This is a genomic window from Nocardioides sp. CPCC 206347, from assembly GCF_048654605.1.
Classification (GTDB): Bacteria; Actinomycetota; Actinomycetes; order Propionibacteriales; family Nocardioidaceae; genus Nocardioides.
This window is the reverse complement of record NZ_JBMCYZ010000003.1, coordinates 337,359-395,029: the sequence shown is the minus strand read 5'-3', so window position 1 is coordinate 395,029 and position 57,671 is coordinate 337,359. Positions and strand designations below refer to the sequence as shown.

Here is a 57,671-nt window from a genome sequence, read left to right as displayed (position 1 = left end):
GGACGCTGGAGGCGCCGGCGACGGTCACGCGGATCGCGACCTCCTTCCCGAGCGCGACGCGGGTCGCGACCGCGACGGCCGCGGTCGTCGAAGGAGTCGTCACCGCGTCGACGGCCGGGACCTCGAGGCGTCCGGGCTCCTCGGCGTTGCCGAAGACGTCGGTCGACCTGAACTCGACGACCGCGGACCCCGCGCCCACGGCGATCGCGTCGTCGTACGACGTCCAGGCTCCTTCGCCGACCCGGTACTCCGTGCCGCCGTCGGCGATGCCGGCGCCGGAATCGGCGGCCGTCAGGGTGATCGAGCGGGCGTCAGCGTCGAAGGACGCCTTGGTGACCGGTGCCGATGCGTCGATCCCCACGGTCAGGGGCCGGGCCTGGCCCACGTTGCCTGCGGCATCGACCGCACGGACCGAGAGCTCGTGGGTGCCGTCGCCGGCGACCACGATGTCGGCCTCGGCGCCGGCCGCGTGCTGCCAGGCGGCACCGCCCAGGGACCACTCCACGCGGGCGACATCACGGTTGTCCGCGGCAGCGACGTGCACGGTCGCCGGATCGCGGTACCACCCGTTGACTCCCTGGCCCTGGACCGCGAGCTCGTCGATCGTCGGCGCGACGCCGTCGACGGTGTGCATCCGCAGGAAGGTGACCGACGAGCCCGGGAACTCGTACTCGAAGTCCGTGGACAGTCCGGAGACGGTGCGTTCGCGGGGCCGGATCACGGTCGGGTCGGCCTTGGTGTTGGTCGCGGTCCGTGACGGCGCGGTGAGCGTCGTGACGGTGCCCGTCGGCTCGATGCCGGCGTCGGACACGTGCACTTGCGTCCGCACGGGACCGGTGGCGGTGTTGACGACCTTGGCGACCAGGTCGCCGCTGGCTTCGTCGCGGGTGACCACCTGGAAGAGCTGCTCGCTGGAGTCGACCTGGTCGTGGGTCAGCTTGAGGACGCCGTCCTGGTAGAGCCGGACGGTGGTGCCGTCCACCTCGATCTTGAGGTGGTACGTCGTCCCGGTGGCGACGCTCTCGCCCTCCAGTGCGACGACCTCGCTGGCGCTGCCGCCGTCGGCGCGCTGCAGCACGGAGCGGGTGTTGTTCCAGCCGCCGAGGTTCCACCAGTAGAAGTTGTTGGCGCCGGTCGCACCGAAGCCGACCAGGAAGCCTTCCGCGCCGGAGAGCTTGGTCGCGTCGAGCTCGAGGGTGTAGTTCGTCCAGCCCTTCTCGTAGGCGCCGGTCATGATCGACCGGGCGTCGGTGGTGCTGGTCGACGACTGCACGTAGCGACCACCGCTCACGGCCCACGATCCCTGCTGGGAGGCCCACTTCGACGAATCGGCGAAGTCATCACTGAAGAGCGTCGCGCCGGTCTCGTTGTCCGTGACGACGACGTTGTCGTAGGCAGCGCTGGTGTTCCACGTCGAGAGGAAGGCACCACCGCGCACGTCCTGCGGGGCGTTGACGGATCCGTCGAAGGTGCTCGGCACCACCTGGTCGCCCACGTTGTTGCCGAACATCTTCTGGACCTGCCAGTCGGCGGACTCCCACGACTCGTCGTTGTCGAACCAGATCGCGTCGGGGGTCCACTGGACGTGCGACTCGTGCGCCAGGAGCGGGGCGTACGACGCCAGTCGTACGACGTCGCCGTTGCGCTGGAGGCCCGTCATGTAGGCCGCCTCGACGAGTGCGTTCCAGAAGGTGTTGCCGCGGCTGGCGTACTCGCCGAGGAAGACCTTGGGGCCTTCGCGGTCGTAGTCGTCGTACCGACGGGCGTTGTCGAGGAACCAGTCCGGGTCGTTGTAGTAGTGCTCGTCGACCATGTCGACGCCCTGGGCCCGGTTGAAGTCCCACAGGGTGTCGAAGCGGGTGCCCGCGTCGTCGGGACCGGAGTTGGAGATGATCGCGATGTCCGGGTACGCCGCTTCGACGGCCTGCTTGAACTGCGGGAAGTTCGCCTCGAAGGTGGTGGTGTTCTCCTCGTTGCCGAGGCCGATCATCTTCATGTCGAACGGCTCCGGGTGACCCAGCTCCGCGCGGACGGCACCCCATTCGGTCTCCGTCCCGCCGTTGGCGAACTCGATCAGGTCGAGGGTGTCCTGCACCCAGCGGTCGATCGACGCCTGGTCCTTCATCTCCGGGATCGTGCTGCCGCAGCCGTTCGCGCCGACCGACAGCACGGGAAGGGGCTCGGCGCCGAGGTCCTCGGCCAGCTCGAAGTACTCGAGGTAGCCGATGCCGTAGGTCTGGTTGTAGCCCCAGAAGTTCTTGTTGGTCGGGCGCTCCTCGATCGCGCCGATCGTCTCCTTCCACTGGTAGGTGCGCTGCCGGTCGACGAAGCCGCTCTCCCCATAGGACTTGAAGGTGCCGGCGTTGGTGACACAGCCACCGGGGAAGCGGACGAAACCGGGGTCCATCGCGGCCACCCGCTCGGCGAGGTCCTTGCGCAGCACCGAGCGGCCGTTGACCGGACCGACCCACGTGTCCCGCGGCATGACGGAGACCATGTCGACGGAGAGCGTCGACGGTGCCCCGGCCAGGACCGCGATCCGGGCCACGTTGCTGGAGGCGGTCGCGGTGATCGCGACCTGGACCCGCTGCCAGGTGTCGTTGCCCTCGACCTGCACGGTCCCGCTGCCCAGGACGGTGGTGCCCGCGGTGTCCTCGAATCGCAGGGTGAGGGACTGGGCTGTCGTCGTACGGACCCAGACGGAGGCGTCGTAGACGTCGCCGGCCTTGATGGCGACGTTGTCGAAGCCCGTGTTGCGGACGCCGTCGCCGGCCGCCGCGGCGATCAGCCGCAGGTAGTTGCGGTTCATGTCGTTGAGGCGACCGGCGTCGTTGAGGACGGTTGCACTCGTCGCGCCTCCGCTGCGGTTCGCCAGGCTCCAGGCGGTCATCGCGTTGAAGGAGCCGTTGTCGGTGCTGTTGAACTCGAAGGACCGGTTGCGCACCAGTTCGGCATAGATGCCGCCGTCGGCTGCGTAGTTGATGTCCTCGAAGAAGATCCCGAACATGTCGGGGTTGAGCTCGGCACCTTCGCCGTCGGCGTCGATGTCGAGCGTGGCCGTGCTGTCGTCGACCTCGGTCAGCACGAAGCGCACGGCATCGGCCTCGGCGCCGACCGCGAGCCGGCCATCAGCGCCGGCCACCACGTGGTCGGACCCGTCCGCTGCACCGTCGATCCGTACGACGACCTTGCCGCCGCCGGAGTCGGTGAACCGCAGCGGCGTGGGATCGGTGCCGGGTTGCCCGACGCGCAGGGCGCTACCGTCGATGACGACGGGGCGACCTGCAGCGGTGACGGCCAGCGCCCCGTCGCCCAGGTCGGTCGCCAGGAATCGAACGCTGGACGTGGGCTGGTCCGCCGTCAGGGCGAGTCCGTCGTCGTCGACGACGAGGTGGGCGGCGTCGGAGTCGGCCTGGAGCGTGAAGGTGCCGTCGGGCACGACGTCCGCTCCGCGGGCATGGGTGATCTCGAAGGAGCCGAAGGCCGCAGCGGTGGTCGTGCCGTCCTGGGCGGCGAGCGCGTAGAGACCGACCTGGGTGGTGTCGAACGCGACCGTCGTGGTCGCCGCCGTCACCCACGACCCCGTGCCCTCGTCGTGATAGCTGGTCGTGATCGTGTTGCCGGTGCGCTGCAGCCGCAGCGTCTCCCCGGTCGACCCCGGGCGGTCGGCGAAGCCCACCGCACCGAAGGCTGCCCCCGTCTCCCGGTCCGTCTCGATCGCGATGCCGGACGGGGACAGGGCTCCGACGTACGTCAGACCGGCGCGGACGTAGTTGTCCATGTCCTGCCAGGCGATCAGCCCGGCACCTTGATAGACCTTCGAGACCGGCGCCGTGAGGGTCGCGGTGGCCGTGAAGTCCCCGGCGGGCACGTCGAGCATCACCAGGTTCTTCGCGGTGTTCGTCGTCTGCCAGGTGTCGCCGGCCTGCCCGGTGAGGTGCAGGGCTCCGCCGCTGACGTCGAGGGCGGACGGGTCGGGGTTGACCACCCCCCAACGCCCGGCGAGGGCACCCCCGTCGAAGGCATCGGACCACGTCACCGTGCCTGCCGCGGCAGCGGCCGGGGCGGCGGTGAGGCCCAGTCCGGCGGCGCTGGCGAGCAGCCCGGCGAAGAGGGCGAGCGAAGCACCGGAGGCGGCCAACAGGCGGCGGCCGGAGCGGGACGGGGGCAATGTGACGGACGACACAGGATGATTGTTAGCGCTAACATTCCTGTTCCGTCAAGGCTTTCCAGTGAATCCGTCGGGAACGATTCGCGCCTTGTTCGTAGGGGTTGACGGGAGGGGTGACGGCAGTCACACTCCGTTGTTAGCGCTCACAAACGGAGGAATGATGTCGCGACTCGCCCCAGCCCTACGCCGACTGTCCGCCTTGCTCGCCCTCGCCCTGGTCGGGGGCCTGCTGCTCCTGCTGCCGTCGGTGCGACCAGCGGCCGCGGACGTCACTGACGGGCTCGTGGTGCGCTACGACCTCGACCAGACCTCGGGTTCCACCGTCGAGGACACCTCCGGCCATGACCGTGACGGCACCCTCGTCGGCGGCACCTGGGGTGGCGGAGTGCTCACCCTCGACGGGGTCGATGACCACGTGAAGCTGCCCAACAACGTGCTGGCCGGCCTCGACGCCATCACCGTGCACGTGGACGTGTTCGTCGAGCCGACCCAGGCCGCCCCGTTCTTCCTCTGGGGGCTGGGCAATTCGGCCACGTCCGGCTCGGGCACGGGCTATCTCTTCGCTGCCGGCAACGCCTTCCGCGCCGGCATCACCCCGACCAACTGGTCCGGCGAGAAGGTCACCGCCCGCACCAGCGGCGGCAACCTCGCCCGCGGCGTGTGGAAGTCGGTGACCTACACGCAGACCGGAACGACCGGCACCCTCTTCGAGGACGGCGTCCAGGTCGGCCAGAACACCGCTGTCACCGTCACCCCCGGCTCCATCGGCGCCGGCGTCACGGTCAACAACCTGCTCGGCGAGTCCAACTACGCCGCCGACAACAGCCTCAAGGGCAAGCTCCGCAACTTCCGCATCTACGACCGCGCCATCACCGCGGCCGAGGTCGCGGACATCTCGTTGACCGACGCCAACCGCGTCGCTGCCGACAAGGCGGCCCTCGACCTCGGCGACATCTCGGCCGTGGCCGACGACCTCGCCCTGCCCGCGACGGGTGCGTTCGGCTCCACCATCACCTGGTCCTCCTCCGACACCGCCGTCGTCGCGAACAACGGCGCCGTGACCCAGCCCGGCGCCGGCTCGGACCCCACCGACGTCACGCTGACCGCCACCCTGGCCCGGGGCACCGCGAGCGACACCCGCACCTTCACCGCGACCGTGGTGCCCGACGACAGCGACCTCGCCAAGGCCGAGGCGGCGGCCGCCGCGATCGCGCTGGTGCACCCGGACGACGTACGCGGGAACCTGACCCTGCCGACGACGGGGACCGGCAGCGCCACCATCACCTGGGCGAGCGACGACCCCGCGGTCGTGGACGACGCCGGCATCGTGCACCGTCCGGCACACGGCGCAGGCAACGACACGGTGGTCCTGACCGCGACCGTCACGGTCGGGGCTGCCTCCGCCACCCGCGACATCACCCTCACCGTGCGGGAGCTGCCCGCGGCAGCGCCGTACGAGGGTTACGCCTTCAGCTACTTCACCGCCAGCAGCATCCCCGGCGAGAAGATCTACTTCGCTGCCAGCCGCGGCAACAACGCCCTCAAGTGGGACGAGCTCAACAACGGCCAGCCGGTACTCGAGTCGACCATGGGCGAGATGGGCCTGCGCGACCCGTTCCTGATCCGTTCCCCCGAGGGTGACCGGTTCTTCCTGATCGCGACCGACCTCTCGATCGGACGCAACGGCGACTGGGACCGCTCCCAGCGCACGGGCAGCCGCTACCTCGAGGTCTGGGAGTCCACCGACCTCAAGACCTGGTCCGCGCAGCGCCACGTGCTGATCTCGCCGCCGACCGCGGGCAACACCTGGGCCCCGGAGGCCTACTGGGACGAGGACCTGCAGCAGTACGTCGTGTTCTGGGCCTCGAAGCTGTACGCCGAGAACGACCCGAACCACACCGGCAGCACCTACAACCGGATGCTCTACGCCACCACCCGGGACTTCGTGACCTTCAGCGAGCCGCAGATCTGGCAGGACCGGGGCGAGTCCCGCATCGACTCGACCGTCGTCCGCGAGGACGGCCACTACTACCGCTTCACCAAAGACGAGGGCGGCGGTGGCACCGGCTGCTCCGACATCATCCAGGAGACGGCCGACCAGCTGACCGCCGTCGACCTGCCCGGCAACCCCGCGTGGGCCATGCAGGACTCCTGCATCGGGCGCGACGCCGGCACCGGTGCCGTCGAGGGACCGACCGTCTTCAAGGCGAACCCGGGTGACACCTCGGGCAACGACTTCTACCTCTTCGTCGACGAGTACGGCGGCCGCGGCTACATCCCGCTCGGCACCGACGACCTCACCCAGCCGAACTGGCAGGTCCCTGCCGTCTACGACCTCCCGGGCAGCCCGCGCCACGGCACCGTGATCCCGGTGACCAAGGCCGAGCTCGACAGCCTGCGCGAGGGCATCGTGATCCCCGAGCCGCCCACCCCGGTCGAGGCGAACGAGGACGGCCTCGTGGCGCACTACGAGCTCGACGCCACCACGGGCACGACCGCAGCGGACAGCTCGGGCCACGGGTACGACGGCACGGTGTCCGGCGACGCGACCTGGGGCGACGGGCAGCTGAACCTGGGCGGCACCAACGGCCACGTGAAGCTCCCCGACGACATGATGGCCGGGCTCGACGCGATCACCGTGTCGACCGAGGTCAAGGTCGACCCGACCCAGCCGACGCCGTACTTCATCTGGGGCCTGGGCAACACCGACGGAGGCGGGACCGGCAACGGCTACCTGTTCACCACGGGCAACAGTGCCTACCGAACCTCGATCGCGAGCGCCAACTGGACCACCGAGCAGACCGCGACCAGTGGCAACGCCCTGGCCCGGGACGTGTGGAAGACCCTGACGTACACGCTCCAGGACGGCACCGCGACGCTCTACCTCGACGGCGTGAAGGTCGGCGAGAAGACCGGTGTGACCATCAAGCCGGGCGACATCGGTGACGGCGACACGGCAGCCAACTACATCGGCCGCTCGGTCTACAGCGGCGACAAGTACCTCAAGGGCGCGGTCCGTGACTTCCGGATCTACAACCGGGCACTCACGACCGCCGAGGTCCGCGACCTCGCAGCCGACCCGACCGCGATCCTCGGTGTCGACCTGCCCAGCCTCAAGGTTCCGGCCATCGTCGACAGCGCCACCTCGACGGTGACCCTGCCCGTCACTCCGGGCACCGGCCTCACCGGCCTCGACCCGTCGTACGACGTCAAGGCGGGCTCGACGCTCGACGTGGACGGACCGGCGGACTACTCGGCTCCGCGGACCGTGACGGTGACCGCCCCCTCGGGCGCGACCCGGGAATGGACCGTGCGCGCCGTCGAGATGAAGTCGCCGGTGCTGCCCGGGCTTTACGCCGACCCGAACATCGCCGAGTTCGACGGCGTCTACTACCTCTACGCCACCAGCGACGGCTACGCCGGCTGGGGCGGCAAGGAGTTCTACGTCTGGAAGTCGACCGACCTCGTCGACTGGACCCGGTCCGAGGAGCCCTTCCTCACCCTCGACGGCGCCAACGGCAACGTCCCGTGGGCGAGCGGCAACGCGTGGGCTCCGACGATCATCGAGCGGGGCGGGAAGTACTACTTCTACTTCTCGGGCCACAACCCGACGTACAACCGCAAGACCATCGGTGTCGCCGTGGCGGACAGCCCCGAGGGGCCGTTCACCGCGCAGCCGCAGGCGATGATCCTCAACAACGAGGCCGTGACGTCGGGCCAGGCCATCGACCCGGCCGCCTTCCAGGACCCGGTGACGGGCAAGTACTTCCTGTTCTGGGGCAACGGTTCCCCGGTGTACGCCGAGCTGTCCGACGACATGCTGTCGATCAAGCAGGAGACGATCAGCGGGATCAGCGGGCTGACCGGCTTCCGCGAGGGGACGTTCCTCAACTATCGCAACGGGATCTACCACCTGACGTACGCGATCGACGACACCGGTTCGCCGAACTACCGGGTCGGCTACGCCACCTCGACCAGCATCAACGGCCCGTGGACCTACCGCGGCGTGATCCTCGAGAAGGACGTCTCCCAGGGCATCCTCGGCCCCGGCCACAGCTCGATCATCCAGGTGCCCGGCACCGACGACTGGTACATCGCCTACCACCGCTTCGCGATGCCCACCTTCTCGTCGCCGGGAGGCGACGGGAACCACCGGGAGACCACCATCGACCGGCTCACCTTCGGCGAGGACGGGCTGATCCAGAAGGTGACGCCGACCCTCAGCAGCATCGACCCGCTGGAGACGCCCCCGGTCGCGCCGGTGAACGAAGCCGCGCCGACGATCTCGGGGACACCCCAGGTGGGGCGGAAGCTGACCGCGGGACCGGGCATCTGGGACACCCCGGGCCTGACCTACAGCTACCGGTGGATGCGCAACGGCGTCGCGATCAGCGGTGCGGCAGCACCGACGTACACGCCGCGCGCGGCCGACGTCGGACGCCGGCTCACGGTGCGCGTGACGGCCACTGCTCCCACGGGCCTGAGCGGCACGGCCACCTCGCTGCAGACGGCGGCGGTGAAGCGAGCCGGCGCCACGACGCTGCTGAAGCTGTCCGACACCACGCCGCGCCCCCGCCAGCGGATCACCGTGAAGGTCACCGTCGCGACATCGCCCTCGACCGTGCTGGCCACCGGCCGGGTCGTGGTCAAGGTCGACGGCCGCGTGGTCGCCCGACCGGTGCTGCGCAACGGCGTCGCCCGGGTCGTGATCACCCTCCGCAGGGGTGTACACACGATCAAGGCGGGTTACGCCGGGTCCGCCACCGTGGGCAGCGACGACACGGCCGCGGTGCGGGTCAAGGCCAAGAGGTAGGAGTCGACAAATGGAACAGCGCACCTTCGACCGGGCCAAGGTGGACGTCTCCGCCATCGGCCTCGGCACCTGGCAGCTCGGCGCCGACTGGGGCGAGGTGACCGAAGCCGACGCGCGGACCGTGCTCGAGGAGGCGGCCGCGGGCGGCGTCACCTTCTACGACACGGCCGACGTGTACGGCGACGGACGCAGCGAGCAGATCGTCGGCCGCTTCCTCGCCGCTCACCGCGACGACGGCTTCACCGTTGCCACGAAGATGGGGCGCCGGATGGAGCAGGTCCCGGGCAACTACACGCCGACGAACTACCGGGCCTGGCTCGAGCGGTCGCGCACCAACCTGGGCGTCGACCGGATCGACCTGGTACAGCTGCACTGCCCGCCGTCTGCGGTCATCGATGACGACGCGACGTACGACGCGCTCGAGGCGCTGGTCGCCGACGGGGTGATCGCGGCCTACGGCGTCAGCGTCGAGACCTGCGCCCAGGCGCTCTCCGCCATCGCGCGACCCGGGGTCGCCTCGGTCCAGATCATCCTCAACGCGTTCCGGCTCAAGCCGCTCGACGAGGTGCTGCCCGCAGCGGCCGCTGCGGGGGTCGGCATCATCGCCCGGGTCCCGCTGGCCTCCGGCCTGCTCTCGGGTCGGTACGACGACACGACCGCCTTCCCGGCGGACGACCACCGCACCTACAACCGCGACGGCAGCGCCTTCGACGTGGGCGAGACCTTCTCCGGCGTGGACTACCGGACCGGCGTGGCGGCAGCGCGGGAGTTCAGCGACCTGGTCCGCGACACGCTCGGCGACGGGGTCACGCCTGCCCAGGCCGCGCTCGCCTGGTGCGCGCAGCAGCCCGGCGTCAGCACCGTGATCCCCGGCGCCCGCAGCGTCGAACAGGCGCGGGGCAACGCCGCCGCCGGCGCGCTCGGCCCGCTCCCTGCCGCGTTCCTCAACGGAGTCCGCGGCATCTACGACGCACGGCTACGGGACCAGATCCACCCGCGGTGGTAGCGCCCGGGCCAGGGCAAGGCGCGCGTCGATCGCGGCCGGGCTGAGCACGGCGTCCAGCGCCAGGGCCGCACATCCCACGAGGCCGGCGCGGTCGCCGTACGTCGACGGAAGGAACTGGAGCTCACGGGTGGCGAGCGCGGAGGACCGGGCGTAGACGGACTCGCGCACACCGGCGGCGTAGACGTCGTACGCCGCGGCCATGTCGCCGCCCAGGACCACCGCCTGGGGGTTGAGCAGGTTGATGGCGACGGCCAGCAGCTCGCCCACCTGTCGCCCGCTCTCGCGCAGCAGCTGCTTGGCCTCTGCGTCGCCGGCCAGGGCATGGGCGACGAGGTCGCGCACGTGCCCGACGTCGCGACCTTCCTCCTGGAGTCGCGCGACCAGCGCCCATCCGGAGGCGATCGTCTCGAGACAGCCGACGTCGCCGCAGCGACACGGACGACCGGCGGCTTCGCTCACCTTGGTGTGCCCGAGGTCGCCGGCGCCCCCGCGTGCGCCACTGACGATGCGGCCGTCGGCGAGCACGCCGAGGCCGAGACCGGTCGACGCCTTGAGGACCAGCAGGTCCTTGATCTCGCGGGCATGCCCGAGGAACTCCGACCGGGCGAGCGTGTCGGCGTCGTTGGCGAGGAAGAGCGGGGCGTCCGCCACCCGCGAGAGGTACGGCGCCAGGGGGACGCCGTCCCAGCCGGCCATGACGGGCGTGTCGACGCTGACGCCACGCTCCCAGTCGACGACGCCGGGGAGCGAGCAACCGATGCCGAGCACCGGGGGCAGGTCGGGCGTGAGCAGCTGCGCCAGCTGGTCGGCGACTCCGGGCATCACGTCCTCCGGGCCGGCGCCGACCTCGTGGTCGACGGCGGAGGAGGCGAGCTCGGTGCCGCCCAGGTCGAAGACGGCGACCTGGGACCGGGAGCGACCGATGGCGGCCGCCAGGACGGTGCCCGCCTCGGTGTTGAAGATCAGGCTGCCGGCGGGCCGCCCACCGGTGGAGGCCAGCTCGGCGCCGATGCGCAGCAGGCCGGAGTCGGCGAGCGCGCTGACCCGGGCCACGACAGCCGTGCGGGACAGCCCGGTGACGGCACGGAGGTCGGCCCGGGTGGAGGCGCGACCACTGCGCAGCAGGGCGAGCAGATCACCGGCTGTCGCGGACTCCCGCGCTGCCGGTGGGGTCTGCACGTCGCTCATGGGATCGGATCCTAGGCCATTCCCGAACCGATGACTGCTCACTTTGGTCTGAAAAGATCCTAAGTAGGGCTTCTATTGGACCTACTTACGCACTACGGTGGGTGAGGTGACCGCGACTCCCCCCGATCTCGACCTCCCGGCTTGCGACTTCACCGTCTTCGGCGGCACCGGCGACCTCGCCCTCCGCAAGCTGCTTCCCGGCCTGTACGAGCGCGAGCGCCAGCGACACCTGCACCCCGACACCCGGATCGTCGGCGTCTCCCGCCATGACCTGGACGACGACGCCTACCGCGACCTGGTGACCCAGGCCCTGTTCGAGCACGTTCCCGAGGACCACCTCGAGGCCGGCGCCGTCCACCGGCTGGTCAGCCGGCTCCACCACCTCGCGCTCGACGCCACCTCCCCCGAGGGGTGGGACCGCCTGCACGGACTACTCAAGGACAACCCGGCGCGGACCGCGGGACCCGACGAGAGCCCGATCCGCGTCTACTACCTCGCCGTCGCCTCCGACCTCTTCGGCCCGATCTGCGGTCGTCTCGACGACCTCGGACTGGTGACCCCCGAATGCCGCGTCGTGCTCGAGAAGCCGATCGGAGCCGACCTCGCCTCCTCCCGCGTCGTCAACGACGCCGTCGGTCGGGTCTTCGAGGAGCGGCAGATCTTCCGCATCGACCACTACCTCGGCAAGGAGAGCGTGCAGAACCTCCTCGTCACCCGCTTCGCGAACACCTTCCTCGAGCCCGTGTGGAACTCCCGGTGGGTCGACCACGTGCAGATCACCGTGTCCGAGACCCTGGGCGTCGCCGGTCGCGGCGAGTACTACGACCGGGCCGGCGCGATGCGCGACATGGTCCAGAACCACCTGCTCCAGCTGCTCTGCCTGGTCGCCATGGAGCCGCCGACGTACGTCGGCGGCGACCCCGTGCGCGACGAGAAGCTCAAGGTGCTGCGTGCCCTGGTGCCGCTCACCGGCGCCGACGTGGACCGCAACACGGTGCGCGGGCAGTACACGACGTACGGGGAGGAGCTCGGGCACCCCAGCACCAGCGAGACCTTCGTCGCGCTGCGCGCCGAGGTGCAGAACTGGCGCTGGGCAGGCGTCCCCTTCTACCTGCGCACCGGCAAGAGGATGGCCCGCCAGGAGTCGACCATCGAGGTCGTCTTCAAGGAGCCGCCGCACGCGATGTTCCCCCACAGCGAGGGCACCACGACTCCCAACCGGCTCACCGTGCGGATGCAGCCCGACGAGGGCATGCAGCTCCACCTGACCGCCAAGCACCCCGGCCCCGGTGGCATCCGGCTGCACCCCGCGTCGCTGGACCTCAGCTACGCCGACACCTTCGACGAGCGGTGCCCCGACCCGTACGAGCGCCTGCTCATGGACGTCATGCGCGGCATCCCCACCCTCTTCATGCGCCGCGACGAGGTCGAGGCCGCGTGGTCCTGGGTGGAACCGATCCTCGACCAGTGGCAGCGCGACGGCGTCGAGCCGGTCCGCTACCACCCCGGCACCAACGGCCCCGCCGCCGCGGCACGGCTGCTGGCGCGCGACGGCCACACCTGGCAGGAGCCCAGCACGTGAACCAGCACATGAACCCACCCCTCCATCCGGTCCTGGACGACGTCACCCGTCGGCTGACCGAGCGCAGCGCACCCACCCGTGCGGCCTACCTCCGGCGAATCCGCGCCGCGGCGGTCCGCGGTCCGGCCCGTGGCCGCCTCGCGTGCGCCAACCTCGCGCACGGCTTCGCCGCCGCCGAGGGAGCCGAGAAGACCGAGCTGGCCCGAGGCCAGAAGCCGAACCTCGCGATCATCACCAGCTACAACGACATGCTCTCGGCCCACCAGCCGTACGGCGACTACCCGCCCGTCCTGAAGGACGCCGTCATCCGTGCCGGCGGACTCGCCCAGGTCGCCGGCGGCGTGCCCGCGATGTGCGACGGCGTCACGCAGGGCCGCGACGGCATGCAGCTCTCGCTCTACAGCCGCGACCTGATCGCCATGTCCGCCGCGATCGCGCTCTCGCACGACATGTTCGACGGCGCCCTGCTGCTCGGCGTCTGCGACAAGATCGTGCCCGGCCTGCTGATCGGTGCGCTGTCCTTCGGCCACCTGCCCGCCGTGTGGGTGCCTGCCGGCCCGATGGAGTCGGGACTCCCGAACAAGGAGAAGGCCGCCGTGCGGCAGCTCTTCGCCGAGGGCAAGGTCGGGCGTGAGGAGCTGCTCGAGGCCGAGGCGGCGTCGTACCACTCGCGCGGGACGTGCACCTTCTACGGCACCGCCAACTCCAACCAGCTCCTGATGGAGGTGCTCGGGCTGCACCTGCCGGGCTCGTCCTTCGTCAACCTGGGCACGCCCCTGCGCGAGGCCCTCACCCGCGCCGCCGCGGCACGGGCGGTCACCCGCACGGCCCAGTACGACGCCGCTCCCCCGCTCGGCGAGATGGTCGACGAGAAGGCGATCCTCAACGCGTGCGTGGCCCTGCTCGCGAGCGGCGGCTCCACCAACCACACGCTGCACCTCGTCGCGATCGCCCGTGCCGCGGGCATCCTGTTGACCTGGGACGACCTGGCGGAGCTGTCGGCCGTGGTGCCGTCGCTGGCCCGGATCTACCCCAACGGCGCCGCCGACGTGAACCACTTCCACGCGGCCGGCGGCATCGGGTTCCTCGTCCGCACCCTCCTCGACGCGGGCCTGCTGCACGAGGACGTGGAGACGATCGTCGGCCCCGGCCTGCGGCGCTACACCGAGGAACCGGTGCTCGTCGACGGCAACGTCACGTGGCGTCCCGGTCCGGCCGAGAGCCTCGACCTCGACGTCCTGCGCCCGGCCTCCGACCCGTTCGCCGCCGACGGCGGCGTGAAGGTCGTCAAGGGCCCGCTCGGCACGGGCGTCGTCAAGACGTCGGCAGTGGCCCTCGAGCACCGTTTCGTCAGTGCGCCGGCGCGGGTCTTCGACGACCAGCACGACTTCCTGCTCGCCTTCGCCGACGGCAAGCTCGACGGGCAGGACCTCGTCGCGGTCATTCGCTACCAGGGGCCTGCGGCCAACGGGATGCCCGAACTGCACAAGCTGACGCCCGCCCTCGGGGTGCTGCAGGACCGGGGACAGCGGGTCGCGATCGTCACCGACGGCCGGATGTCCGGCGCGTCGGGCAAGGTGCCCGCTGCCATCCACGTCACACCGGAGGCCGCCCTCGGCGGACCGCTCTCGCGGGTGCAGGACGGCGACCTGATCACGCTCGACTCCGACGCAGGCACCCTCACCATCGACGCCGACCTGGCCCATCGGGCACCGACCGGGCAGGCGCCCACCGGTGACGAGTGGGCCGGCACCGGTCGCGAGCTCTTCGCGGCCTTCCGCACCACCGTCGGACCGGCCGACGAGGGCGCCTCGGTCTTCCCCGCACCCGCCGCCGACCTGGAGGTCCGCCTTGTCCACTCCTGAGAGCGTCCTCGACGTCGTCCCCGTGATGCCGGTCGTCGTGATCGATGACCTCGCCGCGGCCGTCCCGCTGGCCCGGGCGCTCGTGGCCGGCGGCCTGCCGGCGATCGAGCTGACCCTGCGCACCCCCGTCGCGCTCGAGGCCCTGCGCGCGATCGCCGACGAGGTGCCCGAGATCATGCTCGGCGCCGGCACCATCACGACGCCGGCCCAGGCAGCGGCAGCGGTCGCGGCCGGCGCCCGGTTCCTCGTCTCCCCCGGCCTCACCCCCGACCTGCTGGCCGCGATGGTGCAGACCGGCGTGCCGTTCCTGCCCGGTACGTCGACCGTCTCCGAAGTGATGCGGGTCCTCGACGCCGGGCTCACCGAGATGAAGTTCTTCCCGGCCGAGGCGGCCGGCGGCGCGCCGTACCTCAAGTCCGTCGCGGGCCCGCTGCCCCAGGCCCGTTTCTGCCCGACGGGCGGCATCACCGTCGACTCGGCGCCGACCTACCTCGGGTTGTCGAACGTCGGGTGTGTCGGAGGCAGCTGGATCACGCCCGCCGATGCGGTCGCGGCCGGTGACTGGGAGCGGATCAGCAAGCTCGCCGCGGAAGCGGCCTCGCTCGGCTGACGCGAGCGGCTGACCGGCCGACCCGTCAGGCCCGGCGCCCCATCATGGCCAGCAGTCGCGTCAGCGGCGGGACGTCGTCGGCCACCGGGACGACGGGCCCGAACGCGGTGCCCCGCTGGTCGGCCGCCTCCGGGGTCGAGAACGGCTCGGCGAACGCCATGCACCCGGCGACGTCGGAGTCGGTCGCCACGAACGGCTGACCGAGCGCGGTGGCGAGGTCCCAGCCGTGCACGACGACCTCGTTGAGCGCGACGGATGCCGCGATCTCGCCCGGCATGTCGATGCCCCCGGCCGCCGTCATGCCGTCGTACGCCGCCGGGTCCCGCCAGGCTTCGGCGAGCTCCGCGAGGTCGGCGTCGATGCGATCACGCCAGCCGGGCTCCAGCCGGGAGGCGTCGCCACTGCCACCCTGGCCGGACCCGGGCGCCTGCTGCTTGCGGGCCGCACCGGTGAAGGCGACGGCGAGGCCGCCGATGTGTTCGACGAGGTCACCGACGGCGTACTCCGTGCACGGCGTCGTGAGGGTGAGCTGGTCGTCGGTCACCGACGCCACCAGGCCCCGGAGAGTGGTGGTCGCGGGCCCGAGATCGAGAGTGGTCATGCCCGGGACAGACCGTCCCCGGCGACCGGATTCATCGGCGCTGCTCGGCGAAGAAGCTGTCGAGCAGCGCAGCCGACTCGTCCGCCAGCACGCCGGCGACGACCTCGGGACGGTGGTTCAGCCGTCGATCGCGTACGACGTCCCACAGCGAACCCACGGCACCGGCCTTGTCGTCGTACGCACCGAAGACCAGGCGGTCGACGCGCGACAGCACGACGGCGCCGGCGCACATGGTGCACGGTTCGAGGGTGACCACCAGCGTGCAGCCGGTCAGCCGCCACTCGCCGCGCACCCGGGCCGCAGCCCGCAGGGCGACCACCTCGGCATGGCCGGTGGGGTCGGCATCCTGCTCGCGCACGTTGCGGCCGGTGCCGATGACCACGCCGTCCGGATCGACCACGACGGCGCCGATCGGCACGTCACCCGATGCGACGGCCTCCTCTGCGAGCGCGAGGGCGGCGCGCATCGGCTCCAGCCAGGACTGCCCGGCCGGTGGAACGGACGTCACGCCGAGGTGAGTCCGACGACGTCGTCGAACAGGTCACCGAAGCCGAGGGCACGGGCCACCTCGGACAGCATCTCGTCGGGGTAGAGCTCGTCGTCGTCGAGGATCTCGGCGAGGTCCATCGCGTCGACACCAAGGTCGCTGAGCAGCTCGAGATCGCCCGCGGGCTCGGCGTCGTCCTCGTCGTCGACCAGCGGCAGGCCGAGGTGCTCGACGACGGTGGCCGCCAGCTCCCACTCGGTCGCGGCGCTGACGTCGGACAGCATCACCCGGGTGCGGGGGCCCGCGACACGGACCACGACGAAGAAGTCCTCGTCGACCGCGACCAGCCCGACCGCTCCCCCGTCGCCCGGGAACCGGCGCAGGGCCGAGGCCAGGGTCTCGACATCGACCGCGTGGTCGGGGGTCAGCTCGGCAACCTGCCAGACGCCTTCCTCACGGTAGGCGGCCAGCGCGAAGTCGATCGCGTCGCTTGCGGGCATGGCATCAGGGTGACACGCGAACCCCCACAGGGCTAGGGGATTCCTCGCAACCGCATCGGCCACCGGGCGGGGACTAGGCTGCCGCTCATGCGCACCCAGGTGGTGGACCACCCACTCGTCGCCCACAAGCTGACCGTGCTGCGGGACCAGGAGACGGACTCACCGACCTTCCGGTCCCTCACCGACGAGCTGGTCACGCTGCTCGCCTACGAGGCCACCCGCGACGTCCGGGTCGAGCCGTGCGAGATCGTCACGCCGGTGTCCCCGGCGACGGGGACGCGGCTCGCGACGCCCCGGCCCCTCGTCGTACCCATCCTGCGGGCGGGGCTCGGCATGCTCGACGGGATGATGCGGCTGCTGCCGACGGCCGAGGTCGGCTTCCTCGGCATGGTCCGCAACGAGGAGACCCTCGAGGCCGCGACGTACGCCGAACGGCTGCCCGACGACCTGTCCGGACGGCAGTGCTACGTGCTCGACCCGATGCTCGCGACCGGCGGAACCCTCGCCGCGGCCATCCGCTTCCTGGTCGACCGGGGGGCCGATCACATCACCGCGGTCTGCCTCCTCGTCGCTCCCGAGGGCGTCGCCCGGCTCGAGGAGGAGCTCGCCGACCTGGCCATCCCGGTGACCGTGGTCACCGCGGCGCTCGACGAGCGGCTGAACGAGAAGGGGTACATCGTGCCCGGGCTCGGGGACGCGGGCGACCGGCTCTACGGCATCGCCGGAGGCTGAGCCGAGGACGGTACGACGATGGCCGGCTACTTCTCTCCCCGTTCCATGGCGTACCGCGCCCTCAGCCAGCGCGTCGTGGCCCTCACCTACGGCCAGCGCGCGCTGGCCATCGGCGCCACCCACTCGCTGCTGGCCCAGGGCACCGCGCAAAGCACGAGCAACCGCGAGACGCCGTACACCCGCCTTGCGCTGACGGCACGACTGTTCGAGGCGGTCTTCCTGGGCACGACCGAGGAGGCCGACCGTGCGCTGGCCTTCACCGCGAAGCGGCACGCCACCGTCCAGGGCACCATCGACGAGTACGGCGGCCCCGCGCACCCCGCCGGCGAGCGGTACGACGCCTACGACCCTGATGCGATGTGGTGGACGGTGGCGTTCACGCTCGACTCCGTGGAGCACCAGTACGACCACCTCGTCCGCCGCCTGGCGGACCGCGAACGCCAGGAGCTCTTCGAGGACTTCGTGCGTTGGGGGGAGCTGTTCGGGATGCCGCGCTCGGCCGCCCCACGCGACCACGCCGACTTCCGGCAGCAGTACGACGCCTACCTCGCCTCGGACCGCCCGTACCTGACCGCCGAGATGAAGCAGCTGGGCAGGTACATCGCCGGCTACGACGTGCCCAACCAGCCGCCGCTCCCGGCCCGGCCGCTGTTCTCGACCATCCACCTGCTCACGGTGGGCAGCCTTCCGCCCAGCGTTCGGACCCTGTTCGAGATGGAATGGTCACGCCGCGACGAGATCGCCTACCAGGCCGTGTGCCGCTCCAGCCGGCTCGGCCACAGCCGGATCCCCCTCTTGGCCCGCTCACCGATCCTGCGTGGGCGCAGCAAGGAGTTCTACAAGATCGTCGCCAGGGGCGAGCAGGACGTGATCCGTCGTGGCGGCGTGAGCATGCCCGGTGTGTCGGACGTCTCGGGGACCGACCGCGTCGAGAGCGCCTGACTGCCTTGTAGACGGACGTCACACGTAAGACGGGGACCTCACAGGCCAACGGCTGTGTAGGTTGAGCGGCGCTGTATCCACGAATGGCTGGAGGCTCGATGCTCATCGGCATCCCCCGCGAGTCGAAACCGGGTGAAACCCTGGTTGCGGCGACCGCGAAGACCGTAACTCAATTGACCAACCTCGGCTACGACGTCGTCGTCGAGTCGGGAGCCGGCAACGCTGCCGACCAGCCCGACTCCGCGTTCGTCGACGCCGGAGTGCGCGTCGGGACCTCGGACGAGGTGTGGGCCGCTGACGTCGTCGTCAAGGTCAACGCGCCCTCGGCCGAGGAGATCGGCCGGCTCCGTCGCGGCGCCACGATCATCTCGATGATGGCTCCCGCGCGCAGCCCCGAGCTGCTCGAGCAGCTCCAGGCCGCCGGTGTCACGGCGCTGGCCATGGACGCGGTGCCGCGGATCTCGCGCGCCCAGTCGATGGACGTGCTGTCCTCGATGGCGAACGTCGCGGGCTACCGCGCGGTCGTCGAGTCGGCCCACGAGTTCGGCCGGATGTTCACCGGCCAGGTGACCGCCGCCGGCAAGATCCCGCCGGCCCGCGTCTTCGTCGTCGGTGCCGGTGTCGCCGGCCTCGCCGCCATCGGTGCCGCGTCCGCCATGGGCGCCATCGTGCGCGCCTTCGACGTACGCCCCGAGGTCGCCGAGCAGGTCGAGTCGATGGGCGCCCAGTTCGTCGAGGTCGACTTCGAGTCCGAGGTGTCCTCCGACGGCTACGCCAAGGAGATGACGGCCGAGCAGGAAGCGGCCACCGCCACGATGTACGACGAGGAGGCCCGCGCGGCCGACATCGTCATCACCACGGCGCTGATCCCCGGACGCCCCGCTCCCAAGCTGCTGTCCGCCGAGACGGTCGCCGGGATGAAGAACGGTTCGGTCATCGTCGACATGGCGGCCGCCAACGGCGGCAACGCCACCGGCACCGTCACCGACGAGCGGATCGTGACCGACAACGGCGTCACGATCCTCGGCTACACCGACCTCGCGGGTCGCCTGGCTGCCCAGACCTCGCAGCTGTACGGCACGAACATCGTGAACCTGCTCAAGCTGCTGACCCCGGAGAAGGACGGCGCCCTGGCGCTCGACTTCGACGACGTCGTCCAGCGCGGCATCACGGTCGTCAAGGAAGGCGAGTCGACGTGGCCGCCTCCGGCCGTGCAGGTCTCGGCCGCCCCGGCTGCCGCTGCCGCCGCGCCCGTGGCCGCCGCCGAGCCGAAGAAGCCCCTGTCCGCAGGCGCCAAGGTCGGCCTGGTGCTCGGCGCGATCGGCCTGTTCTGGCTGGTCAACGCCCTCGCCCCGACCGAAGAGCTGCGTCGCCACTTCACGGTGTTGATGCTGTCGATCGTGATCGGCTACTACGTGATCGGCAAGGTCGCGCACGCCCTGCACACACCGCTGATGTCGGTCACCAACGCCATCTCCGGCGTGGTCGTGGTCGGCGCGCTGGTGCAGGTCGCCACCGACGACAAGCTGGTGCTCGGCATGTCCGCCGTCGCCATCCTGCTCGCGTCGATCAATGTCTTCGGTGGGTTCGCGGTCACGCGCCGCATGCTCGCGATGTTCAGCAAGGGAGCCTGATCCATGGACATCACCTCCATCACCGGTGCGGCGTACATCGTCGCCGCCCTGCTGTTCATCCTGTCGCTGGCAGGCCTCTCGACGCACCAGTCCGCCAAGAACGGCCTGACCTACGGCATCGTCGGCATGGCCGTCGCGCTCGTCGCCACGGTGGCCGCGGTCGTCGACGTCAGCGAGTTCCTCGACAACCGGGCGCTCGTCATCATCCTCATGCTCGCCGCGATCGCCATCGGCGCCGCTATCGGCCTGTGGCGTGCCCGGATCGTCGAGATGACCGGCATGCCCGAGCTCATCGCGGCCCTGCACTCGTTCGTCGGTCTCGCCGCGGTGCTGATCGGCTGGAACGGTCACATCCTCGGCTCGCACGACTCCATGGACAGCCTGGTCAACATCCACGAGGCCGAGGTCGCCATCGGCATCTTCATCGGTGCGGTCACCTTCACCGGCTCGATCGTCGCCAACCTGAAGCTGTCGGCGAAGATCTCGTCGGCCCCGCTGATGCTGCCCGGCAAGAACCTGATCAACGTCGGCTCGCTCGTGCTGTTCGCGATCCTGACCGCGATCTACGTCTCGCTGGAGACGCACGACAACACGTCGGCGGACATCCTCCTGGGCGTCCTGACCCTGCTGGCGCTCGCGCTCGGCTGGCACCTCGTCGCCTCCATCGGCGGCGGCGACATGCCGGTCGTGGTCTCGATGCTCAACTCGTACTCCGGATGGGCCGCGGCCGCCTCGGGCTTCCTGCTCGGCAACGACCTGCTGATCGTGACCGGTGCCCTGGTCGGATCCTCCGGTGCCTACCTGTCCTACATCATGTGCAAGGCGATGAACCGCTCGTTCATCTCCGTCATCGCCGGTGGCTTCGGCATCGCCGCCCCCGCGGGCGACGACAAGGACTACGGCGAGCACCGCGAGATCCAGGCCGAGGCCGCCGCCGAGCTGCTGTCCAACGCCTCGTCCGTGGTCATCACGCCGGGCTACGGCATGGCCGTGGCGCAGGCGCAGTACCCGGTCGCCGACCTCACCGCGAAGCTGCGGGCCAAGGGCGTCAACGTCCGCTTCGGCATCCACCCCGTCGCGGGTCGCCTGCCCGGCCACATGAACGTGCTGCTGGCCGAGGCCAAGGTGCCCTACGACATCGTGCTCGAGATGGACGAGATCAACGAGGACTTCCCGGAGACGGACGTCGTGCTCGTGATCGGCGCCAACGACACCGTGAACCCGTCCGCCGCGGAGGACCCGACCTCACCGATCGCCGGCATGCCGGTGCTCGAGGTCTGGAACGCCAAGGACGTCATCGTGTTCAAGCGCTCCATGGCCGCCGGCTACGCCGGTGTCCAGAACCCGCTCTTCTTCCGCGAGAACAGCCAGATGCTGTTCGGTGACGCGAAGGACCGGGTCGAGGACATCGTGAGCCACCTCAGCTGAGCAAGCAGTACGACGAAGGGCCGGTTCCGTGCGGAACCGGCCCTTCGTCGTCCACCGGGCACCCGGACGCGAGCAACGTCCCTGCAGCGTCGGTCCCCCTACGGTCCAGACATCCGAACCGAACGTGAAGGAACCACCACATGCGCCTCCTCCTGATGGGCCCGCCCGGAGCCGGCAAGGGCACCCAGTCCGCGGCACTCGCTGCTCACCATCACATCCCGGCGATCGCGACCGGCGACATCTTCCGCGCGCAGGTCAAGGAACGTACGCCGCTCGGCCTGACGGCCCAGGGCTACATGGATCGCGGCGAGTACGTGCCCGACGAGGTGACCAACGCGATGGTCGCGGTACGCCTCGCCAAGCCCGACTGCACGCACGGCTTCCTGCTGGACGGCTACCCGCGCACCGTTGAGCAGGCCGTCGAGCTCGACGCGATGCTGGCCGTGGCCGAAGCCACGCTCGACGCCGTGGTGGTGCTGACGGTCGATCCCGAGGAACTCGTCGGGCGGCTGCGACGGCGGGCCGAACTGGAGGGTCGCGCCGACGACACCGAAGCGGTCGTCCGTCGCCGCCTGGAGGTCTACGCCGAGCAGACCGCTCCGCTCGTCGAGTTGTACGGCGCGCGCGGGCTGGTCCGGGAGATCGACGGGACCGGCACCGTCGCCGAGATCGCGGCACGGATCGACGAAGCCCTGGCCCAGCGGCTGGCCTGACCCCGGCTCAGAACTCGATCTCGGCGACCGTCTCGTAGCGCGGCGAGCGGCGCGGACCTTCACCGAGGTGGGAGGCGATCACCGCGACCGAGTCGAAGCTCCAGGCCGGCCCTTCGTAGGTGTCGAGGAGCCGCACCCAGTTGGTCATCTCGACGAACCTGCCACCGGTGCGGGCCACCGTGACGTGGGGCCGGAAGCGCTGCCCGTCGACCTCGATGCCACTGACCACCGCGGCGTTCCGGGCGCGGACCGCGGCCGTCTCGAGGGAGTCGTTCGCCGCGACCCCGGTCGCGAGGACCCGCGCCTCGGCGACGTTCGGGAACGCCACGGCGCCGGCCAGCCGGAGCTCCGTTGCGGGGAGCCCTTCGAGCGAGGTGGCCAGCCGGTCGACGTACTCCTCCAGACGGTGTGCGGCGGCGGCCATGAAGGCCAGGGTGATGTGGAACTGCTCGGGGCGGGTCCAGCGGAACCCGGCTGCGTCGCGGCGTGGGTCCAGGAACGCGTCGAGGTGCTCGATCGCCTCCTGCGAGGGGACGACGGCGGTGAAGAGGCGCATCAGACCTGGGTACCGACGAGCTGGCCGATGCCGTGGGTGACTGCCATCGCGATGAGACCGCCGAGTATGTTGCGTGCCACGGCCATCCGGGCCGAGCCGTAGCCGAAGCGGGCGCTGAGCCAGCCGGTCAGCGCAAGGGCGATCGTCACGGCGACGACGGTGACGGCAACGCGCAGGTCACCGGGGACGAGCAGGATCGTGAGCAGGGGCAGCAGCGCGCCGAGGGTGAACGACAGCATCGACGCGATCGCGGCGTTCCACGGGCTGGTGAGGTCGTCGGGGTCGATGCCGAGCTCGACCTCGGCATGGGCCGCCAGGGCGTCCTTCTCGGTCAGCTGCTTGGCGACCTCGAGCGCGAGTCCGGGTTCGAGGCCCTTGTCGACGTACAGGCCGGCGAGCTCGGCGAGCTCGTCCTCGGGGTCCTCACGCAGCTCGCGCCGCTCCTTGGCGAGCAGCGCGTCCTCGGAGTCCCGCTGGGTGCTGACGGAGACGTACTCACCAGCCGCCATGCTCATCGCGCCGGCCACCAGTCCGGCGATGCCCGCGATCAGGATCGCGGTGCGGTCCGTCGTGGCGCCCGCGACCCCGAGGACGATGCCGGCGACCGACACAATGCCGTCGTTGGCGCCGAGCACGCTTGCCCGCAGCCAGTTGAGGCGGTCGTTGAAGCCTTGCTGATGGGGCTCGTCCTCGTGGGGGCCGATGTCATCCGCCGCCGGGACCGGTGTCCCACTCGATTCCGTCACGCACCCATGATCCCCGAGTCAGGGGCCGGGCGCGACCGGGATTGGGTGGCGCTCGTCGTACTCCCTGACCTTGTCCTGCACTCCTTGGCCGTTGCAACGGCCAGAAAGCGCAGGAATCCCCGCCTCAGCGGGGATTCCTGCACCGCACTCAGAGCCCGAGGTCGCGCCCGATGAGCTCCTTCATGATCTCGTTCGAGCCCGCCCAGATCTTCGTGACGCGGGCGTCACGCCAGGCCCGGGCCACGCGGTACTCGTTCATGAAGCCGTAGCCACCGTGCAGCTGGACGCAGGCGTCGAGGACCTCGCTCTGGGCCTGGCTGGACCACCACTTCGCCTTGGAGGCGTCGATGGCGGTGAGCTCGCCCTTGCTGTGCGCGAGGACGCACTTGTCGATGTAGGCCTCGGCAACCTCGATCTGGGTGAAGAGCTCGGCGAGCAGGAACTTGTTGCTCTGGAACTTGCCGATCGACTGGCCGAAGGCCTGGCGGTCCTTCGTGTACTGCAGGGTCTCGATGAGGATCTGCTTGGCCTGCGCGACGTTCGCGACCGCGCAGCCGAGGCGCTCCTGCGGGAGCTTCTGCATCATGTGGATGAAGCCCATGTTGAGCTCACCGATGATCTCGGCGTCGGTGACGCGGACGTTCTCGAAGAACAGCTCGGCGGTGTCGGACTCCTCCATGCCGACCTTGTCGAGCTTGCGGCCGCGCGAGAAGCCTTCCTTCGTGGCCTCGATGCCGAACAGGGTGATGCCCTTCGGGCCACGCTCGGGGTCGGTGCGCACGGCGGTGACGAACAGGTCGCCGGAGTAGCCGTTGGTGATGAACGTCTTCGAGCCGTTGATGATCCACTCGTCGCCGTCGCGGACCGCGGTGGACTTCAGGTTCGCGAGGTCCGAGCCACCCGACGGCTCGGTCATGCCGATGCCGAGCAGGATCTCGCCGGACACGACACCCGGGAGCCAGCGTTCCTTCTGCTCCTCGGTGCCCAGCTCGACGATGTACGGCGCCGTGATGTCGGCGTGGATGCCGTGGCAGGTGGGGTACGCCGCGCCGACCTTGGCGAGCTCCTCCTGGAGGACGGCGTTGAACCGGAAGTCGCCGGCCTCGGCGCCGCCGTACTGCTCGGGGACCTCGAGGCCCAGCAGGCCCTGCTTGCCGGCTTCCAGCCAGAACTCGCGGGGCAGCGCCTTCGCGGCGATGTGCTCCTCGGTGTGCGGCAGGACCGACCTGTCGATGAACTCCTTCACGGACGACCGGAAGGCCTCGTGGTCCTCTTCATAGATCTCGCGCTTCATGCCCCCAACCCTACTGGTGGGTCACATCGCCGTCGTTGTCCCGATGCACAACATTCGGGCCACCGGGTTGGGCTACTCGTCCGCCACCGAGACGCGCGACGGCATCACCAGTCCGGCCACGACCAGGGCGAGCGACGTGCACGCCACCACGACGAAGACCGTGTGCAGCGCAGGGTCCAGGATGCCGACCGGCAGGGCATCCAGGTTGACGTCGCCGGCATGGTGCCCACCACCGAGTCGCGATGCGACGACACCGTTCGCGATGGCCCCGAACACGGCCACCCCCACCGCGCTTCCGAGCGACCGGGCGAACACGTTGGTGCCGGTGGCGACGCCACGGTCGCGCCACCCCACGGCGGACTGGGCGGCGACGATGCTGGGACTGGCGACGTACCCGAGGCCGAGGCCGAGGACCAGGCAGCCGATGGCCAGCACCCACACCGGGCTGTCGGGACCGACGCTGGCGATGATTCCGGTGCCGATGAGGCCGAACCCGGCGCCCGCGAGCAGGCAGGGCCGGTAGCCCCAGCGCAGGTAGAAGCGGCCGGCGGTGCTCGCGGCGATGGGCCAGCCGATGGCCAGGGCCGCCACGGCGAGGCCGGCCACCACGGCACCGGCACCCAGCACCCGTTGCGCGTAGACGGGGACGTACGACGTCACGCCGAGCATCACCATGCCGACCACGAACGCGCCGACGGTCGCGGCATTGAGGACCCGGTTGTTGAAGATCCACAGCGGCAGCACGGGGTCCGGGACGCGACGCTCGACGGCGACGAACGCCACCAGGAGTACGGCGGCCGCCGCGAAGATGCCGACGCCGAGCGGGGACCACCAGGCCCACCGGATGCCGCCCTCGAGCAGGCCGAGCAGCAGCAACAGCGCGGCGCCCGCCAACAGGGCGGCACCACCGACGTCGATCGATCGCCGTTCCGCGCGGGCGTCGTGCGCCGCGGTCTCGTGGAAGCTGCGGAGCAGGACGACCGCGGCCACGGCACCGAGCGGGACGTTGACCCAGAAGATCCAGCGCCACGACGCCTGTTCGGACAGCAGTCCGCCGAGCGTCGGTCCGACGACCGCGGACGTCGCCCACACGCCGGCGACATAGCTCTGCGCGACGGCGCGCTCGGCGACGGAGTAGATGTCACCCATGATCGTCATGCCGGCCGGCTGGATGGCGCCCGCACCCAGGCCCTGCACGCCGCGGAACACGATCAACGCGGTCATGCTCCAGGAGAGCGCGCACAGCACCGACCCGAGGACGAACAGCCCGATCCCGAAGAGCATCAGCGGCTTGCGGCCGAAGACGTCGGCGAGCTTGCCGTAGATCGGCGTGGTCACCGCCTGCGCGAGGAGGTACGTCGAGAACAGCCACGGGAACTGCGTGAAGCCACCCAGGTCGTCGACGATCGACGGCACCGCCGTGGCCAGGATCGTGGTGTCGATGGCGACCAGCGCGGTGCTCAGCATCACCGCGCCGAGGATCGGACCCCGGTCACTGCGCAGTCCCACGCTGGCCCTGGACGCGGTCGCGGGCGCAGAGGTGGTCACGTCCTTGGGCAACCCGCGGTCGTCGTACGGCATTCCCGGCTAGTTCAGGCTCTCCTCGGCCTTGTCGAGGAAGGCCTGGAGGTCGAAGACGTCGGCGGCTGGCGGCACCTTGATCTCGGCCTCCTTGTCGAAGTCGGAGAACTCGAAGAAGTCGACGTCGCTCTCCTCGATGCGCAGCAGGTAGTGCGGTTCGCCCAGCCGGACGTAGAGCACCTCGCGCTGCGAACCCTCGGTCTGCTCGATCTTGACGGCGTCGTCGCCGCCGACCTCCTCCCGGCCCAGGCTGGTCGCGGTGGCGCCCTCGCGGCCGTCGCGCTCCAGGAACTCGTCGAGGTCGCAGAAGGCGTCGGTCGTCTCGAGCAGGCTGTTCTCGAGCACCCACCGGTCCCCGATGACGGGAAGCACCAGCGCCGCCGTGCCGTCGCCGCTCGCGGAGTTCCAGAACTTCGCATCGGCGCGGAGGTAGATGTTGTCGTCCACCCGCAGGATCTCGGCCACGCCGCCGGACGACTCCTTCATCGTGCCCTTGCAGTCACCGCGGCTGGTCGCCGTGACGTCCACCTCGACGGGCGAGCCGTCGTCGTCGAACTGGCCGCGGATCCGCGCCGTCTCGAGGACCACCATGTCCTTCTCGGAGGCCTGCAGGATCTCCTTGGGGTCGAGTGCGAGGAAGGACGCCCCTTCCGTCGGGTCGTCCCCGTCGTCGCCGCCGGTGAGCAGGGCGGCACCGATGCCCGTGCCGAGCGCGACCACGGCAGCCACCCCACCCAGGACCCACCACTTCTTCGAGGAGGTACGACGTCCGGTGGGCGTCGCGGCAAGGAACGCCGGCGGCGGCGGATTCGCAGCGGCCGGCACGAACGCCGTCACCGGCACGGGCCGCTCCGCCCGCGGCGGGGTCGCGGGTGCGGGCGTCGGTGTGGGCGTGGGTGTGGGCGTGGGTGTGGGTGTCGGCCGGATCGGCCGCATCGCCGTACTCCCCTTGGCCTCGGGCACGGCCGCACCCGGGGTGATCGGGAGCCGGAGCGCGGCGTGCAGGTCGGCGCTCATCTCGCTGGCCGACTGGTAGCGGTCGGCGGCGTCCTTGGCCATCGCGGTGCGCAGGATCCGGTTGGTGGCGTTGACCATCGGGCTGCTGCCCGACAGCTGCGGGACCGGGTGGCTCACGTGGGCGGCGACGAGCTGGTACTCGGACGTGCCCTGGAAGGGCGGGGAGCCGGTCAGCGCGACCCAGAGCAGGCAGCCGAGGGCGTAGATGTCGGTGGACGCGCTGGCCTTGGCGCCGCCATGGAGCTCGGGGGCCATGTAGGACGGGGTGCCGACGGCCGACGCGCTGAACCGGGTGGCGTCGGCGTTCATCTTGCGGGCGATGCCGAAGTCGGCGAGGTAGGCCCGGACCGAGCCGGGCCGACGCCGTACCAGCACGTTGCCGGGCTTGATGTCACGGTGGACCAAGCCGGCCTCGTGGGCGTCGGCGAGGCCGCTGGTGACCTGCTCGATGATCTCGAGCGCCTCGACCAGGCTGGGCGTCCCGTGGGTGCGGATCAGGTGCCCCAGGTCGCCGCCCGGGATGAGCTGGCTCGCGATGTAGAGGTAGCCGTCCTCCTCGCCGTGGGCGTAGACCGCCACGACGTGGGCGGACTCGAGGGACGCCTGCGAGCGGGCCTCTCGCGTGAACCGTTCGCGGAACTCCGGGTCGTGCGCGAACAGTGGCGCGATCACCTTCAGGGCGACCTCGCGACCGAGGTTCTCCTCCATGGCGCGGTAGACGACGCCCATCCCGCCCTGCCCCAGCTGCTCGAGGATCCGGAAGCGACCGATGCGCGACCCCGCGACCGGGTCGCCGGAGCCAGGACCGGAGCCGGAGGGGGAGGACACATCGTCTGTTCTACCCGACGGACGTGCCCGGGACGTGACGCGGTGGTGACGCGGCGGTCAGTGCCGCGCTCCGACTGCTCTGGAAATCCCCCCAGGGTTGTCCCCAGAACCACCGACGGTGTGGTCATGGAGCGCGGCACTTCCGTGTTGCTGGGCCGCTCCCCCACGGCGCGACCCGTGCGAATTGTCTCGCCTCCGCGAGGCCGCCGACACCCGCGATTCCGAGGACAGGTCCGCAATCGGGAGTCGGGGGGTCACCAATGGGCCTAGCATCCGGCCATGAGGCGCGGGCGGTCCGAAGGACGTTCCTTCGCCGCGTCCGTCGAACGTGGCCTCCTCCTGGCGATCGGCCTGGTGATCCTGGCCAAGACCCTCGTCTGGGCCGGCCAGTTCGCCCTCCGGCCGTCGTACGACGGCGAGGAGCTGACGTTCGCGCTCGTCGTGGTCTGCTCGGTCGGTCTCGCCGGGATCGACTGCCTCCGTGGCCGCGTGTCCTCCGTGGACGTCGTGCTGTGCACGATCGCGATGGTCGCGGGATCGTTGATGCCGCGCGACACGGTGCCGTTGTCGGGGGCTGCGGACTCCCCGATCCTGCACCTGGCAGAGCCGATGCTGATGGTGATCGCGGCCCGGCGACGCGGCCCGGCGGTGGTGATCGTGCTCATCGCCGCACTGTTCGTGGGCCTCCGCTGGGTGACCGGCGCCGAGGACGGGCTCCGCTACGGCCTCCAGGAGGCAGCCCTGGTCGGCGGCACGGCGTTCGGCGCGCTCTTCCTCGTCACCCAGATGCGGCGCGCCTCGGTGCGTGCCGAACGGACCCTCGCGACCCGACGGGTCGTCGAGGCCGAGCGCATGTCGTCGGCCGAGGTGGAGGCGACCTCGTTCCTGCACGACGAGCTGATCCCGACCCTGCTGGCGGTCGCCGGTCTGCCCGGTGACCCGGACACGTGGTCGGCAGCGGCCATCGCCCTGGAGGAGATCGAGGTCCCGGCCGCCGACCAGGGACTCGGCGACCTGGTCACCGACATCCGCACGGTGGCCGTCCGGGAGCACCTCGAGGCGCGGTTCGTGGTGCGCGGGCGGCGCCGGCGCCTGCCCGACGTCGTCCAGGACGCCCTGGTGGGCGCGGCGACCGAGGCGCTGCGCAACGTCGCCCGCCACAGTGGGCAGCGCCGCGTGCACGTGACCGTCGTACGACGACTGGGCTCGATCCGCGTCGTGATCGCCGACCCCGGCGAGGGCTTCGTGGCCGAGCACGGCGTGGGCCTGCGCGTCGCCGTGGCTGGTCGCGTGTCCGCGGTGGGCGGCACGACCCACGTCGACAGCGTTCCCGGTTCAGGGACCACCGTGACCCTGCTGTGGCGCTATCGCCGTCTCGCGCGGCTGGTCGGGATGTCGCCCGACCACGACCCGGTGATCCGGGCCGTGGTCCAGGACCCGGGCCGGGTGGCACTCCGGGCCACGGCCGTCCTCGCCGCCGGATACATCGCGACGGCCGCACTGCTGACGCTCGACAACCCGATCCAGCCGGAGTCGTACCTGGGCGCCACCGCCATCGCCGCGCTGGTGGTCCTCCTCACCGCAGCGATGACCCGGGGGCCACTGACACCGGCCCATCTCGTGCTGGCGGCCGTGGTCCCGCCGCTGGTCCTGGCCACGGCCCTGCCCTCGGTGCCCGCGGCGGGTCTCGGCGGCGCCCAGTCGTGGCTGATCGAGTTCAGTGCGTTGCCGGCGCTCGCGGTGGCCTGGGTCCTGTCGCGGCGGATGACCCTGCTGCTCCTGGTGCCGAATGCGGTCGTGATCACCGTGGTCGCGCTCCGGATGCACCTTCCCGCCAGCGACCTCCCGCACCTGCTGGTCGTGCAGCCGCTCAACGCGCTGTTCGTCGGGATCGTCGTCTCGGTGTGCCGCCGGGCCGGAAGCATGGTCACCCACCGGGACGTGCCCCAGGCCTCCGACCGCCGGGTCGCACTCGAGGGCCTGCTCGGCAACTTCCTCAAGCCCGTGCAGGAGATCCTGCTCCGAGGGGCGCTCGGCCAGCTGACCAGCGCCGAGTCGTCACGGGCTGCCCTGCTGGCCCACGCAGCGCGGGACTGCCTCTACCTGCCCGGCACCGAGCACGCGGACCTGCGCGCCGAGCTCACCGCGCTGCGCGCCACCGGCGCCCAGGTGGAGAGCCGGATGACCGAGTACCCCGCGGCCACGCGCACGCTGGCGTCGGCGCTCCGGGCCCTCGTCGGCACCAGCGCCGTCCAGGTGACGATCTCCGGCACCGTCGACGAGTCGTCGGTCGTCGTGGTGCCCGGCCTCGGGGTCGACGCCGCCGCCCGGGTCACCCGCACGCTGCCCATCTCGTGGCAGGCGCGAGCAGAACCGGAGGCCCTGGTGCTGACGGGACCACCGGACCTCGCCTCGGTCATTCGTCGAGGTGGCCGTCGGCTCGTGCGCGACTGATCAGCCCGTGCACGTTGCCCGGGTCGACGCCGCCCGAGCGGTAGGCCCGGGCCGCGCGGAACAGGTGCTCCCGCACGGTGACCTCGCTGATCCCGAGGTCGCGGGCCACCAGCCGGTACGGCAGGCCGGTGCTCACGGCCCGGAGGATCTCGATCTGGCGGTGCGACAGGTGCGCACCGAGGCTGTCGTCGGTCAGCAGCATCGCGGCGAGCTGACCGGAGCACGCGAGCTCGCCGGCCACGGCGTCGCGGATGGCCTGGGCGATCGTCTGGATCGGGTCCACCTTGAGCACCAGCCCGGCGGCGCCGGCCTGGATGGCCCGGCGGACCGGCATCGGCCGCTCCTCCGCGGTGAACAGCAGGACCACGATGTCCCGCGCGACGAGCGCGGCGACCGACTCCTCGGCGACCGGCTGGCCCGGGATGTGCAGGTCCAGGAGGACGACGTCGAGCCCCTCGGGGGTGTCCGCGAGGAGCTCGTCCACCGAGCCGGCGATCGAGACCAGCGCCATGTCCGGAGCATGCTTCGCCAGTGCGGCACCCACACCAGCGAGCACCACAGGATGGTTGTCGATCGCTCCGACGCGGATCACTGCGGACACCCAGCCAGTATGGCCAGCACCCCCGGCGCTCCGGGGCAAAACGTCAGACCCCGACAGGTTCCTTGTCCGAGGCGGCGGTGCCGCCGTCGGGGTGCGGGAGGTCGTCGTACTCCTCACGGAAGCCGTAGCGCTGCCACCAGCGGGCCATCGGAGCGGGCGCCCACCAGTTCCAGCGACCGAGCAGCTTCATCGTCGCCGGCACCAGCAGGGCCCGTACGACGGTGGCGTCGACCAGGATCGCGACCAGCATCCCGATGCCCATCATCTTCATGAACACCACGCCGCTGAGGCTGAAGGCGCCGATGACGACGGCGAGCAGCAGGGCGGCGCTGGTGATGATCCGGCCGGTCTTCTGCACGCCGGTCTGGACGGCGAGGTCGTTGTCACCGGTCGCGTCCCACTGCTCGCGGACCCGCGAGAGCAGGAACACCTCGTAGTCCATCGACAGGCCGAACAGCACCGCGAGCATCACGATCGGGTTGGTCAGGTCGAGGAAGCCCTGCGGCGTGAAGCCGAGCAGGCCGGACAGGTGTCCGTCGCTGAAGATCCACGTCACCACACCGAACGAGGCAGTGATCGAGAACGCGTTCATCAGCACGGCCTTGAGCGGCAGCACCAGCGAGCCGAACGCGAGGAACAGGAGCAGCAGCATGACCCCGATGACGATCCCGCCCATGAGTGGCAGGTGGTTGCCGACGGACTCGGCCAGGTCGACCGTGTCGGCGGTCAGCCCGCCCACGAGTGCCTCCGAGCCGTCGGGGCTGTCGACCTCCCGGAGGTCGCGGATGACCTGCTGCGACTCCTCGGTCTGGCTGTTGCCCTGCCAGGTGACGCGCAGCAGGGTCGTGTCGCCCTCGGAGACCACCGGCCGGACATCGGTCACGCCCGCGACGTCCCGCTCGATCGCGCTCTCGTACGACGCCACGCCGGCCTCGTCGGTACCGCGCAGCAGCACGTTGGCGGTCGACCGCTCCTCGCCGAACTCGGTGTTGAGCCGCTCCGCCGCCTCGTGGGACGGGGTGTCCGCGGGGAGCACGCGGTAGTCGACGCTGCCCCACTTCACTCCGAGGAACGGTGAGGCGACGGCCAGCAGCACGACGGTGACGGCGGTCGCGACGATGATCGGGCGACGCATCACGGCGCGCGCCAGGCGGGCCCAGGCACCGGTGTCGGATTCGTTCGGCGTGGAGCGCTGCAGGAACGGGATCCGCACGGAGTCGATCCGGGTGCCGAGCACCGCCAGTGCGGCCGGCAGGACGGTCAGCGCGGCGACCATCGCGATCAGCACGGCCGCGATGCCGCCGTACCCGATCGACTTGAGGAAGGTCTGCGGGAACACGAGCAGCGAGCTCATGGCCGCTGCGACGGTGAGGGCGGAGAAGGCGACGGTGCGGCCCGCGGTCGCCATCGTGCGGAGCAGGGCGCGCCGTGTGTCGTCGGGGGTCTTCGCGATCTCCTCCCGGAACCGGGAGACCACGAAGAGGGCGTAGTCGATGGCCAGGCCCATACCGAGCAGGGTGATGATGTTGGGCGCGAAGATCGAGACCTCGACGAGCTCGTTGAGCCCGGCGATCGTGGCACGGGCACCGACCACCGCGATGACGCCGACCAGCACGGGCATCAGGGCCGCGATGACGCTGCGGAAGATGATGAGCGACAGGATCAGCACGATCGGCAGGGAGACGATCTCGGCCCGGAGCAGGTCGTTCTTCGTCTCCTCGTTGACGTCGTTGTAGACGGCGTACGGGCCGGCGATCCCGGTCTCGAGCGAGCTCTCCTTGATGATCGGCTTCAACGCCTTGGACGCGTCCAGGAAGTCGTTCTGGGTGTCGCCGGCCAACGAGACGTAGACCGCGGTCGCGTGGCCGTCCTCGCTCAGCATCGCGGGGTCCTGGACGTCGTAGTAGGTGATGTCGGAGACGGCGACGTCCTCCGGGACCGTCGCGAGCGTCCGCTCGACCTCGGCCTGGAAGGCGGGGTCGGTGGCCAGCTCGTCCTCACTGGAGAAGATCACGATCGCGTCGATCGACTGGTTGCCGAAGGTCTCGCGCTCGAGCGCGAGCTCACGTGACGACTGTGATGCCGGGTCGTCGAAGCCACCGGAGGCCAGCTTGTCCTCCAGGCCGACGCCGGCGATCGCGGCAGCGGCCGTGATGCCGAGCCCGACGAGCAGGATCACCACCGCGCGCCGTACGACCAGGGCGCCCCATCGCTCGATCATTCCGACTCCTTCGCACCACGTCCGGGAAACCTTCTGTGACGACCAGTCAGTTTCGTTAACACCGTTCACGGTAAACGGTGTAAACTGATCCCGTCAAGTGTTCGACACCCCCATCTCGAGGAGCCCCGTGCCGCAGATCCGCGTCCCCGTCACGCGCCGTGAACGCCAACGCGAGGCGACGTACGACGAGATCGTGGCCGCCGCAGAAGAGCTCCTCGACGAGGGCGCCGACCTCTCCCTGCGCGCCGTGGCAGCGAAGATGGGACTGACCGCACCGGCCCTCTACCGCTACGTCGCGAGCTACCAGGAGCTCGTCGACCTGGTGGCGTTCGAGCTCGACAAGGCCGCAACCGCCCAGTGGGTCGAAGCGACCGAGCGCCACCCGGCCGACGACCCGGCTGCGCGACTCGTGGTCGCCGCCGTGTGCTTCCGGAACTGGGCGCTGGGCAAGCCGCGCCAGTTCGCGCTCATCTTCGCGAACCCGATCGCCGCCGGCGACACCGACCGCCGTGAGCTGCTCACGGTCTCCACGTCCGGCCACTTCTTCACCGACCTGATCTGGCAGGTCTGGGAGCTCTACCAGTTCCCGTTCCCGGCGCTGGACGACCTCGACCCGGTCGTTCGCGAAGCGGTGCTCGATCCGCTGATCCCGGCGAAGTCCGAGCACATCCCGCTCGAGGACCGTGGCCTCATGTGGGTCTACATGCGCGCGTGGTCAGCGCTGTACGGCGTCGTCACCCTCGAGTCGACCGGTCACTGCGACCCCCGCGTCATCGCGTCCGGCCAGCTCTTCCGCGCCACGGTGCTCGACTGGCTCGGGCCGCTCGGGCTCGCGGCCGAACGCGACCGGCTGACGAAGATCCTCGACGAGGAGCTCGCCACGGCCCGCCGGGGCGACACGCCCTAGGACCAGAGCATCTCGCGCACCCACACCGGGACCAGTTCTCCGGCGCGGCCCTGGCGGGACTCGTGGAAGAAGTGGCTGCCCTCGCTCGGGTCGAGGTTGAGCTCGAGCGTGTGGGCCCCGTGGCGCCGGGCGTGCTGGACGAAGCCGGCAGCGGGATAGACCGCACCGGAGGTGCCGATCGACACGAAGTGCGTCGCCTCGGCGAGTGCATCGGTGATCCGGTCCATCTCGTAGGGCATCTCGCCGAACCAGACGACGTCCGGTCGCAGGTCGTGCGCACCGCAGCCCGGGCACGCCGGCTCGTCGAGCAGCGTGCCCTCCCAGGGCGAGACGACCTGGCACGAGCGGCACAGCGCCTTGAGCAGCTCGCCGTGCATGTGGATCACGTTGCGCGAGCCGGCCCGCTCGTGGAGGTCGTCGATGTTCTGCGTGACGACGAGGAGCGCATCGCCGAGGGATGCCTCGAGCTCGGCCAGCGCGACGTGTGCCGGGTTGGGCTCGACCGTCTTGAGCGAGGCCCGCCGGTCGTCGTAGAAACGCTGGACGGTGGCACGGTCGGCCTCGAAGCCCTCCGGTGTCGCGACGTCCTCGACGCGGTGGCCCTCCCAGAGGCCGTCGGCGTCACGGAACGTCGGCACGCCGCTCTCCGCGGAGATGCCGGCACCGGTGAGGACGACGATCTGGGGCACGCACGGGAGGCTACCTGCCGTCGAGGTGACCGTCGTCACCCGTCCGCGGATGCCCCGGACACGGCCGGGTACTGGCCGGACATGAGCCACCTCGCCCGCTACCTGCGGACCCACCTCGCCGGATCGACCGCGGGCGTCCACCTCTTCGACCGCGCGGCCGGTGAGCACGCGGAGCCCGCCGCCTCCGTCATCAGGCGCATCCATGGCGAGCTGGTCGAGGAACGGGTCGCGCTGCGCACGATGATGTCCGCGGTCGGCGTCCACGAGAACCCTGTGCTCAACCTCGTGGCCGGCGCAGGCGAGCGACTCGGCCGGCTCAAGCCCAACGGCAGCCTCCTGCACCGTACTGCCATGACCGACCTCGTCGAGCTCGAGACCATGAGCATCGCCCTGGCCGGGAAGCTGAACGGTTGGGAGTCGATGCTGACGATCGTCGACGACCAGCCGCAGTGGAGCCGCGACGAGCTCGAGCGGCTGGCCCAACAGGCACGCGACCAGCGCGACGCCGTACGGCAGCTGCACGCCGAGGCAGCCGCCCGCGCCCTGGGTTCCGGCCGGGACGACTGATCCGGTCCTGCCGATCAGGGTTGGGCAGCGAGGTTCCGCACGGCCCGCCGGATCACGTCGGCGTAGATTCCCCCACCCCGCGGTCCCGGGTGGATGCCGTCGGCGAAGTCGGAGACCCGGCGGGACGCGGAACGCCAGTCGGCCAGGGCACACCCGGGGTGCGCGGCCACGAAGGCGCGCACGCTCTGGTTGTAGGGCCGTACCCACGGCCGCGGCGCGTGGGCGGTGACGAAGACGAAGCGATGGCCCGGGCCGGCGGCGTCAACGATCTGGGGGAAGGTGCCCCGCGGCGCGGCGCCATTGGCGCCGAGCGCGATCACGACGTACTTCCGCAGCCGGCCCGCCTCACGCAAGCGCTTCACCTGGTCCACGACGTCCCAGACCTGGGCACCCACCTTGGCGCGGATCGAGATCCCGGCGAGGTCCTTGAGCAGGGCGGGCGCGCTGGCCACCGCGACCGAGTCCCCGAAGAGAGTGATCTGCTGGCCCAGGGGGACGTCCTTGACCGGCGCCGGGACCTGGACACCGGGCGCGGGTTCGGCAGGCCTGGTGACGGAGGGATCCTCGCTGGCGAGGTCCGTCTGCTGGCTGCGGAGAATGGCGTCGGCACCGGCCGCGATGCTGTCCTCGGCGACGGTCTTCCTGGGCGAGTCCACCACCGCGTGGAGACCGATCGCCACCACGACCGTGACCATCATCGCCGGCACCAACCACCGGTCGGGACGTTCCGGCCAGGCGATCCGGATGCCGCGCAGGACCGGCTTCTCGACGTACTTCCAGCTCAGGCTGGCGAACAGCACCGACGTCGCCAGGACCATCAGGCCGCGCATCGCCAGGGCCGGGCCGGAGGACGTCACCCATCGCTCGGAGAAGAACACGACGACGGGCCAGTGCCACAGGTAGAGCCCGTAGCTGCGTTCGCCGAGCCACACGAGGGGTGCCAGCGGAAGTGCCTTCGCGACCCGTTGGTGGTCCACCGAGTCCAGCACGACGATCAGCACGCCGGTCATCGCGGCGATCGCCGCGATCCCGCCGCGGTAGGCGAAGGCGCCGGTGTCGCTCATCGAAGCGAACGCGACCAGCAGCAGCGCGAGTCCCAGCGGGACCGAGACCCTCGCGGCCGCTGCGCGACGGCCCTCGAGCCGGGTCGACACGAACCGTACGAAGGGGCCACCCGCGAGGGCGGCCAGTGCGCCGAGGACCAGGGAGAAGCCGTGGGTGTCGGTCCCGAAGTACAAGCGGCTCGGATCGACCGAGCCCGAGTATCCGACCGCCATCGCGACGACGCTCGCCACTGCAAGGCCCGCCACCACCATCCAGCGCAGGCGGTCGCGACGGACGAACCGCACCAACAGCAGCAGGAGCAGCGGCCAGAGCAGGTAGAACTGCTCCTCGATGGCGAGGGACCACAGGTGCTGGAAGATCGGCGGGTTCAGGCTGACGAAGTAGGACTCCCCGGTACCGATCTGGTGCCAGTTGGTCGTGAAGGTCAGGCCGCTGGCCACCTGCTCCCGCAGGCGCACCGCGCTCGGCCCTCCGAGGACGCCCGCGACGGCGCAGGAGACCGTCACCATCACCAGCAGCGCCGGCAGGATCCGGCGGGCCCGGCGGGCCCAGAACCGCCGGAAGGTCCCGGCACGTGAGGCCCCGAGGTCGGCCGACAACCCCACGGTGATCAGGTAGCCCGAGATCACGAAGAAGACGTCGACGCCGAGGAAGCCGCCCGGCAGGGCGCCCGGCCAGATGTGATAGCCGACGACCCCGCTGACGGCGATCCCCCGCAGGGCGTCGAGGAGCAGGTTGCGCTCCCTGGCCACGGCGTCGGTCGTCGCAAGGGGGGCATTCATGACAGGGATCAGCCTACGTACCGGGGAGCCCGGATCCAGCACCGAGGCGGCGGTTTGCTCGGTCACACCAGCTGGTCACACCAACTGGTCGTGGACCCGGCCTGTCCTCCGGGTCCACGACCGCCCTCCAGCCTGCCGGCCTGTCAGCCCGCCGGGTTGCGGCGGCGCAGGGAGGAGTCGTCGAGCGCCGGCGAGGAGTACCCCGCGTCGCGGCTCGAGAGGTTCGTGCCGGGCGGCACGATCTTGTCGATCTCGTCGAGGATGTCGCGGCCCAGCCGGACCTCGGCGGCGCCGAGCTGTCCCTCGAGCTGCTCGAGCGTGCGCGGCCCGATGATCGCCGACGTGATCGCCGGGTGCTCCAGGACGAAGGCCAGGGCCAGGTGGATCAACGGGATCCCGGCCTGGTCGGCCAGCACCGTCAGTGCCTCGACGGCTTCCAGCTTGGCGCGGTTGTCGGGGTTGTCGATCTCGAAGCGACCCGGCTGACGGCCCGCCCGGCTCGACTCCGGCTGCGCGCCGTCGAGGCGGTACTTGCCGGTCAGCCAGCCACCGGCCAGCGGACTCCACGGGATCACCGCGAGGTCGTACTTCCCGGCCACCGGCAGGACCTCACGCTCGACGCCCCGTGCCAGCAGCGAGTACGGCGGCTGTTCGCTCACCGGACGCTCGCGACCGCGCTTCTCCGCGATCCACTGGCCCTCGACGATCTGCGACGGCTGGAAGGTCGAGGTCCCGATGTAGCGGATCTTGCCCTGGTGCACGAGGTCGGACAGCGCGCCGAGGGTCTCGTCGAAGTCGGTGTCGTCCTCGGGGCGGTGCACCTGGTACAGGTCGATGTGGTCGGTCTGCAGCCGGCGCAGGCTGTTCTCGACCTCACGGATGATCCAGCGCCGCGAGTTGCCGAACTGGTTGACCTCGGTGCCGATCTGGCCGTGGAACTTGGTGGCGAGGACCACGTCGTCACGACGGCCCACGAGGGCCTTGCCGACGATCTCCTCCGACTCGCCCTGGCTGTAGACGTCGGCGGTGTCGACGAGGTTGATGCCGGCATCGAGCGCGCGGTGGATGACCCGGATGCTGTCGTCGTGGTCGCGGTTGCCGCGCTCGCCGAACATCATCGTGCCGAGTGCCAGCGAGCTGACCTTGACGCCGGTGCGCCCGAAGGCGCGGTAGGGGATGGTCACAGGACTTCCTTCTCTCTTCGTTTCTCAGGAACGGGTGGTGCTGTCAGCGAGGTCGTCGATGCTGGCCGCGTTGCCGGTCGACGTGAACGCGTCCCACAGGCGGCGATAGGTCCCGTCGACGCCGAGCAGCTCGTCGTGGGTGCCGACCTCCGCGACCCCGCCGTTGCTCATCACGACCACCCGGTCCGCCCGGGCGGCGGTCGTGAGCCGGTGCGCCACCACCAACGTCGTACGACGCCGGGTGAGTGCTTCGGTGGCGGCCGTGACGCGTCGCTCGGTGGCCAGGTCCAGCGAGGCGGTCGCCTCGTCGAGCAGCAGGATGTCGGGATCCACGAGCTCGGCCCGCGCGAGTGCGAGCAGCTGCCGCTGGCCGGCGGACAACGAGCGCCCGCGTTCCCCGACCTCGGTGCAGTACCCGTGTGCCAGGCCCGCCACCATCTCGTGCGCACCGACCGCCCGGGAGGCCGCCTCGACCTCGGCGTCGGTGGCATCGGGGCGCCCGTAGGCGATGGCGTCGCGCACCGTCCCGCTGAACAGGTAGGCCTCCTGCGGGACGACGCCGAGACGCGCGCGGAAGGCAGCGAGGTCGAGCGAACGCAGGTCGTGGCCGTCGATGCGCACCGAGCCCCGCGTGGGGTCGTAGAACCGGGCGAGCAGCTTGAGGACCGTCGACTTCCCGGCGCCCGTGGTGCCCACGAGCGCGACGGTCTCCCCGGCCGGGATCCGCAGCGAGATCCCGTCCAGGACGTCCCGATCGCCCGCGCTGTAGGCGAATCCGACGTCGTGGAGTTCGATCTCGCCCCGCAGCTCCCCGACCGGCAGGGCGTCGGCTGCCTGGGGCGTGCCGGTGTCCGTGCGCATCAGCGTGCGCAGCCGGGCCATGCCGACGACGGCCTGCTGGTAGCCGTCGAAGACCTGCGAGAGCTGCTGGACGGGAGCGAAGAAGAGCTCGACGTACAGCAGGAACGCGATCAGTGTCCCGGCGCTGAGCTCGCCCGCCTGGACCTGCCGCGCGCCGATCACCAGGACCGCCGCGGTGGAGAGGGTGCCGAGGAACTCCACGAACGGGAAGAAGATCGCCATCAACCGCTGGGCGTGGAGCCGGGAGTCCCGGAATGCCCAGGCCAGTCGGGCGAACTGCTCCTCGTTGTGCGCCTCGCGCCCGAACGCCTGGGTGACCCGGATCAGGCCGACGTTCTCCTGCAGGTAGGCGTTGACGGCCGACACCCGCTCGCGGGCGTCAAGGTACGCCGGCACCGACCGCGCCCGGAACAGGGCGGTCGACAGGACGAGGATCGGGAGCACCGCGAGCAGTACGACGGCCAGCCCGGCGTCGATCACCAGCAGGGCGACGAGCACGCCGAGGATGGTCAGGATGCTCACCACGAAGGTGACCAGGCCGGTCTGCAGGAAGCTCGAGAGCGCGTCCACGTCCGTGGTCATCCGGGTCATGATCCGGCCGCCGAGCTCGCGTTCGTAGTAGTCGAGCCCCAGCCGCTGCAGCTGCGCGTAGGTCTTGACCCGCAACGTGTAGAGCAGCCGCTCGCCGGTGCGTCCGGTGACCCGGACCTGCGCGACGTTGACGCCCCAGTTGCCCACGACGACCGCGCCCGCGAGCGCGGCGATGACGAGGAGCGCACCCAGCGATCCGGTCGCCACACCGTCATCGACGCCGTGGCGCACGAGCACCGGTACGGCGATCTGGGCGAGGGCATCGACGGCGACGAGCAGCAGTCCCAGGACCAACGGGCGCCGCAAGGGACCGATCAGGGACCGGAGCCCGAAGTCCCGATCAGCCGCGCGGGCCTGTTCGTCGGGGATGTCCGGGTCGGCGTCGACCAGCGGCAGCGCCTCGAGCTGGGCGATCATCTCGGCGGTCGGCGGCGCCGAGCCCAGGATCCCGCCACCCGGCGCCTGCGCGCGGCCCGGCCCGGAGGTCGCCGCCGCCGTTGCGTAGGCAGCAGCGACCCGCGCCCCGACCTCGGCGTTCGGATGCGTGTCCGGGCGCGGTTGCCACAGGTGGTCGGTGACCCCGCGCGGCCGATGTGGTTCGGCCGCGACCTTGGCGTCCAGGCCCACCTCATCCGGCTGTTCCTCGCTCGACAGCAGGGACCGGAAGTGCGCGTTGCGCTGTTCGAGCTCGACAGCAGTGCCGCTGTCGACGATCCGCCCGTGCTCGAGTACGACGATGCGGTCGGCCAGCTCCAGCGTGGAGGCCCGGTGCGCGATGATCAGCGTGGTCCGTGCCGTGGCGCCCCCGAGGGTGGCGTGCAGCCCCTCGTGGATGGCCGCCTCGACCTGGGCGTCGATCGCCGAGGTGGCGTCGTCGAGGACGAGCACGGCCGGGTCCCGCAGGATCGCCCGGGCGAGGGCGATCCGCTGGCGCTGACCGCCCGAGAGGGTCAGCCCCTGTTCGCCGATGACGGAGTCGTAGCCCCTGGGGAGCCGGCCGATGAACTCGTCGGCCTGGGCGATCCGCGCGGCCGCCTGCACCCGTTCGAACGAGGCGTCCGGGTCGCCGTACGCGATGTTGGCGCGCACGGTGTCGGAGAGCAGGTGGCTCTCCTCGAAGACGAAGCCGATCGCCGAGCGCAGCGAGGCCAGCTGGAGGTGCCGGATGTCGGTGTCCCCGACGAGGACGGTTCCGGCGGCCGGGTCGTAGAACCGCGGCAGCAGCGATGCGGCGGTCGACTTGCCCGATCCGGCGGACCCGACGATGGCGACCGTCTCCCCCGGCTCCACGCGCAGCGAGAAGTCGTCGAGGAGGACCTTGTCGCCGTGGCCGAACGTGACTCCCCGCCACTCGAGCGCGAGCGGTCCCTGCGCAACGGGCCGGGCATCCGCGGCATCGACGATGCCCGGGTCGGCGTCGATCAGCTCGAAGACCCGCACCACACCGGCCCGGGCCTGCTGCCAGACGGTGAGCAGGGTCGCGACCTGGCGCACCGGCGTGACGAACGAGCCGAGATAGGCAGTGAACGCGACGAAGGTGCCGAGCGTGATGTCGCCGCGCAGGGCGAGCCAGCCACCCAGCGCGAGGACGCCGACCTGGCCGAGCGCAGGCACTGCCTGCAGGGCAGGGTTGTAGCGACTGGTCAGCCTGGCGACCCGCACCCGTGAGGAGAACAGCCGCCGGGCGCGGTCCTCGAGGTCCTCGAGCTCACGCTGCTCCTGGCCGAACCCCTTCACGACGCGCACGCCCGTCACGGCCGCCTCGACGCCGGAGGCGACCGCGGCCGCCTCCTGCTGCGCGTGCCAGTTCGCCGGGAACAGGTCGCGCCGGCTGGCCAGCGCGATGATCCACAGGGCCGGGCCGACGAGCAGCGCGACCACGGTCAGCAACGGGCTGAGGAACGCCATCACGACCAGCGAGACGATGAACAGCAGCAGGTTCCCGACCATGTTCGGCAGGAACTGCAACAGCTGCTGGAGCAGGGTCACGTCGGAGATCGAGCGCGAGACCACCTCGCCGGTGTGCAGGTCGTCCTGGCTCCGTCCGCCCAGGCGGAGCAGCGAGGACAGGACGTCGTTGCGCAGGTCGTACTGGACGCCGAGCGAGACCTTGCCCGAGCTGATCCGCCGCAGGTAGCTGGCACCGAAGCGGACCGCTCCGACGCCGGCCAGCAGGGCGATCCAGGGGGCGAGGACCAGCGATTCGGGCAGCGCCACCCGGTCGACGACGTGGCGCAGCACCAGCGGCAGGGCCGCGGCGGCAACGGCGGCGACCAGCGCAGCGCCGTACGCCATCACGACGGCACGGCGCTGCCGCAGGCAGTAGCCCACCAGCCGACGGAGCCAGGCGTTCGGGTCCTGCGCGGGCGGGTCCTGCGCGGGCGGGACCGCTGTCACGAGGCGGCCTCCGCGGTGCCGGAGGACAGGAACTGGTTCGACGGTCGCGGCAGGCCGTAGTGCTCCCGCAAGGTCGCACCGGTGTAGTCGGTACGGAACAGCCCGCGCTCCTGCAGGATCGGCACGACGTCGGAGACGAACACCTCCAGGCCCGAGGGCAGCACCGCCGGCATGATGTTGAAGCCGTCGGCCGCGCCGCTCCTGAACCAGTGCTCGATCGTGTCGGCCACGCGCGCCGGCGTCCCCGTGAAGGTGCGGTGGCCGCGGCCACCACCCAGCCGGCCGATCAGCTCGCGCACCGTCAGCTGCTCGCGGCGGGCGAGCTCGACGATCAACGTGTAGCGGCTCTTCGAGCCCTCGATCTGCTCCTCCGGCGGGAGGTCCGCGGGGAGCTGCTGGTCGAACGCCAGCTGCTCGGGCTCGACCCGGAGCAGCGTGGCGAGCTGCTTGCGGGCGTACTCCGGCGCGATCAGCCGGTCCAGCTCCTCCTCGAGCTCGCGGGCCTCGCGATCGGTCGCCCCGATGACGGGGACGATGCCGGGCAGGATCTTGACGTGGTCCGGATCGCGACCGAAGTCCACTGCGCGCTTCTTCACGTCGGCGTAGAAGGCCTGGCCCTCCTCGATCGTCGGCTGCGCGGTGAAGACCGCCTCGGCCCAGCGGGCGGCGAAGTCCTTGCCGTCCTCGCTCGATCCCGCCTGCACGAGCAACGGGTAGCCCTGCGGGCTGCGCGGGACGTTCAGCGCACCCTCGACCTCGAAGTACCGGCCACGGTGGCCGATCGCCCGGACCTTGTCGGCCTCGGCGTGCACGCCGCGCTCCTTGTCGGCGACGATCGCGTCGTCGGCCCACGAGTCCCAGAGCTTGGTGGACACCTCCAGGAACTCCGCGGCCCGCGCGTAGCGGTCCTTGTGCAGCGGTTGCCCCTCGAGCCCGAAGTTCCGGGCGGCCGCGTCGCCGGCGGTGGTCACGATGTTCCATCCCGCCCGGCCACCGGAGAGGTGGTCGACCGAGGCGAACCGCCGCGCCAGGTTGTAGGGCTCGTTGTACGACGTCGACGCGGTCGCGATCAGGCCGATCCGGCTGGTGCTGACGCCGAGTGCCGTCAGCAGCACGGTCGGCTCGAGCCGGCCGGACGGGCGCCGGCCGGGGTCACCGAACAGCACCGGGCCGTCGGCGAGGAACAGGGAGTCGAACTTCGCGTCCTCCGCGATCCGCGCGAGCCGCTGGAAGTACGCGAGGTCGAGGTTCGCGTGCGGGTCGGACTCCGGGAGGCGCCAGGACGCCTCGTGGTGGCCGGTGTCGTGGATGAACAGGTTGAAGTGCAGCTGCCGCTGCGACCCGTAGGTTGCGTCGGTGCCCATCAGGCGCTCTCCTCGGACACCTGGTGGACCCGGTTGGCCGGACGGGCGAGGCCGTACCGGTCACGCAGCGTGCTGCCTTCGTACTCGGTGCGGAACAGGTCCCGCTCCTGCAGGATCGGCACCACCTTGTCGACGAACGCCTCGAGGCCCGAGGGCAGCACGGCGGGCATGATGTTGAACCCGTCGGCCGCGCCGTTCTCGAAGTAGTGCTGGATCGTGTCGGCCACCTGCACCGGGGTACCGGTGAAGGTGCGGTGGCCCCGGCCGCCGCCGAGCCGGGCGATCAGCTGGCGCAGCGTGAGGTTCTCGCGCCGGGCGAGGTCCACGATGAGCGTGTAGCGGCTCTTCGCGGTCTCGATCTCGTCCTCCTTCGGGAGCAGGTCGAGCGGCAGCGGCTCGTCGAGCTCGAGGAGCTCCGGGTCGATGTTGAAGCGCTTGGCCAGGTTGCGCTTCTGGTGCTCGGGGTTGATCAGCCGCTCCAGCTGGTCCTCGAGCTCGCGGGCCTCGGCCTCGGTGTCCCCGATGACCGGGACGATGCCGGGCAGGATCTTGATGCTGTCGGGGCTACGGCCGTGCCCGGCGGTGCGCTGCTTGAGGTCGGCGTAGAAGGCCTGCGAGTCCTCCAGGGTCTGCTGCGCCGTGAACACCGCCTCGGCCCAGGTGGCGGCGAGCTCCTTGCCGTCCTCGCTCGACCCGGCCTGCACCAGCAGCGGCCAGCCCTGCGGCGGGCGCGGCGAGTTGAGCGGACCGTCGACCCGGAAGAACCGGCCGCGGTGGTTGATGGCGCGGACCTTGTCCTTGCGCGTGTGGACGGCGCCGTCCTTGTCGGCGATGGTCGCGTCGTCGTCCCAGCTGTCCCACAGCTTGGTGACCACGTCGACGAACTCGTCCGCGCGGTCGTAGCGGTCCTTGTGGAGCGGTACGTCGTCGAGACCGAAGTTGCGGGCGGCCTCGGCACCAGCGGTGGTGACGATGTTCCACCCGACGCGGCCCCCGGACGCGATGTCGACCGAGGCGAACCGGCGGGCCAGGTTGAACGGCTCGTTGTACGACGTCGAGGCCGTCGCGATCAGGCCGATGTGCTCGGTGGCACCGGCGATGGCGGTCAGCAGGACCGTCGGCTCGAGCTTGCCGGGAGGCCGGCGGGCCGGGTCGTTGCCCTGCACCGGGCTGTCGGCGAAGAAGATCGAGTCGAGCTTGCCGCGCTCGGCGATCCGGGCGACCGACTTGTAGTACTCGACGTCCCAGATCGCGTACGGGTCGGACTCGGGCAGCCGCCAGGCTGCCTCGTGGTGGCCGACGTCCATGATGAAGGCGTTGAGGTGGAGGTGCTTGCGAGTCATGCGTGGTTCTCCTGGCGGGATGGGGCGGGCAGGTCCTCGATGACGCCGAGGGCGGCCAGCAACTGGGAGCGGTAGGCCTGGAAGCCCGGATGGCTCGGCGGATGTCCCTCGGGGAGGTCGATCCGGAGGTCGAGCGTGAAGCGGCCCTCGTCGATGACCAGGACGCGATCGGCCAGGTGGATGGCCTCGTCGACGTCGTGGGTGACGAGCAGGACTGCGGGATCGTGCCGGCTCAACAGGTCGCGCAGCAGGCCGTGCATCTTGATCCGGGTCAGCGCGTCGAGCGCGCCGAACGGCTCGTCGGCCAGCAGGAGCTGCGGCTCGCTGACCAGCGAGCGGGCCAGCGCGGCGCGCTGCTGCTCGCCGCCGGACAGCTCGTGGGGCCAGGCCTTCTCGCGGCCGGCGAGGCCGACCTCGGCCAGCACCTCCCGGCCGCGTTGGCGGGCTGCCCCCCGCTGACCGAGGACCACGTTGTCGAGAATTCGCAGCCAGGGCAGGAGTCTGGAGTCCTGGAAGACCAGGGAGACCCGCTGCGGAGCCCAGAGCTCACCGGAGCCGGCGACGTCGTAGTCGAGGCCGGCGACCGCCCGCAGCAGCGTGGACTTGCCCGAGCCGCTGCGGCCGATCAGGGCGACGAACTCGCCCCGGTTGATGGTGAGGTCGATGCTGTCGAGGATGGTGCGCTCGCCGAAGGAGCGGACCAGGTCGGTGGCCCGGACGGCCACGTCGGTGCCCGTCCGGAGCGCGGGAAGGGTCAGCTGGCCAGGGTACGTCGCCACGACAGCACCCTCCTCTCGAGCAGGCGGACGAGGGAGTCGGACGTGAAGCCGAAGATGCCGTAGACCACGAGGCCGACCAGGATGATGTCGGACTGCGCGTAGAGCTGCGCCTGGGCCATCATGTAGCCGACGCCGGAGGTCGCGTTGATGGTCTCCACGACGATCAGCGCCATCCACGAGCCGACCACGGCGAGCCGGAACCCGAGGAAGAATCCGGGCAGCGCGCCGGGGATCAGCACCTTGCGGATGTACTGCAGCTTGCTCAGCCGCAGTGTCTCGGCGAGCTCGACGTACCTGTTGTCGATGCTGACCAGGGCGCCGTAGGTGTTGATGTAGATCGGGATCAGCACGCCGAGCGCGACGACCGCGACCTTGAACTCCTCGCCGATCCCGAGCCACAGGATGAGCAGCGGGATGAGCGCCAGGTTCGGGATCGCGCGCTTGACCTGCAGCGTGCCGTCGACGAAGGCCTCACCGATGCGGGTCAGGCCGCCCACGATGGCGAGGACGACGCCCGCGCTGACACCGAGCGCCAGACCGAGCATGGCCCGGTGCAGGGACGCGAGGACGTTCTCCTGGAGGCGACCGTTCTCGATCAGGGCCCACCCGGTCTTCAGGGCGACGTCGGGACCGGTGAGCAGGCGCGGGTCGAGGAGCCCACCAGAGGCGGCGGCCTGCCAGACCGCGATGATCAGGAGCGGGCCGAGCAGCCGGGCGCCGGGGATGGACCGCTTGCGACCCAGGCGGGCCTTGCGGGCCCGGTCCTTGACCTGGACGAGGTCGTGCTCGGTGCCGGCCGCGCGGTGCGTGCGGGACTGCCCTGCCGGGGTGACGACCCCGGCCGACCGCGGGTGACGGGCAAGAATCGTGTCAGTCATGGGTCACCTCACTTCGTGTACTTGGCGTCGACGAAGGTGGCAGCGAGGCCCTCGAAGCGACGGTCGAAGAGCTCCTCCGCGTCGAACTTCTTCACGAACCCGCCCTTGGCGATCAGGTCGATCGTCTGCTGGCCCCACGCCGCGGCGTCGTCCCACTTCTTCGGGAACAACGGCTGGTTGGTGGACTCCCAGATCCTGTCGGCGTCCTCGGGCGAGAGGCCCTCGGTGTCGACGTAGTAGAACTTCTTCCACTCCTCGGCGTTCTCCCACGCCCAGACCTGGCCCTGCGCCCAGGCCCGGATGTAGTCCTGGATGGCGCGTTCGTTGTTGTCGTCGGCCAGCACCGCCGTCGGCGCCCACAGGATCGTGAGGAGGTCGACCTCCTCCGCCTTGATCGCCCGGGCACCGTCGCGGCCGTAGTCGTCGATGTACTTGGCCGAGTCGAGGCCGCCGAGGACGGCCACGTCGACCTGCTTGCCCTGCAGGGCCGTGAGGAAGTCACTGCTCGGCAGCGCGACGAGCTCGACGTCGTCGTACGAGATCCCGGCCGTGTCGAGGGTGCGGAGCAGGACGACGCCCTGGGCCTGGCCCTGGGAGAACGCGAGCTTCTTGCCCTTGAAGTCGGCGAAGGTCTTGATGTCGGTGCCCGGTGCGGTCGCGAAGACGTACGTCGGCTTGGGCTTCTCGAGGACCGCCACGACCTTCGTGTCCAGCTTGATGTCGTGGGCCTGGATCGGCGGGATCAGCGCATTGCTGGCGACATCGGCCGCCTTCGCGCGGAACGCCTGGATGACCTCCGGGCCACCGGTGGCGTTGATCCACTCCTCCACCTTGAAGCTGAGCGGATCGATCGCCGACCCGGCCGCCTCCAGCTGGAGCTGCGTGGTGCGCCCGGCGATCTTCAGGCTGGTGCCGGCCTTGGGGGCACCGGTGGCGAGCGGCTCCTTCAGGGCCTTCGCGACGTCGGCGCCGTCCGCGGTGGCGCAGGCGCTCAGTGCGGTCATGCCGAGGAGGGCGCCGCCGGCGAGGCTGAGGAAGCCGCGGCGCTGGAGGCCCGGACGGGCGGGTCGGGTGAGCTGGTCGAGCTGGTTGAGCGGGGACTGCGTGGTCATGGGGATCGATGGCTTCTTTCGGGTGATCAGAGGGGTCAGAGGGAGTGGTAGGCGCCGTCGCGGTAGAGCAGGCGGGATCCGTCGGCAGTCGTGTCGCCGTCCGGGATCCGTGCCTCCTCCACGAGCGCCACGACGAGGCGGGAGTCGCCGGTCGGGAGCTGGCGCTGGAACCGGACGCGGAGCCAGCCGGCGTTCTCCGCCAGGACCGGCTCGCCCGTCGGCAGCCGGTCCCAGTCGGCGGCGGCGAAGCGGTCGATGCCGCTGGTCGCGAAGGTCCGCGCGACGGCCTCATGCCCGGCACCCAGGAAGTGCACGACCGCCGTACTGCCGTCACGGACGTGGGGCCAGCTCGACGAGCGGGTGTTGATGCCGAAGCTCACCAGCGGCGGGTCCGCGGAGAGCGAGGTCAGGGACGTCGCCGTGAAGCCGGCGGGTCCGTTGCCGGCGTCGAGGGTGATGACCACGACGCCGGCGGGATGGTGGCGGAAGGTGCGCCGGAACGTGGGGACGTCGATCAGGCCGGAGCCGATCGGGTCGGTGGAGAGGATGGACATGTCGTCACTCCCTGGGTGGTTGCGCGAGAGGGGCAGGGCGGCAGGACGCCGGGGCGCACGAGGACTGCGCCGGCCGCGGCGGGACAGCGCCACGAGGTCGTACGACGCCGATTCGGCGTCAGGAGGGTCGAGCGTCGGTCAGCAACAGCGACAGCGACGGTCGACCCCGCGACAGGGACGACAGCACGACGGGGCGCCGATGAGTGCGGGAGCCGCGGTCACGGCCTCACTGCTCAGTGCCCGAGTTGTCGTGGTCATGTAACTAGACTAGATCACTAGACTTTTCGCGCAACAATGCACGGAAGTGAAATAAGGAAACTCACGAGACGCCCGTCACAGACCCTCAGGACGCTCGCGAGAAACGGCCGGGAACAGCCGTCGGCGACGCGTAGATGCGGTCCAGGATCACGGCACCACCCGCCGTCGCGAGGACGTGGTCGGGGAAGCTCGTGCCGGCGACGACCTGCCCGGAACCCGCGCCCGCCGTGGACCCGGCGGCCAGCTCGGCCCGCAACAACGCGCGGCACTGCGGCAACAACCGCTCCCCCGCCTCCACCACGGTCAGCAGGTCCGGATCGAACAGGTCCAGCAGGATCGCGGCCGCACGACCGACCAGGCGGGCCCGCTCCTCGAGGAGCGCGATTGCCCGCTGGTCGCCGTCGACCGCGGCCTCCAGCAGGTCGCGGAACACCGGACGGTCGATGGAGCCGTTGGCGAGCGCGCGGCGAACCAGCGTGCGCTCGGAGACGGCCGCCTCGAAGCAGCCGACCTTCCCGCAGGCGCACGGCTCGGCACTGTCGTCGATCTTGAGGTGCGCCACCGCACCCGCCGCCGACCGCGGTCCCTGCTGGACACTGCCCGCCGTCGCGAAGGCGACGTCGACGACATTGCCGACGAAGAGCTGGACGATGCTCGAGCGCGCCCGGTCCACGTGCGCACCGAAGAGCTGCTCGGCGCGGACCAGTGCCCGCGAGTGGCCGTCGATCGCCACCGGCAGCCCGGTCTCGGCAGCGAGGCGGTCCCGCACCGGCAGGTCCGACCAGCCGAGCAGCGGGTGCTCGACCACCAGCCCGCGCGCGGCATCCACCCAGCCGCCGGTGGCGACGCCGATCCCCAGGATCCGACGATCCTCGGCGTCGGCGAGCACACCGCGGACCGACCCCGCGACCTGGGCGAGGACGGCGTCGGGGTCGAGGTCGTCGTACTCGTGCTTGTGCTCGCGGAGCACGCGGCCACGCAGATCGAGCAGGGCGATCGTGAAGCGCGGAACGGCGAGGTGGACGCCGATGACCGCGGTCGACTCGGTGTCGATCGCCAGCGGGACGTGCGGGCGTCCGACTCCCGGCGGGCCGGCGGCCTCGGGCGCCTCGCGCAGCAGGCCCTTGTCGATCAGCAGGTTCGCCACGCCGGTCATCGACGCCGCCGAGTAACCGGCCACCCTGGCCGCCGTGCTCCGGGCGACGGGGCCGTGGTCGAGGACGACCCGCAGTACGTCGGCGGTGATGTCCGTCGCGCGACGACCACGCGCTTGAACCGGGAGGTCGGCTCGGCGGGTGCGTGTCTTCTCCACGGTCATCTCCAGCGCGTCGTTAAGTGAACTAACTCAGGAGACTAACAGCGATTAAGAGGACGGCAGCTCGCTGTCCACGCCGCCGGCCCGAAAACGGCTCTCCCCTGCGCTCAGCACGCATCTGGTGCGTGCCGAGCGCAGGTGAGCGTCCGGAAGGGGCATCCGCTGGATCAGTGGAAGGTGTCCTCGGCGTTCTTGTTGGTGACCGCGGGGTCGAAGTTGTCGACGTCGACGTTGTCGCGGTTGGCCGCGCTGTGCTCGATCGCGTCCTTCACGGCGAACTTGTCCTTGCCCTGACCACCGACCAGGTGGTCGTAGGCCGGGGTGACCTCGTGCGACTCGATGGTGTCGTCGCCGTACTGGCCCTCGACCCAGTCGACGCCCTCGTACCCGTTGAGGTAGTCGTTGCCGTCGCCGCCGTACAGGTCGTCGGAGCCGTCGTTCACGTTGACGCCGGCCCAGCTGTAGAGGGTGTCGTTGCCCTCTTCGCCGCGGATGATGTCGTCACCGGCGCCCCCGTTGATGGAGTCGTTCTCGGTGCCGCCCATGATGAAGTCGTTGCCGGCTTCGCCCTCGACCCGGTCCATGCCGCTGCCGGTGTAGATCTCGTCGGCGCCGCTGCCGCCGTACACGGTGTCCGCGCCGGTGCCGGAGAGGACCTCGTCATCGCCGCCGGAGGCGAAGATCGTGTCGTTGCCGGAGGTGCCGTAGATCTTGTCGGCGCAGGCGGTGCCGTACGTGGTGACGCCGGCCTTCGCGACGATGATGTTGCCGTCAGTGCAGGGGGCGGCCTGGGCGGCGGTGCCGGTGGCGGTGAGGCCGACGACGGCGGTGGCGCCGACGAGGGCGAACTTGGCGGCGAAGCGGAAGGCGGTGCTGGTGGTCATGGCGTGTCCTTGGAGGTGAGATGGTCGCTCCGGACGTCTGCCGGGCTCGTGTGGGTAAGAGCGCCGGCTCTGCCTGACCTTGCAAGAACTTCCACTTTTCTTTTCTGGGGTGCGCGTTCGCCTGCTGTCCTCGTTCAGCTGCGCGCTTCCGCGTCCCTGGCGAGCAGTGCCATCCGCAGGCGGGTCGCGTCGTCGGGCCGGGTGGGGTCGTAGCCGGTCAGGCCGGCGAGCTTCCTCATGCGGTTGTCCACGGTGTTCGGATGCGCTGACACGAGGCGCGCGGTCCGGTGCCGGTTGCCGCCCGTCGCCAGGAAGGCGCGCAAGGTGGCGAGCAGGGGGTCGTCCCCGATGGGGGCGAGCATCCGGGCGAGGGCCGTTCTCGCGGCGCCCGGACGGGTGACCTGGTACTCGAAGGAGACGTCCTCCAGCCGGTAGGTGCCCGGCGGTCGCTCCAGGAGGAGGACGACGTCGAGGACCTCCCTCGTCAACCGTGCTGCAGCAGCGATGTCATCGGGTGCCGCCGTGGTCACCGCGGCCGTCACCGGCGCCTGGGCGACGTCCTCGAGCCGTTCGGTGAGTGCCTTCCCGTCGGCGATGCCGGGCGTGAGGGGGATGAGGGCGAGCCCGCCGGCAGGAGTCAGCGAGGCCATCGGTTGTTGCCCGTCGCAGACCTCGCGCAGCAGGGAACGGACCCTGCGCAGCTTGCGCCGGGCGGCCATGCTGGCGTCGACCCCCGGCTGGAGCTCGTCAGCATGGCGGGCGATCGACAGGGCGAGGACGGAGTACTCGTCGGCCAGGGCGTACGTCTCCAGCGCCGGGCGCGGGGCACCGGTCAGCAGGGACTCGAGCATGCCGTCGGCGACCGTGCGCGAGCCCGTCTCGATCTGCTGGAGCTCCTCGAGGAATCCCCCGGCGGCGGTCGCGCTGACGACGCCCAGGAAGTCGGTGATCCGCCCCACCAGGTCCGTGCTCAGCGAGACGTGCTCCTGCCCGGCGAGGACAGCCAGGCGCTGCACGACCACCCGTGCGACCAGGTGGTACGCCGCCATGATCATCTCGAGCGAGAGGCCCTCCTCGGCCCGCCGGGCGGCGGAGACCCGGATCTCCTCGAGATCGTGCGGCGCCGGCAACTCGCCCGTGGCGATGGTCGTGATGAACAGCTCGATGTTGTTGCGGATGGTCCTGGCGACGTCCCCGTGCAGGAGCTCGCCCGGCACGGCGGCGTACGGCTCGATCTCGGCGGCGAGGGCGCGGGTGCCGGCGTCGACGAACTGGCGACGGTGGCGCCGCATCAACTCCTCGAGCCTGTCCCCGTCGAGTTCCATCCACACTCCTTTGTTGTGATGACCTCACAGCACGGTAACCGAAAAGGTGGGCAAACTGCCGATGTCGGTGGAGCAAGGGCACAGGGAGACTCGGCGTCATGTACCTGTCACGGCAAAAGAGAGAAGACCCATGACGCTCCGCAAGACGCTGGCCGGCCTGTTGGCGGCCGGGATGTTGACCGCCACCCCCGTCCTCGCCGTCACGGCCCCCGCCGAGGCCGCCACCGCCGATCCGGTCGTCATCGTCCCGGGACTCTTCGGCAACGGGCCCGGCGCCGCCCAGGTCGGTTACGCCTACCTCCAGGCGCGACTCGTGTCCGCTGGCTTCGACGTCGAGGTGTTCGCCGCCCCCGACTACGGGACCGGCGACATCCACGCGAACGCCGCACGCCTGGGCGACTTCATCGACGACGTGCTGGCCGAGACCGGGGCCGCCAAGGTGGACCTGGTGGCGCACTCCCAGGGCGGCGTGATGGCGCGCGACTACGTCAAGACGCTCGGCGGAGACGCGAAGGTCGATTCGCTCGTCATGTACGGCACGCCCAACTACGGCACCCAGGTCGCCTCGCTCGCGACCCAGTGGGGCGGCGGCAGCTGCTTCGCCATCGTCGGCTGCGCCCAGCAGGCGATCGGCAGCTCGTACCTCACCGCCCTCAACGCGGGCGACGACACCATCGGAGCGGTGCGCTACACGGCGATCGCCACGGAGTACGACAGCGTCACGACGCCGTACGAGAACGCCTTCCTGAACGCAGGCGACGGCAACATCACCAACGTCACCGTGCAGTCGCAGTGCGCCGCCTGGCGTTGGGCCGACCACTTCTCGATCACGTACGACGCCGTCGTGGTCGACGGCGTGGTGGACGCGCTCAAGGGCGGGCCCGTCCAGATGAACTGCTTCGCCTTCTGAGCGAAGTACCAAAGAGGGAGCGGAAATGAAGATGTTCAAGAAGATGGCGCTGGTGTCAGCGGCCGCGATGGTGACGATCCTGTCGGGAGCAGGCGTCACCTCGGCCCAGGCCACCAGCGCGGCTGCGCCCAGCAGCGGATGGAACGACTGGTCCTGCCAGCCGAGCGCGGCCCACCCGGAGCCCGTCGTCCTGCTGCACGGACTCGGCGGTCAGGCGGTCACCAACTGGTTCTACCACGCGCCGAAGCTCGCAGCCGCGGGCTACTGCGTGTACTCGACGACCTACGGCGAGGGCCTGTTCGGCGAGCTCGTCGGAGGACTCGGCTCGATGCGCACCAGTGCCGTCGAGGTGGGCGAGTTCGTGGACGAGGTCCTCGCGGCGACCGGTGCCGCGGAGGTCGACCTGGTCGGCCACTCCGAGGGGACGACGGTCGCCACCTACTACCTGAAGTTCGAAGGTGGGGCCGCGAAGGTCAAGCACTTCGCCGGGTTCGGCACCAACGTCAAGGGCAGCACGCTGAACGGCCTGACCACGCTGATCAACGCAGCCATGCCGCTCCTGCCCGCCGTCACCCAGTTCGTCCGGGAACAGTGCGCGTCCTGCCTGGAGTTCCTCGCGCCCAACCAGTTCCTCACCGACCTGGCGGCGGGTGGCTTCACGGTTCCTGGTGTCACCTACACCTCGATCATGTCGAAGTACGACACCGTCGTGACGCCGTACTCCAACGGCCGGATCGACGAGCCGGGCGTGAACAACATCGTCCTGCAGGACAAGTGCGGGTTCGACTTCTCGGGCCACCTCGCCATGGCGGTCGACCCCAACGTCAACCTGTTGATCAGGCGCGCGCTGGATCCCGAGAACGCTCCGGCGATGCGGTGCTCCGTGGTGTTCCCGGCCCCGTTCTGACGCGCAGGCTGCGAGGTTCCCGACCCAGATCAGTGGCCGGGAGCCTCGCGGTCGGCGTACCGCTTCCATTGAGCGTCCACGACCGCCGCGAGCAACGCCCGGGCGCCCCCGTCGTCGCCGGCGCTCGCTGCACGGAACGACAGCAACTGCTGGCCGTCGCGCACCAGCACCATGTGCTCGATGGTCTCGACCGGATCGGCCTCGTCGACCTCGGTCGAGACCGTGGCGTACGCCGTCGCCTCGTCACCGCGGTCCGACACGGACTCCGGCACGACGATCTTGATCGCGACGTCGCGCACCCGATCCTCGGCGAAACCGCCGGCGCAGGCCTCGAGGGCGTCCTCGACCAGCGCGAACACCTGCTCGGCGTCGTCGTCGGCGTAGGTCAGCAGCTGCACGTTCACCCACGGACCGAGCCGCGGCGTCTTCGCCTGCACCCGCTCGGACCGGACGGGCTCCGGATCCAGGTCGACGATCGCGGAGAGGGGTTGGCACGCTTCCGGGTCGGCCACCCGGTCGTCAGCGAGCCCGGGCAGATCCTCCGGACCCACCTCGGCGTCGCCGACGGTCGAGCCGCTCTGGAGGAGGGCGTCATCGAGAGCCTCCGCCGAGAGCACGCCAGCGGGGTCAGCGGACCTCTCGTTGTCGGCACCACCTCCGCAGGCGCTGAGGGCCAGCGGCACGACGAGGGCGAGCAGGACGAGACGGTGGTGGGGCATGGATCTACTCCGAGAGGAAGAGGCGGGCTCGGTGACGGCAGGCGGAGAGACTGGTGCCGGGGACACGGGGCACGCACACCGACTCGTCAGGCCGCGCCTCGATCACACCAGCATCCGCGCCTCAGTAGTACCAGGGGGACGATTCGACGGGATTCCAGGCACTGTCGACAACTGCCGAACGATGCCGGAGAAGCGCCTGTGACCTGCGCAAACGCAGCAAGAGTGACGTTTGTCGTTGTTGGCTTCAAAGTGCCGCTTCGTGGCCGTTTGCGGACTTTTTGCGGACCGACCACCCACGACACGTGTCGCGATCATCTACGTGAGGTCGACGACGGTGGCGTCAAGGTGACCTCCGATGAAGGCTGCCGCACTGGAGCGCATGCAGCGGTCAGCCTGCTTCGGCGCCACGATCGTCCGGAGTCGCCCGGCTCGGCCTGCGGGTAACGCTCTTGGTGTCCGGGCGAACGATCTTCCGATCGGGGGCGGACCGAGCCTCCCTGATCTCCGCCACGAGGTTGGCAAAGGAATCCTCTCCTCCCCGCAGGCGGGCCGAGGCGCGCCGACCGCGGATAATCAGGTTGAGATCCTCCGGAAGGATTCCCTTGTCGAGCAGCCTCTGCGCCATGGGAGCATCGTCGTCGCCCAGGCCCGCCCGGCGCCAGATCGCTTCGGCGGCTTGATCGACTCCGCTCTGGGTCCAGGACGTGGTTCGCGGTCGCTCGACCAACTGCTGCTCTGGCAAGCGCCTTCGGCGTCGCGGGGGCAGCGGGAGCCGCGTGGCGGGCGGCCGTGCGAAGCGGGCTGCAATCTCCTTCAACCGCGCCTCGTTGGCCGCAGACACCCGGGACGCCGCTCCCCGTGGTCGCTCACCGAAGCTCGAGCCTGTAGAGGTCTGCAGTTCGAAGGTCGATCCCGAGCTCGTCACACACCTCGCCGTAGGCCGAATCGAGGCGGGCGTCAGCTGGTCCGAGGTTCGCGCGCTCTTCAGGGGTCATTCGTCGCAGTCGGTCGGCCCAGCGTCGGGCAAAGAAGTCGAGGTAATAGCCGTCGACGTAGGAATCCTCGCTGTCGCGGGGACTCGCTAGCTGTAGGTGACGGAACGCTTCCAGAAGAAAGGTCGGGCTGACGCCGTAGCGGGCCGCGATCTCGGTGATGCTGAGGGTGGGAATCCTGTCCTCCTCGACGAACGAATCGAACGTGTGTTCCCACGTTAGCAACGACCGCCGGCATGGAGTCGTTGCAATGGAATGGGTTTCGCTCACAAACGCAACGCGGCCCGCTCGGGATCAACCGAGCAGGCCGCGTTTACCGAGCTGGTGTCAGTACGTCGTTCCGTTGGCGCGCTGTCCGGGCGAGCGGGTCAGCGTGCTGATGGTGTTGTGCTGGACCCAGGTGCCGCTGGTCGATCCGTCGGGACTGCGGTTGATCGAGACCCCGTCGGAGCTGGCCTGGCTCGGGGTGTAGGTCATCGACTGGATGGTGGCGCCGCCCGAGTCGCGCAGGCTCACCGAGTCGCCGCCGTTCGCGAGGTTGAGCCCGCCGGTGCTGGCCGGCACCGCCACGATGCCGCCGGGGATGCTCGAGGCGCCTCCGAACACGGTGATGGCCTTGCCGGGCTGCAGCGTCGTACCTGCCGCGAAGGTGTGGCGAAGGGCCGTGCCATCCCGGAGCGTCCAGCCGGCGATCGAGATGGCGGTGCCGCCGTTGTTCACGATCTCGATGGCCTCGCCCGCGGTGGCGCTGCCCGGCTCGTTGGCCAGCACCTCGTTGAGGATGACGTTGGCCGGCCCGCCTCCGGCCGCGGTCACCGTGACGTTCTGGGTGGTCGTGTGGCTCGCCCCGCCGTTGTCGGTGACGGTCAGGGAAACCGCGTAGGTGCCTGCCGCGGCGTAGGTCACGGACGGGTTGGTCGCGGTCGAGGTCTGGCCGTTGCCGAAGTCCCAGCTGCGCGAGGCGATCGTGCCGTCGGCGTCGGTGCTCGCGTCGGTGAAGGTGCAGGCGAGGTTCGTGCAGGAGTGCGTGAACGACGCGGTGGGCGGCTGGTTGCCGCCGCCCCCGCCGCCGATGGTGAAGTCGTACCGCGCGAGCACCGGGTAGTGGTCGCTTGTCGTGGTCGCGTAGTTGGCGACCCAGCCCTCGGGGTGGAACGCGACCGCCGAGCCCGGGACGTACTTCGCGTTGACCTCGTTGGTGTTGAGCTGGTGGTCGATGAAGTCCGGGTAGTCCGTGGTCGACGCGACACCGGCGAGTGACTGCGCGCGCGTCGGGAAGCTGTAGCGCGCCGAGTCGTTGACGAAATTGGCGTACGGCGTCGCCATCCCGGACGTGATGGACGTGTCCACGTCGTCGTTCCAGTCACCGATGACGAACACGTTCTGCGTCGGGTACGTCGTGTCCAGGTAGGACTTCAAGGCATCGGACGCGGGCTTGCGGAGGTTCCAGGCGTCCGAGGTGGAGCCCGCCTTCGCGTGCAGCACGATGAACACGAGGTCCTTGGTCACTCCGTCGAAGGTGCCCCGGAGCGTGTACTCCACGGGCGGGCGACCGGCGAAGTTGCTGTTCTGGTTGGTCAGGATGACCTTGGCGCTCACCAGGCTGGCAACGTTGGTGCGCCACACGAGGGCGACCTTCTGCTCGGCGTTGCTGAAGTCGGAGTAGTACTGCGGGCCGTTCGTCACGATCGGGTCGTTCGCCAGGACGCCGGTGTAGC

General features: G+C 70.5%; 44 protein-coding genes (2 of these 44 cut by a window edge). 15 read left to right on the top strand and 29 right to left on the bottom strand.

Annotated elements, in window-relative coordinates; translation table 11 throughout:
- Window positions 1–4,186, bottom strand: the 5' portion of a protein-coding gene (locus ACOACQ_RS13450) for an alpha-L-arabinofuranosidase C-terminal domain-containing protein (RefSeq protein WP_420288486.1). It extends 467 nt beyond the left edge of the window; the window shows 4,186 of its 4,653 coding nt (coding positions 1–4,186); the start codon lies at window positions 4,184–4,186; the stop codon falls past the left edge of the window.
- Window positions 4,187–4,331: 145 nt separating this feature from the next.
- On the opposite strand from ACOACQ_RS13450, the gene ACOACQ_RS13445 reads away from it, so the two are divergent.
- Both ACOACQ_RS13445 and ACOACQ_RS13440 read left to right on the top strand, forming a co-directional pair.
- Window positions 4,332–8,984: a family 43 glycosylhydrolase gene (locus ACOACQ_RS13445; protein ID WP_420288485.1), complete on the top strand. Its 4,653-nt coding sequence runs from the start codon at window positions 4,332–4,334 to the stop codon at window positions 8,982–8,984.
- Between the two features lie 10 nt (window positions 8,985–8,994).
- Entirely contained in the window at window positions 8,995–9,990 is a 996-nt protein-coding gene (locus tag ACOACQ_RS13440) for an aldo/keto reductase (protein WP_420288484.1), read from the top strand.
- Here the strand turns inward: ACOACQ_RS13440 and ACOACQ_RS13435 are convergent.
- Complete coding sequence (locus ACOACQ_RS13435) at window positions 9,961–11,178, bottom strand: ROK family protein (RefSeq protein ID WP_420288483.1); 1,218 nt, start codon at window positions 11,176–11,178, stop codon at window positions 9,961–9,963. The two genes, ACOACQ_RS13440 and ACOACQ_RS13435, sit on opposite strands and share 30 nt — an antisense overlap.
- Window positions 11,179–11,284: 106 nt before the next feature.
- On the opposite strand from ACOACQ_RS13435, the gene zwf reads away from it, so the two are divergent.
- From zwf to eda, 3 genes are read left to right on the top strand one after another with little or no spacing between them, the layout of a single operon-like run.
- Entirely contained in the window at window positions 11,285–12,760 is a 1,476-nt protein-coding gene (gene zwf, locus ACOACQ_RS13430) for a glucose-6-phosphate dehydrogenase (RefSeq protein WP_420288482.1), read from the top strand.
- Between the two features lie 8 nt (window positions 12,761–12,768).
- Window positions 12,769–14,625 carry a phosphogluconate dehydratase gene (gene edd, locus ACOACQ_RS13425; protein ID WP_420288576.1) on the top strand — a complete coding sequence of 619 codons (1,857 nt, stop codon included), beginning with the start codon at window positions 12,769–12,771 and terminating at the stop codon, window positions 14,623–14,625.
- On the top strand, window positions 14,612–15,235 hold the full coding sequence (eda, locus tag ACOACQ_RS13420; protein ID WP_378605998.1) for a bifunctional 4-hydroxy-2-oxoglutarate aldolase/2-dehydro-3-deoxy-phosphogluconate aldolase: 624 nt from the start codon (window positions 14,612–14,614) through the stop codon (window positions 15,233–15,235). Before edd ends, eda begins: the two co-directional genes overlap by 14 nt.
- A gap of 25 nt (window positions 15,236–15,260) precedes the next feature.
- Here the strand turns inward: eda and ACOACQ_RS13415 are convergent, their stop codons facing one another.
- From ACOACQ_RS13415 to ACOACQ_RS13405, 3 genes are read right to left on the bottom strand one after another with little or no spacing between them, the layout of a single operon-like run.
- Window positions 15,261–15,836, bottom strand: a complete 576-nt coding sequence (locus tag ACOACQ_RS13415) for a TIGR03086 family metal-binding protein (RefSeq protein WP_420288481.1) — start codon at window positions 15,834–15,836, stop codon at window positions 15,261–15,263.
- Between the two features lie 31 nt (window positions 15,837–15,867).
- Window positions 15,868–16,344, bottom strand: a complete 477-nt coding sequence (gene tadA / locus ACOACQ_RS13410) for a tRNA adenosine(34) deaminase TadA (protein WP_420288480.1) — start codon at window positions 16,342–16,344, stop codon at window positions 15,868–15,870.
- Entirely contained in the window at window positions 16,341–16,823 is a 483-nt protein-coding gene (locus ACOACQ_RS13405; RefSeq protein WP_378606010.1) for a tRNA adenosine deaminase-associated protein, read from the bottom strand. Before ACOACQ_RS13405 ends, tadA begins: the two co-directional genes overlap by 4 nt.
- 87 nt (window positions 16,824–16,910) lie before the next feature.
- Here ACOACQ_RS13405 and upp point away from each other — a divergent pair, with 87 nt between their 5' ends.
- The 5 genes from upp to ACOACQ_RS13380 all read left to right on the top strand — a co-directional run bounded on the left by upp (window position 16,911) and on the right by ACOACQ_RS13380 (window position 22,272).
- Complete coding sequence (gene upp / locus ACOACQ_RS13400) at window positions 16,911–17,555, top strand: uracil phosphoribosyltransferase (RefSeq protein ID WP_056709574.1); 645 nt, start codon at window positions 16,911–16,913, stop codon at window positions 17,553–17,555.
- An 18-nt stretch (window positions 17,556–17,573) separates the two neighbouring features.
- Window positions 17,574–18,497: an oxygenase MpaB family protein gene (locus ACOACQ_RS13395; RefSeq protein ID WP_420288479.1), complete on the top strand. Its 924-nt coding sequence runs from the start codon at window positions 17,574–17,576 to the stop codon at window positions 18,495–18,497.
- A 98-nt stretch (window positions 18,498–18,595) separates the two neighbouring features.
- On the top strand, window positions 18,596–20,131 hold the full coding sequence (locus tag ACOACQ_RS13390) for a Re/Si-specific NAD(P)(+) transhydrogenase subunit alpha (RefSeq protein ID WP_420288575.1): 1,536 nt from the start codon (window positions 18,596–18,598) through the stop codon (window positions 20,129–20,131).
- Window positions 20,132–20,134: 3 nt separating this feature from the next.
- The gene (pntB, locus tag ACOACQ_RS13385; RefSeq protein ID WP_420288478.1) at window positions 20,135–21,559 is read left to right on the top strand and encodes a Re/Si-specific NAD(P)(+) transhydrogenase subunit beta; all 1,425 of its coding nucleotides are present in this window, start codon (window positions 20,135–20,137) and stop codon (window positions 21,557–21,559) included.
- Window positions 21,560–21,699: 140 nt separating this feature from the next.
- Window positions 21,700–22,272 (top strand): adenylate kinase, encoded by a 573-nt coding sequence (locus ACOACQ_RS13380; RefSeq protein ID WP_420288477.1) that lies wholly within the window; start codon window positions 21,700–21,702, stop codon window positions 22,270–22,272.
- A 7-nt stretch (window positions 22,273–22,279) separates the two neighbouring features.
- On the opposite strand, the gene thpR is transcribed toward ACOACQ_RS13380, so the two are convergent.
- From thpR to ACOACQ_RS13355, 5 genes are all read right to left on the bottom strand, one after another.
- Complete coding sequence (gene thpR, locus ACOACQ_RS13375) at window positions 22,280–22,828, bottom strand: RNA 2',3'-cyclic phosphodiesterase (protein ID WP_420288476.1); 549 nt, start codon at window positions 22,826–22,828, stop codon at window positions 22,280–22,282.
- The gene (locus ACOACQ_RS13370) at window positions 22,828–23,574 is read right to left on the bottom strand and encodes a VIT1/CCC1 transporter family protein (RefSeq protein ID WP_420288475.1); all 747 of its coding nucleotides are present in this window, start codon (window positions 23,572–23,574) and stop codon (window positions 22,828–22,830) included. The genes thpR and ACOACQ_RS13370 overlap by 1 nt, the downstream gene beginning before the upstream one ends.
- A gap of 148 nt (window positions 23,575–23,722) precedes the next feature.
- Window positions 23,723–24,868, bottom strand: coding sequence for an acyl-CoA dehydrogenase family protein (locus tag ACOACQ_RS13365; protein WP_378597239.1), 1,146 nt, complete (start codon window positions 24,866–24,868; stop codon window positions 23,723–23,725).
- Window positions 24,869–24,940: 72 nt separating this feature from the next.
- Window positions 24,941–26,449 carry an MFS transporter gene (locus ACOACQ_RS13360; RefSeq protein WP_420288474.1) on the bottom strand — a complete coding sequence of 503 codons (1,509 nt, stop codon included), beginning with the start codon at window positions 26,447–26,449 and terminating at the stop codon, window positions 24,941–24,943.
- Between the two features lie 6 nt (window positions 26,450–26,455).
- Entirely contained in the window at window positions 26,456–28,294 is a 1,839-nt protein-coding gene (locus tag ACOACQ_RS13355) for a serine/threonine-protein kinase (protein WP_420288473.1), read from the bottom strand.
- A gap of 279 nt (window positions 28,295–28,573) precedes the next feature.
- Here ACOACQ_RS13355 and ACOACQ_RS13350 point away from each other — a divergent pair, with 279 nt between their 5' ends.
- The gene (locus tag ACOACQ_RS13350; RefSeq protein ID WP_378597235.1) at window positions 28,574–30,748 is read left to right on the top strand and encodes an ATP-binding protein; all 2,175 of its coding nucleotides are present in this window, start codon (window positions 28,574–28,576) and stop codon (window positions 30,746–30,748) included.
- On the opposite strand, the gene ACOACQ_RS13345 is transcribed toward ACOACQ_RS13350, so the two are convergent.
- Both ACOACQ_RS13345 and ACOACQ_RS13340 read right to left on the bottom strand, forming a co-directional pair.
- Window positions 30,711–31,349, bottom strand: a complete 639-nt coding sequence (locus tag ACOACQ_RS13345; RefSeq protein WP_378597234.1) for a LuxR C-terminal-related transcriptional regulator — start codon at window positions 31,347–31,349, stop codon at window positions 30,711–30,713. The genes ACOACQ_RS13350 and ACOACQ_RS13345 overlap by 38 nt on opposite strands.
- A gap of 43 nt (window positions 31,350–31,392) precedes the next feature.
- Entirely contained in the window at window positions 31,393–33,570 is a 2,178-nt protein-coding gene (locus ACOACQ_RS13340) for an MMPL family transporter (RefSeq protein ID WP_378597233.1), read from the bottom strand.
- Window positions 33,571–33,697: 127 nt separating this feature from the next.
- Here ACOACQ_RS13340 and ACOACQ_RS13335 point away from each other — a divergent pair, with 127 nt between their 5' ends.
- Entirely contained in the window at window positions 33,698–34,477 is a 780-nt protein-coding gene (locus ACOACQ_RS13335) for a TetR/AcrR family transcriptional regulator (protein WP_378597232.1), read from the top strand.
- Here ACOACQ_RS13335 and cobB read toward each other — a convergent pair.
- Window positions 34,474–35,166 (bottom strand): Sir2 family NAD+-dependent deacetylase, encoded by a 693-nt coding sequence (cobB, locus tag ACOACQ_RS13330; RefSeq protein ID WP_378597231.1) that lies wholly within the window; start codon window positions 35,164–35,166, stop codon window positions 34,474–34,476. The genes ACOACQ_RS13335 and cobB overlap by 4 nt on opposite strands.
- Window positions 35,167–35,247: 81 nt before the next feature.
- Between cobB and ACOACQ_RS13325 the strand changes: the two genes are divergently transcribed.
- Window positions 35,248–35,733, top strand: coding sequence for a hypothetical protein (locus ACOACQ_RS13325; RefSeq protein ID WP_378597230.1), 486 nt, complete (start codon window positions 35,248–35,250; stop codon window positions 35,731–35,733).
- A gap of 14 nt (window positions 35,734–35,747) precedes the next feature.
- On the opposite strand, the gene ACOACQ_RS13320 is transcribed toward ACOACQ_RS13325, so the two are convergent.
- The 12 genes from ACOACQ_RS13320 to ACOACQ_RS13265 all read right to left on the bottom strand — a co-directional run bounded on the left by ACOACQ_RS13320 (window position 35,748) and on the right by ACOACQ_RS13265 (window position 52,425).
- Window positions 35,748–37,580 (bottom strand): acyltransferase family protein, encoded by a 1,833-nt coding sequence (locus ACOACQ_RS13320; protein ID WP_420288472.1) that lies wholly within the window; start codon window positions 37,578–37,580, stop codon window positions 35,748–35,750.
- Window positions 37,581–37,723: 143 nt separating this feature from the next.
- Window positions 37,724–38,758 carry an aldo/keto reductase gene (locus tag ACOACQ_RS13315; protein ID WP_420288574.1) on the bottom strand — a complete coding sequence of 345 codons (1,035 nt, stop codon included), beginning with the start codon at window positions 38,756–38,758 and terminating at the stop codon, window positions 37,724–37,726.
- Between the two features lie 30 nt (window positions 38,759–38,788).
- The gene (locus ACOACQ_RS13310; protein WP_420288471.1) at window positions 38,789–42,613 is read right to left on the bottom strand and encodes an ABC transporter ATP-binding protein; all 3,825 of its coding nucleotides are present in this window, start codon (window positions 42,611–42,613) and stop codon (window positions 38,789–38,791) included.
- The gene (locus ACOACQ_RS13305; protein ID WP_420288470.1) at window positions 42,610–43,977 is read right to left on the bottom strand and encodes an LLM class flavin-dependent oxidoreductase; all 1,368 of its coding nucleotides are present in this window, start codon (window positions 43,975–43,977) and stop codon (window positions 42,610–42,612) included. Before ACOACQ_RS13305 ends, ACOACQ_RS13310 begins: the two co-directional genes overlap by 4 nt.
- A complete protein-coding gene (locus ACOACQ_RS13300) occupies window positions 43,977–45,320 on the bottom strand; it encodes an LLM class flavin-dependent oxidoreductase (RefSeq protein ID WP_420288469.1) in 1,344 nt (447 codons plus the stop codon). The genes ACOACQ_RS13305 and ACOACQ_RS13300 overlap by 1 nt, the downstream gene beginning before the upstream one ends.
- Window positions 45,317–46,099, bottom strand: coding sequence for an ABC transporter ATP-binding protein (locus tag ACOACQ_RS13295; protein WP_420288468.1), 783 nt, complete (start codon window positions 46,097–46,099; stop codon window positions 45,317–45,319). The genes ACOACQ_RS13300 and ACOACQ_RS13295 overlap by 4 nt, the downstream gene beginning before the upstream one ends.
- On the bottom strand, window positions 46,075–46,977 hold the full coding sequence (locus tag ACOACQ_RS13290; protein WP_420288467.1) for an ABC transporter permease: 903 nt from the start codon (window positions 46,975–46,977) through the stop codon (window positions 46,075–46,077). Before ACOACQ_RS13290 ends, ACOACQ_RS13295 begins: the two co-directional genes overlap by 25 nt.
- A gap of 8 nt (window positions 46,978–46,985) precedes the next feature.
- Complete coding sequence (locus tag ACOACQ_RS13285) at window positions 46,986–48,089, bottom strand: ABC transporter substrate-binding protein (protein ID WP_420288466.1); 1,104 nt, start codon at window positions 48,087–48,089, stop codon at window positions 46,986–46,988.
- Window positions 48,090–48,124: 35 nt separating this feature from the next.
- Window positions 48,125–48,643 carry a flavin reductase family protein gene (locus ACOACQ_RS13280; protein WP_378596720.1) on the bottom strand — a complete coding sequence of 173 codons (519 nt, stop codon included), beginning with the start codon at window positions 48,641–48,643 and terminating at the stop codon, window positions 48,125–48,127.
- Window positions 48,644–48,986: 343 nt separating this feature from the next.
- The gene (locus ACOACQ_RS13275; RefSeq protein WP_420288465.1) at window positions 48,987–50,213 is read right to left on the bottom strand and encodes an ROK family protein; all 1,227 of its coding nucleotides are present in this window, start codon (window positions 50,211–50,213) and stop codon (window positions 48,987–48,989) included.
- Between the two features lie 170 nt (window positions 50,214–50,383).
- A complete protein-coding gene (locus tag ACOACQ_RS13270) occupies window positions 50,384–51,100 on the bottom strand; it encodes a calcium-binding protein (protein WP_378599599.1) in 717 nt (238 codons plus the stop codon).
- Between the two features lie 134 nt (window positions 51,101–51,234).
- Entirely contained in the window at window positions 51,235–52,425 is a 1,191-nt protein-coding gene (locus tag ACOACQ_RS13265; protein ID WP_378599596.1) for a PucR family transcriptional regulator, read from the bottom strand.
- 130 nt (window positions 52,426–52,555) lie between these two features.
- On the opposite strand from ACOACQ_RS13265, the gene ACOACQ_RS13260 reads away from it, so the two are divergent.
- A complete protein-coding gene (locus tag ACOACQ_RS13260) occupies window positions 52,556–53,335 on the top strand; it encodes an esterase/lipase family protein (protein ID WP_420288464.1) in 780 nt (259 codons plus the stop codon).
- 25 nt (window positions 53,336–53,360) lie between these two features.
- Window positions 53,361–54,242 carry an esterase/lipase family protein gene (locus ACOACQ_RS13255; RefSeq protein ID WP_378599591.1) on the top strand — a complete coding sequence of 294 codons (882 nt, stop codon included), beginning with the start codon at window positions 53,361–53,363 and terminating at the stop codon, window positions 54,240–54,242.
- Window positions 54,243–54,271: 29 nt separating this feature from the next.
- Here ACOACQ_RS13255 and ACOACQ_RS13250 read toward each other — a convergent pair whose 3' ends face one another.
- The 4 genes from ACOACQ_RS13250 to ACOACQ_RS13235 form a co-directional block, all read right to left on the bottom strand.
- The gene (locus ACOACQ_RS13250) at window positions 54,272–54,961 is read right to left on the bottom strand and encodes a hypothetical protein (RefSeq protein WP_378599588.1); all 690 of its coding nucleotides are present in this window, start codon (window positions 54,959–54,961) and stop codon (window positions 54,272–54,274) included.
- A gap of 388 nt (window positions 54,962–55,349) precedes the next feature.
- Window positions 55,350–55,586, bottom strand: coding sequence for a hypothetical protein (locus ACOACQ_RS13245; protein WP_378599585.1), 237 nt, complete (start codon window positions 55,584–55,586; stop codon window positions 55,350–55,352).
- Between the two features lie 241 nt (window positions 55,587–55,827).
- Entirely contained in the window at window positions 55,828–56,223 is a 396-nt protein-coding gene (locus ACOACQ_RS13240; protein WP_420288463.1) for a hypothetical protein, read from the bottom strand.
- 57 nt (window positions 56,224–56,280) lie between these two features.
- Window positions 56,281–57,671: the 3' portion of a lamin tail domain-containing protein gene (locus ACOACQ_RS13235; protein ID WP_420288462.1), read on the bottom strand. It continues 298 nt past the right edge of the window; only the last 1,391 of its 1,689 coding nucleotides appear in the window; its start codon lies off the right edge, out of view; the stop codon is at window positions 56,281–56,283.

Bases quoted from the DNA above. Each gene is read 5' to 3' on its own strand.
- ACOACQ_RS13445 (WP_420288485.1), top strand. From the start codon at position 4,332: ATGTCGCGACTCGCCCCAGCCCTACGCCGACTGTCCGCCTTGCTCGCC.
- ACOACQ_RS13440 (WP_420288484.1), top strand. From the start codon at position 8,995: ATGGAACAGCGCACCTTCGACCGGGCCAAGGTGGACGTCTCCGCCATC.
- ACOACQ_RS13435 (WP_420288483.1), bottom strand. From the start codon at position 11,178: ATGAGCGACGTGCAGACCCCACCGGCAGCGCGGGAGTCCGCGACAGCC.
- edd (WP_420288576.1), top strand. From the start codon at position 12,769: ATGAACCCACCCCTCCATCCGGTCCTGGACGACGTCACCCGTCGGCTG.
- ACOACQ_RS13415 (WP_420288481.1), bottom strand. From the start codon at position 15,836: ATGACCACTCTCGATCTCGGGCCCGCGACCACCACTCTCCGGGGCCTG.
- ACOACQ_RS13405 (WP_378606010.1), bottom strand. From the start codon at position 16,823: ATGCCCGCAAGCGACGCGATCGACTTCGCGCTGGCCGCCTACCGTGAG.
- upp (WP_056709574.1), top strand. From the start codon at position 16,911: ATGCGCACCCAGGTGGTGGACCACCCACTCGTCGCCCACAAGCTGACC.
- ACOACQ_RS13395 (WP_420288479.1), top strand. From the start codon at position 17,574: ATGGCCGGCTACTTCTCTCCCCGTTCCATGGCGTACCGCGCCCTCAGC.
- ACOACQ_RS13390 (WP_420288575.1), top strand. From the start codon at position 18,596: ATGCTCATCGGCATCCCCCGCGAGTCGAAACCGGGTGAAACCCTGGTT.
- pntB (WP_420288478.1), top strand. From the start codon at position 20,135: ATGGACATCACCTCCATCACCGGTGCGGCGTACATCGTCGCCGCCCTG.
- ACOACQ_RS13380 (WP_420288477.1), top strand. From the start codon at position 21,700: ATGCGCCTCCTCCTGATGGGCCCGCCCGGAGCCGGCAAGGGCACCCAG.
- thpR (WP_420288476.1), bottom strand. From the start codon at position 22,828: ATGCGCCTCTTCACCGCCGTCGTCCCCTCGCAGGAGGCGATCGAGCAC.
- ACOACQ_RS13365 (WP_378597239.1), bottom strand. From the start codon at position 24,868: ATGAAGCGCGAGATCTATGAAGAGGACCACGAGGCCTTCCGGTCGTCC.
- ACOACQ_RS13360 (WP_420288474.1), bottom strand. From the start codon at position 26,449: ATGCCGTACGACGACCGCGGGTTGCCCAAGGACGTGACCACCTCTGCG.
- ACOACQ_RS13350 (WP_378597235.1), top strand. From the start codon at position 28,574: ATGAGGCGCGGGCGGTCCGAAGGACGTTCCTTCGCCGCGTCCGTCGAA.
- ACOACQ_RS13340 (WP_378597233.1), bottom strand. From the start codon at position 33,570: ATGATCGAGCGATGGGGCGCCCTGGTCGTACGGCGCGCGGTGGTGATC.
- ACOACQ_RS13325 (WP_378597230.1), top strand. From the start codon at position 35,248: ATGAGCCACCTCGCCCGCTACCTGCGGACCCACCTCGCCGGATCGACC.
- ACOACQ_RS13320 (WP_420288472.1), bottom strand. From the start codon at position 37,580: ATGAATGCCCCCCTTGCGACGACCGACGCCGTGGCCAGGGAGCGCAAC.
- ACOACQ_RS13305 (WP_420288470.1), bottom strand. From the start codon at position 43,977: ATGGGCACCGACGCAACCTACGGGTCGCAGCGGCAGCTGCACTTCAAC.
- ACOACQ_RS13300 (WP_420288469.1), bottom strand. From the start codon at position 45,320: ATGACTCGCAAGCACCTCCACCTCAACGCCTTCATCATGGACGTCGGC.
- ACOACQ_RS13290 (WP_420288467.1), bottom strand. From the start codon at position 46,977: ATGACTGACACGATTCTTGCCCGTCACCCGCGGTCGGCCGGGGTCGTC.
- ACOACQ_RS13285 (WP_420288466.1), bottom strand. From the start codon at position 48,089: ATGACCACGCAGTCCCCGCTCAACCAGCTCGACCAGCTCACCCGACCC.
- ACOACQ_RS13280 (WP_378596720.1), bottom strand. From the start codon at position 48,643: ATGTCCATCCTCTCCACCGACCCGATCGGCTCCGGCCTGATCGACGTC.
- ACOACQ_RS13270 (WP_378599599.1), bottom strand. From the start codon at position 51,100: ATGACCACCAGCACCGCCTTCCGCTTCGCCGCCAAGTTCGCCCTCGTC.
- ACOACQ_RS13265 (WP_378599596.1), bottom strand. From the start codon at position 52,425: ATGGAACTCGACGGGGACAGGCTCGAGGAGTTGATGCGGCGCCACCGT.
- ACOACQ_RS13260 (WP_420288464.1), top strand. From the start codon at position 52,556: ATGACGCTCCGCAAGACGCTGGCCGGCCTGTTGGCGGCCGGGATGTTG.
- ACOACQ_RS13255 (WP_378599591.1), top strand. From the start codon at position 53,361: ATGAAGATGTTCAAGAAGATGGCGCTGGTGTCAGCGGCCGCGATGGTG.
- ACOACQ_RS13250 (WP_378599588.1), bottom strand. From the start codon at position 54,961: ATGCCCCACCACCGTCTCGTCCTGCTCGCCCTCGTCGTGCCGCTGGCC.
- ACOACQ_RS13245 (WP_378599585.1), bottom strand. From the start codon at position 55,586: ATGGCGCAGAGGCTGCTCGACAAGGGAATCCTTCCGGAGGATCTCAAC.